The organism is Lyngbya sp. CCAP 1446/10 (assembly GCF_026130175.1).
Classification (GTDB): Bacteria; Cyanobacteriota; Cyanobacteriia; order Cyanobacteriales; family Microcoleaceae; genus Microcoleus.
This window is the reverse complement of sequence record NZ_JAIGNI010000010.1, coordinates 57,672-115,342: the sequence shown is the minus strand read 5'-3', so window position 1 is coordinate 115,342 and position 57,671 is coordinate 57,672. Positions and strand designations below refer to the sequence as shown.

At 45.8% G+C, this 57,671-nt stretch carries 48 protein-coding genes and 1 pseudogene (2 of these 49 cut by a window edge); 36 read left to right on the top strand and 13 right to left on the bottom strand.

The annotated features are described in order from the left end of the window. Positions 1–640: the 3' portion of an NFACT family protein gene (locus tag K4039_RS07150; protein ID WP_265234453.1), read on the top strand. It extends 1,148 nt beyond the left edge of the window; the window shows 640 of its 1,788 coding nt (coding positions 1,149–1,788); its start codon lies beyond the left edge, outside the window; it ends in the stop codon at positions 638–640. Positions 641–1,263: 623 nt separating this feature from the next. On the opposite strand, the gene K4039_RS07145 is transcribed toward K4039_RS07150, so the two are convergent. Continuing rightward, on the bottom strand, positions 1,264–3,375 hold the full coding sequence (locus K4039_RS07145; RefSeq protein WP_265234452.1) for an iron uptake porin: 2,112 nt from the start codon (positions 3,373–3,375) through the stop codon (positions 1,264–1,266). A 299-nt stretch (positions 3,376–3,674) separates the two neighbouring features. On the opposite strand from K4039_RS07145, the gene K4039_RS07140 reads away from it, so the two are divergent. The 10 genes and pseudogenes from K4039_RS07140 (at position 3,675) to K4039_RS07095 (ending at position 12,685) form a co-directional block, all read left to right on the top strand. After that, on the top strand, positions 3,675–4,838 hold the full coding sequence (locus K4039_RS07140; RefSeq protein WP_265234451.1) for a glycosyltransferase: 1,164 nt from the start codon (positions 3,675–3,677) through the stop codon (positions 4,836–4,838). Between the two features lie 252 nt (positions 4,839–5,090). Beyond that, positions 5,091–5,822, top strand: coding sequence for a sugar transferase (locus tag K4039_RS07135; protein WP_265234450.1), 732 nt, complete (start codon positions 5,091–5,093; stop codon positions 5,820–5,822). 224 nt (positions 5,823–6,046) lie between these two features. Beyond that, a complete protein-coding gene (gene gmd / locus K4039_RS07130; RefSeq protein WP_265234449.1) occupies positions 6,047–7,078 on the top strand; it encodes a GDP-mannose 4,6-dehydratase in 1,032 nt (343 codons plus the stop codon). A gap of 542 nt (positions 7,079–7,620) precedes the next feature. Continuing rightward, entirely contained in the window at positions 7,621–8,565 is a 945-nt protein-coding gene (locus tag K4039_RS07125) for a GDP-L-fucose synthase (RefSeq protein WP_265234448.1), read from the top strand. Positions 8,566–8,779: 214 nt separating this feature from the next. After that, a pseudogene (locus tag K4039_RS07120) lies at positions 8,780–9,274 on the top strand (DUF4365 domain-containing protein). Continuing rightward, positions 9,271–9,816, top strand: a complete 546-nt coding sequence (locus K4039_RS07115; protein WP_265234447.1) for a hypothetical protein — start codon at positions 9,271–9,273, stop codon at positions 9,814–9,816. The pseudogene K4039_RS07120 and the gene K4039_RS07115 overlap by 4 nt, the downstream one beginning before the upstream one ends. A gap of 73 nt (positions 9,817–9,889) precedes the next feature. Continuing rightward, a complete protein-coding gene (locus K4039_RS07110) occupies positions 9,890–10,714 on the top strand; it encodes a peptidoglycan-binding protein (protein ID WP_265234446.1) in 825 nt (274 codons plus the stop codon). An 84-nt stretch (positions 10,715–10,798) separates the two neighbouring features. Further along, positions 10,799–10,996 (top strand): hypothetical protein, encoded by a 198-nt coding sequence (locus tag K4039_RS07105; protein ID WP_265234445.1) that lies wholly within the window; start codon positions 10,799–10,801, stop codon positions 10,994–10,996. 101 nt (positions 10,997–11,097) lie between these two features. Continuing rightward, positions 11,098–11,679, top strand: coding sequence for a 5-formyltetrahydrofolate cyclo-ligase (locus K4039_RS07100; RefSeq protein ID WP_265234444.1), 582 nt, complete (start codon positions 11,098–11,100; stop codon positions 11,677–11,679). 229 nt (positions 11,680–11,908) lie between these two features. Next, on the top strand, positions 11,909–12,685 hold the full coding sequence (locus tag K4039_RS07095) for a fumarylacetoacetate hydrolase family protein (protein ID WP_265234443.1): 777 nt from the start codon (positions 11,909–11,911) through the stop codon (positions 12,683–12,685). Between the two features lie 129 nt (positions 12,686–12,814). Here the strand turns inward: K4039_RS07095 and K4039_RS07090 are convergent, their stop codons facing one another. Together K4039_RS07090 and K4039_RS07085 are read right to left on the bottom strand one after the other, a co-directional pair. Then, positions 12,815–13,288 carry a Tic20 family protein gene (locus K4039_RS07090; RefSeq protein WP_265234442.1) on the bottom strand — a complete coding sequence of 158 codons (474 nt, stop codon included), beginning with the start codon at positions 13,286–13,288 and terminating at the stop codon, positions 12,815–12,817. A 199-nt stretch (positions 13,289–13,487) separates the two neighbouring features. Then, complete coding sequence (locus K4039_RS07085; protein ID WP_106149203.1) at positions 13,488–13,685, bottom strand: hypothetical protein; 198 nt, start codon at positions 13,683–13,685, stop codon at positions 13,488–13,490. A 168-nt stretch (positions 13,686–13,853) separates the two neighbouring features. Between K4039_RS07085 and glyA the strand changes: the two genes are divergently transcribed. The 7 genes from glyA (at position 13,854) to K4039_RS07050 (ending at position 23,574) form a co-directional block, all read left to right on the top strand. Continuing rightward, on the top strand, positions 13,854–15,137 hold the full coding sequence (gene glyA, locus K4039_RS07080; protein ID WP_265234441.1) for a serine hydroxymethyltransferase: 1,284 nt from the start codon (positions 13,854–13,856) through the stop codon (positions 15,135–15,137). Between the two features lie 451 nt (positions 15,138–15,588). Further along, entirely contained in the window at positions 15,589–16,644 is a 1,056-nt protein-coding gene (locus tag K4039_RS07075) for a glycosyltransferase family 4 protein (RefSeq protein ID WP_265234440.1), read from the top strand. A gap of 239 nt (positions 16,645–16,883) precedes the next feature. Further along, positions 16,884–18,140: a competence/damage-inducible protein A gene (locus K4039_RS07070; protein ID WP_265234439.1), complete on the top strand. Its 1,257-nt coding sequence runs from the start codon at positions 16,884–16,886 to the stop codon at positions 18,138–18,140. Positions 18,141–18,441: 301 nt separating this feature from the next. Continuing rightward, a complete protein-coding gene (locus K4039_RS07065; protein ID WP_265234438.1) occupies positions 18,442–18,579 on the top strand; it encodes a hypothetical protein in 138 nt (45 codons plus the stop codon). Between the two features lie 81 nt (positions 18,580–18,660). Further along, the gene (aroQ, locus tag K4039_RS07060; RefSeq protein WP_265234459.1) at positions 18,661–19,101 is read left to right on the top strand and encodes a type II 3-dehydroquinate dehydratase; all 441 of its coding nucleotides are present in this window, start codon (positions 18,661–18,663) and stop codon (positions 19,099–19,101) included. Positions 19,102–19,522: 421 nt separating this feature from the next. Beyond that, positions 19,523–20,668 (top strand): ADP-ribosylglycohydrolase family protein, encoded by a 1,146-nt coding sequence (locus K4039_RS07055; protein ID WP_265234436.1) that lies wholly within the window; start codon positions 19,523–19,525, stop codon positions 20,666–20,668. A gap of 350 nt (positions 20,669–21,018) precedes the next feature. Beyond that, positions 21,019–23,574, top strand: coding sequence for an HD family phosphohydrolase (locus K4039_RS07050; protein WP_265234435.1), 2,556 nt, complete (start codon positions 21,019–21,021; stop codon positions 23,572–23,574). A 110-nt stretch (positions 23,575–23,684) separates the two neighbouring features. Here K4039_RS07050 and K4039_RS07045 read toward each other — a convergent pair whose 3' ends face one another. Together K4039_RS07045 and K4039_RS07040 are read right to left on the bottom strand one after the other, a co-directional pair. After that, positions 23,685–24,158 carry a nuclear transport factor 2 family protein gene (locus K4039_RS07045; protein ID WP_265234434.1) on the bottom strand — a complete coding sequence of 158 codons (474 nt, stop codon included), beginning with the start codon at positions 24,156–24,158 and terminating at the stop codon, positions 23,685–23,687. A gap of 137 nt (positions 24,159–24,295) precedes the next feature. Next, positions 24,296–25,162: a carbohydrate ABC transporter permease gene (locus tag K4039_RS07040; RefSeq protein ID WP_265234433.1), complete on the bottom strand. Its 867-nt coding sequence runs from the start codon at positions 25,160–25,162 to the stop codon at positions 24,296–24,298. 66 nt (positions 25,163–25,228) lie between these two features. Here K4039_RS07040 and rpsF point away from each other — a divergent pair, with 66 nt between their 5' ends. Then, entirely contained in the window at positions 25,229–25,564 is a 336-nt protein-coding gene (gene rpsF, locus K4039_RS07035) for a 30S ribosomal protein S6 (protein ID WP_265234432.1), read from the top strand. 261 nt (positions 25,565–25,825) lie between these two features. On the opposite strand, the gene K4039_RS07030 is transcribed toward rpsF, so the two are convergent. Next, on the bottom strand, positions 25,826–26,572 hold the full coding sequence (locus K4039_RS07030; protein WP_265234430.1) for a creatininase family protein: 747 nt from the start codon (positions 26,570–26,572) through the stop codon (positions 25,826–25,828). Here K4039_RS07030 and K4039_RS07025 point away from each other — a divergent pair. The 5 genes from K4039_RS07025 to K4039_RS07005 all read left to right on the top strand — a co-directional run bounded on the left by K4039_RS07025 (position 26,561) and on the right by K4039_RS07005 (position 33,201). Continuing rightward, positions 26,561–26,692 (top strand): hypothetical protein, encoded by a 132-nt coding sequence (locus K4039_RS07025; RefSeq protein ID WP_265234429.1) that lies wholly within the window; start codon positions 26,561–26,563, stop codon positions 26,690–26,692. The two genes, K4039_RS07030 and K4039_RS07025, sit on opposite strands and share 12 nt — an antisense overlap. 523 nt (positions 26,693–27,215) lie before the next feature. Then, the gene (locus K4039_RS07020; RefSeq protein WP_265234428.1) at positions 27,216–27,956 is read left to right on the top strand and encodes a winged helix-turn-helix domain-containing protein; all 741 of its coding nucleotides are present in this window, start codon (positions 27,216–27,218) and stop codon (positions 27,954–27,956) included. Between the two features lie 748 nt (positions 27,957–28,704). Continuing rightward, a complete protein-coding gene (locus K4039_RS07015) occupies positions 28,705–31,458 on the top strand; it encodes an ATP-binding protein (protein WP_265234427.1) in 2,754 nt (917 codons plus the stop codon). 22 nt (positions 31,459–31,480) lie between these two features. Then, a complete protein-coding gene (locus K4039_RS07010) occupies positions 31,481–31,873 on the top strand; it encodes a response regulator (RefSeq protein WP_265234426.1) in 393 nt (130 codons plus the stop codon). Continuing rightward, positions 31,870–33,201 (top strand): adenylate/guanylate cyclase domain-containing protein, encoded by a 1,332-nt coding sequence (locus K4039_RS07005; RefSeq protein WP_265234425.1) that lies wholly within the window; start codon positions 31,870–31,872, stop codon positions 33,199–33,201. Before K4039_RS07010 ends, K4039_RS07005 begins: the two co-directional genes overlap by 4 nt. Positions 33,202–33,248: 47 nt before the next feature. On the opposite strand, the gene K4039_RS07000 is transcribed toward K4039_RS07005, so the two are convergent. From K4039_RS07000 to K4039_RS06990, 3 genes are all read right to left on the bottom strand, one after another. Beyond that, positions 33,249–34,031: a 4'-phosphopantetheinyl transferase superfamily protein gene (locus tag K4039_RS07000; RefSeq protein ID WP_265234424.1), complete on the bottom strand. Its 783-nt coding sequence runs from the start codon at positions 34,029–34,031 to the stop codon at positions 33,249–33,251. 61 nt (positions 34,032–34,092) lie between these two features. Beyond that, entirely contained in the window at positions 34,093–35,409 is a 1,317-nt protein-coding gene (locus tag K4039_RS06995) for a dihydroorotase (protein WP_265234423.1), read from the bottom strand. A gap of 205 nt (positions 35,410–35,614) precedes the next feature. After that, positions 35,615–36,964, bottom strand: a complete 1,350-nt coding sequence (locus K4039_RS06990; RefSeq protein WP_265234421.1) for a histidine phosphatase family protein — start codon at positions 36,962–36,964, stop codon at positions 35,615–35,617. Positions 36,965–37,368: 404 nt separating this feature from the next. Here K4039_RS06990 and K4039_RS06985 point away from each other — a divergent pair, with 404 nt between their 5' ends. From K4039_RS06985 to K4039_RS06950, 8 genes are all read left to right on the top strand, one after another. Next, positions 37,369–38,961 (top strand): CPBP family intramembrane glutamic endopeptidase, encoded by a 1,593-nt coding sequence (locus K4039_RS06985; protein WP_265234420.1) that lies wholly within the window; start codon positions 37,369–37,371, stop codon positions 38,959–38,961. A 185-nt stretch (positions 38,962–39,146) separates the two neighbouring features. Further along, complete coding sequence (locus tag K4039_RS06980) at positions 39,147–39,359, top strand: hypothetical protein (protein WP_265234419.1); 213 nt, start codon at positions 39,147–39,149, stop codon at positions 39,357–39,359. A gap of 228 nt (positions 39,360–39,587) precedes the next feature. After that, the gene (locus K4039_RS06975; RefSeq protein WP_265234418.1) at positions 39,588–39,935 is read left to right on the top strand and encodes an NINE protein; all 348 of its coding nucleotides are present in this window, start codon (positions 39,588–39,590) and stop codon (positions 39,933–39,935) included. Positions 39,936–39,938: 3 nt separating this feature from the next. After that, a complete protein-coding gene (locus tag K4039_RS06970; RefSeq protein ID WP_265234417.1) occupies positions 39,939–40,064 on the top strand; it encodes a hypothetical protein in 126 nt (41 codons plus the stop codon). Between the two features lie 35 nt (positions 40,065–40,099). Continuing rightward, on the top strand, positions 40,100–40,804 hold the full coding sequence (locus tag K4039_RS06965; protein ID WP_265234416.1) for a helix-hairpin-helix domain-containing protein: 705 nt from the start codon (positions 40,100–40,102) through the stop codon (positions 40,802–40,804). Between the two features lie 209 nt (positions 40,805–41,013). Beyond that, positions 41,014–41,490: a DUF29 domain-containing protein gene (locus tag K4039_RS06960; protein ID WP_265234415.1), complete on the top strand. Its 477-nt coding sequence runs from the start codon at positions 41,014–41,016 to the stop codon at positions 41,488–41,490. 388 nt (positions 41,491–41,878) lie between these two features. After that, positions 41,879–42,889 carry a chlorophyll synthase ChlG gene (gene chlG / locus K4039_RS06955; protein WP_265234414.1) on the top strand — a complete coding sequence of 337 codons (1,011 nt, stop codon included), beginning with the start codon at positions 41,879–41,881 and terminating at the stop codon, positions 42,887–42,889. A 157-nt stretch (positions 42,890–43,046) separates the two neighbouring features. After that, the gene (locus tag K4039_RS06950) at positions 43,047–45,671 is read left to right on the top strand and encodes a transglycosylase domain-containing protein (RefSeq protein ID WP_265234413.1); all 2,625 of its coding nucleotides are present in this window, start codon (positions 43,047–43,049) and stop codon (positions 45,669–45,671) included. 32 nt (positions 45,672–45,703) lie between these two features. Here the strand turns inward: K4039_RS06950 and K4039_RS06945 are convergent, their stop codons facing one another. Continuing rightward, positions 45,704–47,044, bottom strand: a complete 1,341-nt coding sequence (locus K4039_RS06945; RefSeq protein WP_265234412.1) for a 16S rRNA (cytosine(967)-C(5))-methyltransferase — start codon at positions 47,042–47,044, stop codon at positions 45,704–45,706. Between the two features lie 231 nt (positions 47,045–47,275). Here K4039_RS06945 and K4039_RS06940 point away from each other — a divergent pair, with 231 nt between their 5' ends. Further along, complete coding sequence (locus tag K4039_RS06940) at positions 47,276–48,013, top strand: Uma2 family endonuclease (RefSeq protein ID WP_265234411.1); 738 nt, start codon at positions 47,276–47,278, stop codon at positions 48,011–48,013. Between the two features lie 41 nt (positions 48,014–48,054). On the opposite strand, the gene K4039_RS06935 is transcribed toward K4039_RS06940, so the two are convergent. Beyond that, on the bottom strand, positions 48,055–48,729 hold the full coding sequence (locus K4039_RS06935; protein WP_265234410.1) for a Uma2 family endonuclease: 675 nt from the start codon (positions 48,727–48,729) through the stop codon (positions 48,055–48,057). A 343-nt stretch (positions 48,730–49,072) separates the two neighbouring features. After that, the gene (locus K4039_RS06930; protein ID WP_265234409.1) at positions 49,073–54,265 is read right to left on the bottom strand and encodes a tetratricopeptide repeat protein; all 5,193 of its coding nucleotides are present in this window, start codon (positions 54,263–54,265) and stop codon (positions 49,073–49,075) included. A 319-nt stretch (positions 54,266–54,584) separates the two neighbouring features. On the opposite strand from K4039_RS06930, the gene K4039_RS06925 reads away from it, so the two are divergent. Continuing rightward, positions 54,585–54,836: a hypothetical protein gene (locus K4039_RS06925; RefSeq protein WP_265234408.1), complete on the top strand. Its 252-nt coding sequence runs from the start codon at positions 54,585–54,587 to the stop codon at positions 54,834–54,836. A 211-nt stretch (positions 54,837–55,047) separates the two neighbouring features. Next, positions 55,048–55,752 carry a hypothetical protein gene (locus K4039_RS06920; RefSeq protein WP_265234407.1) on the top strand — a complete coding sequence of 235 codons (705 nt, stop codon included), beginning with the start codon at positions 55,048–55,050 and terminating at the stop codon, positions 55,750–55,752. An 808-nt stretch (positions 55,753–56,560) separates the two neighbouring features. Here the strand turns inward: K4039_RS06920 and K4039_RS06915 are convergent. Continuing rightward, positions 56,561–57,010: an NADAR family protein gene (locus K4039_RS06915; protein WP_265234406.1), complete on the bottom strand. Its 450-nt coding sequence runs from the start codon at positions 57,008–57,010 to the stop codon at positions 56,561–56,563. A gap of 239 nt (positions 57,011–57,249) precedes the next feature. Here K4039_RS06915 and K4039_RS06910 point away from each other — a divergent pair, with 239 nt between their 5' ends. Beyond that, a protein-coding gene (locus tag K4039_RS06910; protein WP_265234405.1) for a dipeptide epimerase crosses the window boundary here: on the top strand, positions 57,250–57,671 show its start. Its footprint extends 658 nt past the window's final position; the window shows 422 of its 1,080 coding nt (coding positions 1–422); its start codon is at positions 57,250–57,252; its stop codon lies off the right edge, out of view.

Below are 57,671 nucleotides of genomic sequence, written 5' to 3'. Positions count from 1 at the left end.
CATTCCGTTAAACGTGGAAAAAAACGCAGTTCAAAACGCTCAAGCAATCTACAAAAAGCACCAAAAACTGAAAAGAGCCCGCATTGCAGTAGAACCTTTGTTAGCCGCCGTACAAGAAGAAATCGACTATTTAGAACAAGTCGAAGCTGCACTTTCGGTATTGGAAACCTACCGCAACACCCAAGATTTGCAAACCCTCGCCGAAATCCGTGAAGAACTGATCCAGCAAAAATATCTAGTTGTATCAGATTACCGTGGCAGTGACAAAAATGCTGCGATCGAATTTCACCGCTACCAAACCCCCAGCGGCTTTGAATTATTAATCGGGCGCAACAACCGCCAAAACGACCAACTCACCTTTCGCACAGCCAACGACTACGACTTGTGGTTTCACACCCTAGAGATTCCCGGAAGTCACGCCTTGCTACGTCTGACACCCGGTACAGTTGCTGAAGAAACCGATTTACAATTTGCGGCTGACATGACTGCATACTACAGTCGCGCCCGCCACAGCGAACAAGTCCCCGTGGTTTATACCGAACCGAAATATGTCTACAAGCCGAAGGGTGCGAAGCCTGGTATGGTTGTGTACAAGCAAGAGCGGATTGTCTGGGGTAGACCGCAGCAAGCCCCGGCATGATATGATGTGCGATCGAACAACCCGACTAAAATAGGTTCGTAGTGAGGACTTCAGTCCTCATCAACATCCGAGGACTGAAGTCCTCACTACAAACCCAAAAATCAGCTTCTAATGTAAAGTTTTATTACAAAAAAATAAATTTTATTGCAAAAGTACCACTTAAGACAGATGATATGTTTCTTAGAACCCGCTGCAAAGAAACGTGCAATTTGGGTTTCCTCACTGTGATAAAAACACTGTGAGAACAACAAACAACGGATTTAACTATTTGTGCAGACCAGCTTTTACTAAAGCTGGTCGTTTCTGTTTAAACAAAATAGACTTTAATTGCTTTTGTTCGCAAACTATCTTGAAATCAATCTGCGTACAGATACTACGATTGCAACGCCCGCGCCAGCTCGCAATCATAAACGTCGTTAACTGAATCGTATTGACTTATAGCGGTAAGGCGCGCACTGCCAGAGAAAGTCTGGCGTGTTTGTTAAGCTTGGTTTGAAGTCCGTAAAACGCTTGAAATTTGGTATTTTGTAGGGTGTGCACTGCGCACAGGTTGACTTTTTCGGTGCGCATTGCGCACAGGTTGACTTTTTCGGTGCGCATTGCGCACCCTACACATACAACTCCTAGAAAGTAAACGTAGTTCTCACCACCCCAATCACCAAATCAGAATTATTCTTATTGTGGTCAGGAGCAGTCAGCCAAATCACACCAGGAGTAATCGAAATATTGTCACTCAACTTAAACTGATAGAACCCTTCAATGTGCAGCGAAGTATCCTTATCTTCCGGCAAAGTATTATTAGTAGAACTCGTCACCCTCGGTTCCATACCTACCAGAATCCCCGCCACATTTCCTTCTTTCAACAAATCAGGAAAAGCCAAAGTAACAGCCCAGTTCCAGATTTTTTGGTCTCCCCGCTGCACAGAACCCAAGTTGGATAAAATGCGCTGGTTGGTGTAACCAGCCCAACCGCCAAGAGCAATTCGGCGACCCAGTTTCAACGAAGCCTGCGCGCCGTAGGAATTGCTAGAAACTGGCAGATTGCTGTCGCTGTCGATTCCGAAGGAACCGAGACGCGCCGGGAAGTTAGAAGCATTGCTGCCGGTACCGGTAACAAAGTTGTAGGAATTAACGTAAGTTAGACCTAAAGCCATAGTGCTTGTCGGTTTGAAAGTCAACTGAGCCAAAGCACCATAGGAACCGTTGAACAAACCGTTACCCCGCGTCGGGCTCGCAGCGTTGCCGGCCAAATATCCCAAACTCAGCTCAAGTTTTTCCCCAAACTGATGCCGCAGAGCGATACCAGAACCGCCAGTCAAATAGTAAATCGGGTTGCGAGTACCGAAGTTAGAAAGAGCGCCGCTGCCACCATCTCCGTCAAAGTAAGGGTTGACAGTGTTGGTAAAATCGTCAGCAGCGCCGGCGTTGGCTTCTAGAATTACAGTAGTGCTTTTACCTAGGGGGAATTGGTAAAGCAGCGCATCTAAAGCTACAGTATTGCTAGCCTCGCCGAAAGGCCCGGCATTAAACCGCAATTCTCCTTCAGCGGTTTTGGTATTATTAGTAGAAAACGAGCCCAAATTTAAAACTTGCAGTCGAGTTCTCAGCAAGTCTTGGCCTGAGAAACTCGTGTCAAAGTTCAGACGAACCCTGCTGCCAAAAGCTGTGGTTTTATCAGCTTCGCGGCCGTTAGCATCATCTCCGCCGGCGATACCTGTCAAAGCAAATACTACTTCGCCGTTAAGTTTAGTTGTAGTCGAAAACTGATTTGCTTCTAATTCAGACGTGCGTGCTTCCAAAGCATCGACGCGGCCGCGTAAAGTTGCCAATTCCGCTGCAAATTCTTCTTGGAGCTTTTGCAGAGAAGCCAAATCTTCTTTGGTTGCCAGATTTGTTGTACCGGCTTTGATCAGTTCGGTAACTTTATCTAAACACGCATTCAAACCGGCTGCAAATTCGTAGCGAGTCATCGCCCGGTTGCCGCGGAAAGTGCCGTCAGGATAACCAGCTATACACCCGTAGCGCTCTACTAGGGACTGCAAAGCTTGGAATGCCCAATCGGTGGGTCGAACGTCGGAAAGTTGCGAGACTGAGGTTACTTGGCCGACTGCATCTTCGCTGCCGCCTTCGGCGCTGTATTGGTTGATTTGTTCTAGAACATTTGACGGCGCTGGAGGCTGGGCAATTGGAGCGGTTGATTGGGAAATCTGCTCTGGTTGTGCGGCCGGTTTTTCGGCGCTGAGATTAGTCGGTGTGGCGACAGGTTGGGTTGCGCTTGAGTTTGCGGGCGCGACTGCGGGGATTTGTTCTGCGACAGGTTGGGTTGCGCTTGAGTTTGCGGGCGCGACTGCGGGGATTTGTTCTGCGACAGGTTGAGTTGCGCTTGAGTTTGCGGGCGCGACTGCGGGTTGGGTTTCGCTTAACTCTGCTGCTGCAACTGTATTGTTTTCTGGTGACGCGGCTTGTTCGGTAACTGGGGCTACCTTGGCTGGAACAATTTCTGTTTCAATAGTCTCAACAGTCAAGTTGCTAGTTAATGATGCTAGCTCAGCCGTCATTGTTGCTGTTTCAGGCTTTGTAGCTTCGGTTGCAGCACCTGCTAATTGCAATTGATTTGCTTGAGCTGTGGCAACTTCTACGGGTTGCTCTGCTGCTAGGGCTGTCGAAGATACGAGTAAACTTGCTGCTAATACAGCGGGACTGACTAAAAGTCCTTTCCACAAAAATTTTGACATTTTTTTCCTCACACCACGTTAATTCGATCGCCCTTTCCGAAAATTCAGTCGATCGCAAATCCCCTACAGTATTCCGTCTAATAGCATTTTTTGTCAACAATTGGGCGGATTTTTACCGGAGATTGCGGTTTGGCTGCCCTTGATTTCGGAAAAACCCCGTTGATTCCCAAAATCCTTAGCTGGAGCTAGATACTTACGTAGAAACCCGGTTGGTGGTTCCATCGTTCGTAAGTGATTGCTCAGTAGGACTAATATTGACAGCATTGGCGCAAATAAATCGTTCGATCGACTACACAAAAGTGAAAAAACTCAAATACGCCCTAGTTCACGAATGGTTGACACCCTCAGCTACCGGCGGTTCAGAACTCGTAGTGCAGGAAATCCTCAAATACATAGACGCTGATATCTATGCCCTGATTGACTTTGAATCGGCCAATCCCGAAAGCTATCTTTTCCAAAGACAGATTGGCACAACATTTTTGCAGCATTTTCCCAAGGCCCGCAGCGGCGTGCAAAAATATTTGCCATTTCTGCCGATCGCGATCGAACAACTAGATCTGCGAGAATACGACATCATTCTCTCATCATCCCACGCCGTCGCCAAAGGCATCCTCAGCAGTCCGCAGCAACTGCACGTCTGCTATTGCCACACACCCATGCGCTACGCTTGGGACTTAACTTTTGACTATTTACGCAGCAGCAAAGCCGGACGGGGCATTCCGGGCATCCTGACGCGATATTTGTTACACCGACTGCGGCAGTGGGATGTAATTTCCGCCAACCGCGTCGATTATTTCATCGCCAACTCCCAACATACGGCGCGCCGAATTTGGCGGTGTTATCGGCGACGGGCCGAGGTAATTTATCCGCCGGTCAATATCGAGCGATTTTCCTTGATGCGGCAAAAACAAGACTTTTATGTGACAGTGTGCCGCTTGGTAAGCTACAAAAACGTAAGTGCGATCGTCCAAGCATTCAATCAACTAGGGCATACTCTCATTGTTATCGGCACCGGCCCAGAATTAGAAATGATTCGGCAAATCGCCAAACCCAACGTGCAACTACTCGGCTGGCAGCCTGCATCCGTAGTGGAAAAGTACATGGCAGAAGCAAAAGCCTTTGTCTATGCAGCTTGTGAAGATTTTGGCATCGCTTTAGTAGAAGCTCAAGCTGGCGGCACACCCGTAATAGCCTATGCAGCAGGCGGCGCTTTGGAGACAGTGCTCGACATTCGCCAACACCCAGAAACAGGGACTGGTTTATTTTTTCCATCCCAAACCGCAGCAGCGATAGTCGAAGCCGTCGAGGAATTTGAGCAGTTGCAAGGAAAATTTCAGCCGGAAATGGCACGGTTGCACGCCGAAAAGTTTGCCCCCGAAGTCTTTGAGCAGCGCTATCTGGCTTTTGTCGAACAGTGCTATCAGGAATTTAAATCCGGCGATTTTTCCAAGTCGGGGACTTGAGAGTGGCAGAGTCCGAGTGGGACACTGGCAGACTCGGAGACCTGGAAAATATTCTGCAATTGCTTCCGAAGCCCTCAAAACCGCTCTACATAAGTACCTTGTCCATTCTTCCTTCTTCCTTCTTCCTTCTTCCTTCTTCCTTCTTCCTTCTTCTGAATTCAGAAAATTGAGTATTTGAAACATAATTCAGAGAACAAAGCGTCTTGAGGCTTTATGATCATGACTGTGTGTGGTGTGAAGTGAAGGAGTAAGATGACTGCCGACAGCCAACTAATCTCCGGCAAGGTAATTCGAGCGATCGCGAGACGCGGTTTTGGGTCTGTCCTCGACGGAGATAGACGCATAAGTCGTTCTCTACAGAGACTCGACGGAGAAATTTTCAAGCGGTTATTTGATATCCTCTTTTCATTATCGGTTCTGATCCTGTTTGCTCCGGTTTACCTGCTTTTGGCTCTCTCAATCGCCTTAAGCTCGTCCGGGCCTATCTTTTACGTACAGGAACGAGTAGGCAAAAACCGTAAAATGTTTTATTGCCTTAAATTCAGAACGATGGTGGAAAATGCGGATGACATATTGCTGGAAATCATGAAAAATTCTCCGCATTTGCGTCAAGAGTTTGAGGACAATTTCAAACTGAAACAAGACCCTCGAATTACCTGGATTGGAAGATTTTTACGAATGACCAGTTTAGACGAATTTCCCCAGTTTTGGAATGTTTTAAAAGGAGATATGAGCGTCGTCGGGCCGAGACCTTTAGTTGAAGAAGAACTGCCGAGATACGGCCGTCACATCAACAAAATTCTCACCATTAGACCTGGAATTACAGGCCTATGGCAAGTTTCCGGTCGCAACGACATTCCCTATCCCCAGCGAGTCCAGATCGACCTCTATTACGCCAATGACAAAAACCTTTGGATGGATATGTGGATTGTTTTCAAAACAATAGGAGTTGTGATTTTTCCTAAAAATAACGGCGCATATTAATTATTGTCCGCAGTCAGCAATCGGTAGTTAGTTTGTTTTGTTACTGACCACTGATGCTGACTACTGACAGCAAGCTACAAACTCTTTGCTAAAACTAAACACTTCCTTGATGCCGATCGAAGAATTGTGAGTTAAGGTAGAGCTTGAGCATACGATCGGCAAACAAAAAACTCTGTCCGAAACGTCCGAAGCGAATTAACACAGCCTGTCAAAGGAAAATTCAGATGACGCAACGCAAGCGAGCGCTAATAACAGGTATTACAGGTCAAGACGGCTCCTACTTGAGCGAATTACTGCTAGAACAAGGATATGAAGTTCACGGGATTATCCGGCGCAGTTCTAGTTTCAATACCGATCGCATTGACCACATCTATGTCGATCCTCACAGCGAGGGTGCACGGCTGTTTCTGCACTACGGCGACTTAACCGACGGCACGACTCTCCGCCGAATATTGGAACAAGTTCAGCCTGTAGAAGTTTATAACTTAGGTGCTCAATCTCACGTTCGAGTTAGTTTTGACTCGCCGGAATATACGGTTGATGCCGTAGGGATGGGAGTATTACGTTTGTTAGAAGCAATACGGGACTACCAGAATCGCACAGGCATAGAAGTGCGGTTTTATCAAGCAGGTTCTTCAGAAATGTTTGGTTTGGTGCAGGAAGTTCCGCAGAAGGAAACAACTCCTTTTTATCCCAGAAGTCCTTATGCTTGCGCCAAAGTTTACGGTCACTGGCAAACAGTAAATTATCGCGAATCCTACGGACTTTTTGCCTCCAACGGCATCTTGTTCAATCACGAATCTCCGCGCCGGGGCGAAACTTTTGTCACCCGCAAAATTACTCGCGCTGTTGCCAGAATTGTCGCCGGCAAACAGAAAAAACTTTATTTGGGCAATCTCGATTCCAAGCGAGACTGGGGTTATGCTAAAGACTACGTGCGGGCGATGTGGCTAATTCTGCAACAAGATAAGCCTGACGATTTTGTCATTGCTACAAATGAGACTCATTCCATTAAAGAATTTCTCGATTTGGCCTTCACTTATGTCAATTTAGATTGGCAAAAATATGTGGAGTTTGACGAACGCTACCTGCGTCCGGCAGAAGTCGAACTGTTGATTGGCGATTCGACCAAGGCCCGCAAGCAGTTGAATTGGGAACCTTCTGTAACTTTTCAGGAGTTAGTACATTTAATGGTAGATGCTGACATTAAAGCTCTAGAAAAGCAGGAACGAGGTTCTGGTAACGGATTTGATTAAGTCGCAAAACTCAGCGGTCAGTCGATTTTAGATGTTAGATGTTAGATGTTAGATTTTAGATTTACTCCACAGATGAATCTGAAAGCTTGAACTAGGGTCTAAAATTTTTGACACTCCCCGACTCCTGTCAGGGGCTTGTATCCTTTTCCGGGCGGGGTCACTGCTAACAATTTGTAGGGTAGTGCCCCGTGTCTGCCCCGATTCGCCGCGAAAGGGGTACACCGGGATTTCCTCTACAAATTGTTCATAACTGATAATAAGATTGTTGCAGCTATTAGCTTGGGCATTCAAAGAATCAGCTTAATTGCTAGGAAAATTTTCGGATCTGCGAGCTAATAAAAACATTAAAATGATCGCTGAGAACTCGCGGCACATAAGTCTAATTTTTGGGTTCGGACGGGGTGTATTGTGCTTATCTACAGCAGCTAAAACGGATTTGTTGACACGCGCATCCTGTAGCTGAAAGCTTTTTTAGCTAAAGTCAACAATTTGAAAATGGAAATTGTCGATCGACCTTTATTCAAAATCCCCAGGATAAAATTATGACCAGCTTGGATTTAAGCAGCAAACGCATTCTAGTTACGGGCGGCGCCGGTTTCCTGGGCCGTCAGGTAATTGACCAGTTAGTCAAAGCAGGAGCCGATGCTGATAAAATTGCAGTAACGCGATCGATCGACTGCGACCTCCGCGTTATGGAAAACTGCAAGCGCGCCGCCGACAAACAAGACATCATCATACACTTAGCAGCCCACGTCGGCGGCATCGGTTTAAACCTAATTAAACCAGCAGAACTATTTTATGACAATTTAATGATGGGCGCGCAACTAATCCACGCAGCCTACGAAGCAGGAGTAGAAAAATTCGTCTGCGTCGGTACAATTTGCGCCTATCCAAACTTAACCCCAGTTCCCTTCAAAGAAGACAACCTTTGGAACGGATATCCAGAAGTAACCAACGCACCTTACGGAATAGCAAAGAAAGCCTTATTAGTGCAACTGCAATCCTACCGCCAGCAGTACGGATTCAACGGTATCTACTTGCTACCAGTAAATTTATACGGCCCGGAAGATAACTTTGACCCGAAAAGTTCCCACGTCATCCCCGCATTAATTCGCAAAGTCTACGAAGCCCAAGAAAGGGGAGACAAAACATTACCTGTTTGGGGAGATGGCAGCCCCAGCCGCGAGTTTTTGTATTCCACAGATGCCGCGCGCGGGATTGTGATGGCGGCTCAATCTTACAATGAATCTGACCCGGTTAATTTGGGAACTAATAGTGAAGTTAAAATTCGCGATTTAGTGGAAACAATTTGCGAATTGATGGGATATGAGGGAGAAATAGTTTGGGAAACAGACAAACCGAACGGTCAGCCGCGCCGCTGTTTGGATACCGAAAGGGCTAAGGAAAGGTTTGGTTTTGTGGCTGAAATGGGCTTTAAGGAAGGGTTGAAAAATACGATTGATTGGTATCGCAAACACGCAGTTTGAGTTAATAAAGCCCCGGTTTATTGAATAAATCGGGGCTTTATTGAATGAGATTCGGCGGCTTAAACTGAGACCATACAAACGATGTTTGCCTCCGCAGACTAAGAATAAGAATTTATACCAATCGATCGCCTTTTGGGGAGAGTTCTCCTACAATAATTACTTGTAGAACACCTTTATTGTAAAATATATTATTTTCGCATATGTTTATTTTGTAATGGAACTGAACCAGCAGAAAGAACTTTTTAGCAAAGCTTATGTGCGTGCCGTTGCAGCCGTGGCAGGTTTCTCTGTCAGTCAGCCAGAGGTAGATGATGACAGCATTGATTTGAAGATTGTGGCAAGAGGAGGTGAGGGAGTAGTTTTTTCCCCTGAGCTTAACCTACAATTAAAATGTACCTCAAGAGATGTACTCGACGGACAGTTCATCCGATATCCGGTGAGGATAAAAAATTACAGGGATTTGATCATCAATTCCCAGGTTCCGCGCCTGTTAGTGGTAGTTTTAGTGCCGTAAAATTTAGAAAACTGGTTGCAGCAGTCTGAAGACGAAATGTGCATGAGGTATTGCACCTACTGGGTGTCGCTGCGGGGGCTGCCAGAAAGACTCAATACAGCGAATGTAACAGTTGAGTTATCCCGCTCTAATCAGTTCACAGTAGAGGCTCTCAAGTCTATTATGCAGCGTCTTAGTCAAGGAGGTTTACCGTGAAAGTAACTGTCAAAGACAAGGAAATTTTCCAAACTATAGATCCAAATGTGTTAGCAGAACACTTAGAGAAAAATGGCTGGCAAAAAGTTGCTTTAGTTTATGATAATACTTGGATTTGGCACAAAAAGAATGATGTCGGTCAGATTTTTGAAATCAAGCAGCCTGTGAGACAAGAATTTGATGCCCCTCAGCTTATTGCTGAAGCTTTTAAGACGCTAGAAATAGTAGAAAATCGTTCTCAGTTAGATATTCTCAGCGATTTAATCACTTCTTTACCTAATGTTGTAATTTCGGGATGGATTAATAAAGTACACGGGGAAGAATCGGCAAACTGCAAAATTACATTAATGGGATTTGTGGTGGGGAAGCTGAGAAAAATTCATCTGGAATTGAGCGGATCTGATTATCAGTTGGCCCTCAAGGCTTATGAAGCGCGATCGCCCGTAACGTGTTTTGGTGATTTAATTAAAGAAAATGACTGTTTCGTGCTAAATAATCCGCGCGATTTTGCTCTGCTGACTGAGGCTGAATTAATCCAATAGTTTGGGAAATCCTGGTTGTGGTACAATATAAAGCAAAAATTATTGTGCCGATCGCATTACAGGAAAACAGGTTATGCAAACTTTAAAATTAGGTGCATCGGGTTCCGATGTTGTGAAACTTCAAAAACGCTTGCTGGAGTTAGGGTTGAATCCAGGAAGTGCAGATGGTAAGTTTGGGCCGAAAACTGAAGCATCCCTCAAACAGTTTCAAACCAATCAAAAAATTTTGGCAGACGGAATCGCGGGCCCCAAAACCCTCGCTGCGTTGTTCCCTGGGGAACTTTTGGGCTCGTCACTTTTATCATACAGGGCGATCGACCTAATCTTAGAATTCGAGGTCGGCGGCGGGCGGGAATACTACGAAAGCCTTTTGCAGCGTCCAACTTGGCCGGAAGGAGCATCGGGAATTACGATCGGCATCGGCTACGATCTAGGTTACAACAGTGTAGAAGTTTTTAATCAAGATTGGAATAAATTAGCGGATGCTGACCAAAAACGTTTGAGTAACTGCTGCGGGTTGACAGAGGATGCAGCAAAAGAACGTTTAGCTAGTGTTAGAGACATCATTATTCCCTGGGAATTAGCTTGGGAAGTTTTTAATATTGTCACAGTGCCGAAATTTTACAATCTGACAAAAGAAGCATTTCCCGGTTTTGAACAATTGCCCGCAGATGTTCAAGGAGGATTGGTAAGTTTGGTGTTCAATCGCGGCACGAGTATGCAGGGAAACCGTCGCCTAGAAATGCGTGTAGTTCGTGATTTGGTCACGAAAAAGAATGTGAATAAAATTGCTGAACAAATTCGCAAAATGAAACGAATTTGGCTGGGAACGAGCATTGAAAAAGGGATGAATAGACGGCGGGATGCTGAAGCGGATTTAATCGAGAAAAGTGCTTAGATATCTTTTAGCTGTTATGATAAAAGCGATGTTATCCGCACAAAACCTCGGCGAACAAGTCAATAATTGGGAATTTATCGAGTTGTGGTAGATGCGATTGTTTTCCCGCCTCGGATTCTGATGTTAGTGGGTGGCAAAAATAGTAAGTGTGGTATTTACGAACCATCGCTGAATTATAAACTGCTGTTTTTAAGCTCAAGTTATGATGAGGCTCACTCGTGGTTACTGGAAGATGAATATGAGCGAGTTGATGGGAGGCTTTTAGCCTCGGACATAGTTTGAGTGAAGAATAATTAGGGCGATCGGCCTTGGGAAGCCGTGTCTATTTTTTTTAGCCGTTTCCCTACTTTTTTGCGTCCATTTAAACTGATTTAATATGAAAGATGAATACTCCTAAACCTTTATTAACTAAAATCGAATTAAGACGATCGCTCCTCAACACCCGCAAATCCCTATCAGCCCAACAATGGAGAGAAAAGAGCGATCGCCTTTGCAACCACCTGCACAACTCGCCCCTATTTACCCAAGCAAAAACAATCCTTGCCTACTTTAGCTTTCGCCAAGAACCAGATTTAAGTCCCCTATTTGTAACTCCCCGCAAATGGGGATTTCCCCGCTGTGTCGGCTCATACTTATCCTGGCACGTTTGGCAGCCCGGAGATGCTTTACATACTGGAGCTTATGGCATACTAGAACCGCTGCCGGATGCTCCTAAAATCGACCACTCAGAAGTAGATTTAATCCTCGTACCCGCCGTTGGTTGCGATGTTCGCGGCTATCGCTTGGGCTACGGCGGCGGCTATTACGATCGAATGCTGAGTTTACCTGAGTGGGAATCAAAAATTACGATCGCCACAATCTTTGAATTTGCCTTGCTAGCCCAGCTACCAGTTGACTCCTGGGACAAACCGCTGCACGGAGTTTGCACCGAAAGCGGGTTAGAAATGATACAGCAAAAATCTTAAAGGTCGATCGAGCAATAAATTGTCAGCAATTATCCCTAGATCCATGTTTATATGTATTATGACTAACGCACTCGCCCACAAAGAAACCGGGTTTTTTAACCGAGATTGAGGGTTTTAAGCAAATACTTTGGTTAAAAAACCCGGTTTTTGGGCACCCGTGCATCAATCCTATCTATCCTACTGAAAGTCCTATTTAATCCAAAATCTAAAATCTAAAATCTACAATCCTATGGCCCACCGATACGTTCGAGTTAAAACAACACAAGGACACATCCATTACGGTTTGCTGCAACTAAGCCACAGCGTTCAAGTATTTGATGCACCTCCGTGGTTAAAAGGACAACCAACAGATTTGGAACTCCAACCAGATACTTACCAAATTCTCGCCCCGTGCTCTCCCTCAAAAATTGTAGCCGTCGGCAAAAATTATGCCGATCACGCGGCCGAAATGGGTACTCCAGTACCCGAAGAACCCCTGCTGTTTTTTAAGCCTCCCAGCGCTATCATCCCCGCAGGTGGAGCGATTCGCTATCCGCAGCAGTCGGAAAGGGTAGACTACGAAGGAGAATTGGCCTTGGTAATTGGCGAATATTGTAGCAACTGCACTCCCGAACAAGCACACGGCAAGATTTGGGGCTATACCATCGCCAACGACGTGACAGCCAGAGATTTGCAAAAGCGTGACAACCAGTGGGCGAGGGCGAAAGGGTTCGATACATTTTGTCCCTTGGGGCCTTGGATTGTCCGCGAACTGAGTCCCGCTGCACAGTTGCAGACTTTTGTCAATGAGAGCGATCGACCTGTACAGTCATCCCAGATCGATCGCATGGTATTTTCCCCAGACTTTCTCGTCTCCTACATCAGTCAAATCATGACTCTAATTCCCGGCGATGTGATACTGACAGGAACGCCGCAAGGGGTAGGGCCGCTACAAATAGGCGATCGAGTCCGCATTGAGATAGAAGGTATTGGCAGTCTGGAAAATACCGTAGTTATTGGTTATTAGTTATTGGGCATTGGGCATTGGGCATTGGGCATTGGGCATTAGAACCAACAAATAATAACCAACTAACAACTGCCAACCGTCAACTGTCAACTGCCAACTGTCAACTGTCAACTGCCAACTGTCAACTGACTAACGTACCTGCATATAAACAGCATCCGAAAGCGGAGGAATCTCTGCATAGCGTCCCAACGCCGACTGAATGACTGCATAGAAAAATGCAGCCAAAACGCCCAAAAACACCATGTTATACAGAGTTTCTGCAATAAATGCGACTTGCAAGCCTTTTGAGAAAATTGGCAAAACCAAACCGCACAGCATCAAAACAATGTCTAAAAGAATCGCCTGCATCGCATTAAAACGAATGAAGTGACTGATGTTTTCGTTTCTAACTACTCCTAAATACAGGGCAAAGAAAATAACCAAGCTAGCAAAGGGCAAACTATAAATTTGCATCAATGGAGATAGCGGTATCAACAACAGTTGCAGGATAGGAAACTGTGTAAACAGAAACCTGCCAAAGGCAAGCCCGTCAATCAGCGGCAGCAAGTAAGGCAAACAAGCAAAAATCCGGTCTGGAACAGTCGTAGATCCGCGCCAAGTCATAATGAACTCTCCTGAGTCGATCGATTTAACTATCAATTCCCGTTAAACTCAGGATAACGCAGCAGGCTCAGTTCCGACTCGCCCGGAATTTACCCACACTCAGAGCCTAGTAGATTCAGGGGTACTTAGATCGAGTCGGGTTCAATAGTCACCATGCCCGATGCCCGATGCCCCATGCCCCATGCCCCATGCCCCATGATTATTTGATATTGGCAATGACGAAGCCCATTAGACACTCGTATCGATCGGGCAAATTTTCCGTAGGTTTAGCAACTGGATGCCCGCAGCGAAGCTCTCCACCGCTCCAGCGCGGTTGGCCCGTGCGATCGGCGAGCACACAACCTTGGCAAACACACTGAGGGGCAAGCATCTGATTTTCCATTAGAATAACTAACATTTGATACCTCCGGCAGGTTTCATACCAGTAATTTCATTGTATGTCAGGAACTTGGGACAAACGGCTTAAGCTGAACACAATGTAATATTTGGATCAATCGTGCGAAATCCGTAGTAGGGTAAAAGATCCCCAATTCGCAATCCCAAAATTGTCAAGAGGTTGATTATTGTGACCGACACTAACTTTGAATTCCTTTCCAAAACCGACCCGCAGATTGCCGATTTAATCGGGCAAGAACTCCAGCGGCAGCGAGACCACCTAGAACTGATCGCCAGCGAAAACTTTACCTCCGCCGCCGTAATGGCAGCTCAAGGCTCAGTGCTGACCAATAAATACGCCGAAGGATTGCCAACAAAACGCTACTACGGTGGCTGCGAATTTATTGACGGCATCGAGCAAATCGCGATCGATCGCGCCAAACAGCTATTTGGAGCAGCCCACGCCAACGTCCAGCCCCACTCCGGCGCTCAAGCGAACTTTGCAGTGTTTTTGAGCTTGCTAGAGCCTGGAGACGGAATTATGGGCATGGATTTGTCCCACGGCGGACACTTGACCCACGGTTCGCCCGTGAATGTCTCCGGCAAATGGTTCAAAGCTTTTCACTACGGCGTTAACAAAGAAACAGAACAGCTTGACTACGACGAAATTTTGGCACTGGCGAAGCAAAACCGACCGAAATTGCTGATTTGCGGCTATTCAGCATATTCGCGAATTATCGACTTTGAAAAGTTTAGAGCGATCGCCGACGAAATCGGAGCCTACCTGCTGGCCGACATCGCCCACATCGCCGGGTTAGTCGCCACAGGCCATCACCCAAGCCCCCTCGCCCACTGTCACGCAGTCACCACCACCACTCACAAAACCCTGCGCGGCCCCCGCGGCGGCTTGATTTTGACCAATGACCCCGAACTTGGCAAAAAGTTCGACAAAGCAGTGTTCCCCGGCACTCAAGGCGGCCCCTTAGAGCACGTGATTGCGGGCAAAGCAGTAGCTTTCGGCGAAGCATTAAAACCCGAATTTAAAACTTATTCCGGTCAAGTAATAGAAAATGCGCGGGCTTTAGCTGCACAGTTGCAGCAGCGGGGTTTAAAACTCGTTTCCGGCGGCACGGACAATCACTTAATGCTAGTAGATTTGCAATCGGCAAACATGACAGGCAAGCGAGCCGACCAATTAGTTAGCGGTGTGAATATTACTGCTAATAAAAATACCGTGCCTTTCGATCCAGCATCGCCTTTTGTCACCAGCGGTTTGAGACTCGGTTCGCCAGCGATGACCACCAGGGGCATGGGAACTACTGAATTTACCGAAATTGGTAATATTATTGCCGATCGACTCCTGAATCCAGATGATGAAAGCGTCGCCGCCGATTGTCTGCGGCGAGTAGCTGCACTTTGCGATCGCTTCCCGTTATATCCGCACTTGTTCTTGAAAGTGCCGGCATTAGCTTAATTTTCCTGATTGGCAATGAGAAATTGGTAGTTGGAAGTGTACGGGTAAAAGGGTAAAAGAGCCGGAAAAGATTGAGAGTTGCCATTCGCGATCGCCCCCTGTTTTAACGTACATATATCGATCGCGTGGGGCGGGTTTTACCCGAGATATTTGTCGGTAGCCAAAGATATCGATCTACCCGCCCCCTTCCAGGGATAAATCCACTCGGATCGATGTGTCGATCGACAGTCTCGCGATCACAGCATAGATCCCCAAGGGTCTTAATTTGAGAGTTACTAAGTGAAAAATCTCACTTTTTGGCGATCGGGCAACTTCCACTCCAACAAATTTCCGGCTCCCAAACCCCCCAGTCGCACTTTAAAGATGTTTCCTTGTGATAAGCCATCTGAAATGTAGTAGACTCTGCCTGACAGCCTAATTGCCCCGCACTATTATTTAAAATTGATTTCAGATGCCGTATCAGTATCTGTACCACGTAGTTGCTTTTCTGGTTTCTGCGATCGTCGTCCTCTACAGTACACCAATAGTCAAAAAAATTGGTCTCAAAAGCGGGCGAGTCGATCGGCCAGGCGAGCGAAAAGTCCATAAGCGCCCGATGGTGCGCTTGGGAGGAGTGTCCATCTTTATGGGCACTCTGACTGCTCTGTTATTTGTCTGGCTCTCAGGAGGCTTCATCGATGCTAGCGGACAAATTCTCGATCGCAAAGACGAATACGAAATCTGGGGAGTCACCCTCGGCGGCGTCGGATTCTTCCTCATCGGTTTAGCAGACGATTTATTTTCGCTCTCAGCCATCAAACGCTTGCTCATGCAAATTGGCGTATCCAGCATCGCTTGGTACGCGGGCGTACAAATTGAGTTTCTCACAGTTCCATCCTTGGGACTGACAGATCTTGGCTGGCTGAGCTTGCCAATTACCGTAATTTGGCTCGTCGGTATGGCCAACGCCATCAACTGGATTGACGGTTTGGACGGTTTAGCAGCCGGAGTTTCAGGCATTGCAGCAGTTGTGATGCTGATAGTCAGTCTGTCAATGCACCAACCCGCAGCAGCCCTAATTGCAGCGGCTTTAGCAGGCGGCACTTTGGGATTTCTGCGCTACAACTTCAATCCGGCTCAAATCTTTATGGGAGATGGCGGCGCTTATTTTATCGGTTTCACTCTCGCGGGAGTGGGAGTAATTGGGTTAGTTAAAACTACGGCTATTACCTCTGTGTTGCTGCCATATTTAATTTTAGCTGTACCGATTTTAGATATGTCAGCCGTGATTCTCGATCGACTCCGCAACGGCAAATCACCATTTATTGCTGACAAGCGCCACCTCCACCACCGACTTCTAGAAGCCGGACTATCCCATAAATTTGCGGTTTTATTTATTTACTCGCTGACACTGTGGGTAGGGAGTTTAGCCCTAGCTTTTTCGGTTCCAAGCGGCATCATTTACGCGATGGGTGCGACAAGTTTGCTGGGATACGCTAGCTGGAAAGTTTGGAGACACGCTCGATAGTCAGTTGACAGTTGACAGTGGACAGTGGACAGTTGACAGTTGACAGTTGATGGTTGATGGTTGACAGTTGACAGTTATCATTTACCACCAATTAGCAATTAGCAATTAGCAATTACCAATTACCAATTAGCAATTAACAATTAACAATTAGCAATTACCAATGCCCAATCCCTCCGCTTCGCTTCGCCCAATGCCCAATGCCCAATGCCCAATGCCCAATGCCCTATTACCAATAACTAATGGTTGCTGAAATTATTTGTGTTGGCACTGAATTGCTGTTAGGAGATATTCTTAATGGCAACGCTCAGTTTTTAGCGAAAGAATTAGCGAGTTTGGGAATCCCTCATTACTATCAAACCGTGGTGGGGGACAATCCAGAACGCATCAAACAAGTGTTAGAAATCGCTGTGGGTCGATCGCAACTTTTACTCTTCACAGGAGGTCTAGGCCCGACACCAGACGACCTCACAGTCGAAACAATCGCCGATTTTTTTGGCGTTCCCTTAATCGAAAAACCGGAAATTATCGCCGATATCGAACAAAAATTTGCCCTGCGCGGACGCACCATGAGTCCCAGCAACCGCAAACAAGCTTTACTTCCAGAAACGGCGGATATTCTGCCGAACCGCAGTGGTTCTGCACCGGGCATTATTTGGCAGCCAATTCCCAACGTGACAGTGATGACATTTCCCGGCGTACCGGCGGAAATGCACTTGATGTGGAGAGAAACCGCCGTTCCTTACCTGAAAAATGGCGGTTGGTGCAGCGCCACTATTTTCAGCCGCACGTTGAAATTTTGGGGAATTGCTGAGTCGGCGCTGGCGGAAAAAGTAGAATCTTTTCTGAATTTAACTAATCCTACTGTGGCTCCCTACGCCAATCACGGTCAAGTCAAATTGCGGATTTCTGCCCGCGCTGACTCGGAAGCGGCTGCGAAAAAGTTAATTGAGCCGATCGAGCAACAATTGCAGCAGATTACTGGCCTAGACTGTTACGGTGCCGACACCGATACCCTCGCTTCGACTGTCGGGCAATTGTTGCTGGATGCGGGGCAAACTCTTAGTGTGGCTGAATCCTGCACGGGAGGAGGGTTAGGGGCGATGCTGACTGCTGTTGCCGGCAGTTCGAGCTATTTTTGGGGCGGGATTATTTCTTATGACAATCGGGTTAAGGAATCATTATTAGGTGTTAATCCGCAAGATTTAGCCGAATTCGGCGCAGTCAGCGAGCAAGTAGCAAAACAAATGGCGGCAGGAGTGCGCGCGAGGCTCAATACCGATTGGGGATTGAGCATTACAGGCATCGCCGGGCCAGGAGGCGGTACAGACGCTAAACCTGTGGGACTGGTTTATGTCGGTTTAGCTGGCCCCGACGGCGTGACAGAAAGTTTTGAATACCGTTTCGGCGATGCGCGAGGCCGCGATTGGATTCGGCATCTCAGTAGCTGTACGGCGCTCGATCGACTCCGGCGTCAATTATTTTTGGTAAAAGCGTAGAAAATATCCAAGGCCGTGTCAATTGTCAACTGTTAGCACTAAGCTTAATCTTTATTTAACACTCTGCGAACCCAGATTGTTCCGTAATTTTCTGATAACCTCTTGATTATCTGTAAAGATTCGTTATGATAATAAGATAGGACTGATTGGCAAATATACTGAACTCTCTCCTTTGCTCAAAACAACCAGCAAGCGAGACAGCAAGTTTGACCTTTGATTTCAAAGTCGTGCTTGCTTATGTTTCAGAAATTTAGCCGTCGGTTTAGCAGTCTAGACTATAAAAAAAGGAGCTATCCGTTCAATGGAAAACATTGAAAAGGTGCTGGAACAAATTGAAAAATGGGTTCGCAAGTTGATAGAAGGACTTCTGAGTCCCGAAGCTCAACCGGAACTGCAACCGATTCCTATTCCAGTTAACCAACCTAGGCATCGCCGATAGTTGAGACTGGGTTTGAGATTTGATGTTGGCGATCGAATTCAAGTCAAAACTCAAAGTTTTGTGGCGCTGGAATTTAAAAAATTGTTAAATATCCTGGTACTTCATGGCCCTAATCTGAATCTATTGGGTCAGCGAGAACCTGGAGTATATGGTTCTGCGACTTTAAAGGATATCAACGAGTTGCTAGAACGAGAAGCGCAAGCTCTCCAGGTGCAAGTCTCTATTCAGCAGTCGAATCACGAAGGGGTTTTGGTGGATGCTATTCATTCGATGTTGGGGCAGCACCAAGGTTTATTGATTAATGCTGGAGCTTATACTCATACGAGTGTGGCAATTAGAGACGCGATCGCTGCGGTGAATATCCCTGCGGTGGAAGTTCATCTGAGCAATATTTACCGCCGGGAAGCTTTTCGACACCACTCGTATATTGCACCAGTGGCGATCGGGCAAATCAGCGGTTTTGGCTCGGAGAGTTATCGGCTGGGGCTGCAAGCTCTCGTTAGTCACTTGATGAAAAATTAAAAATTTACCGATTCTAGCGATCGGATGAGGGCCGGTTTTAGATGGAAAACCAGCCCTTATATGTTTGGGTTTAATTCAAATTCATCACAAGAATTGGTAATGGGTAATTGGTAATGGGTAATGGGTAATTGGTAATTGGTAATGGGTAATGGGTAATTGGTAAGCTGTTGCGCATTTTAATTGCATATTCTGCGCGATGCTCGGAGCAAATGCCCACAAGAGTTTGATTGATTATTGACACACAATTTAAATGCAACAACAGCTTAATGGGTAATAACACAGCAAAAAAATGACCAATGACTAATGACCAATGACTAATGACCAATGACTAATGACTAATGACTAATGACTAATGACTAATGACTAATGACTAATGACTAATGACTAATGACTAATGACTAACAACTTAAGTTAAATTCAAATGCGGCATTCCCTGTTGAGCAAGTTTCAAGGAACCATCCTGGGGGCAGTTTTAGGAGACTCTATAGGCCTGCAATACCAGAGGGAACTGGCGGGTATCCCTCGCCGAACAGAAGACTTGCAGCCGATTTTACAACTGACGAAACACCAACAATTGACCCTGAGTGGGGCAAAATTGGTGTTGAATTCTGCCAGCAGCAAAATCCTAACTAGCAAACACTCCAAATGCGGGAGACTTGCAGTGGCGTCCGCTCAAAGTTTAATTCGGTGTAACGGTTTAGATTTCAAAGATTGGGGCGATACTTGGGAAGTATTCGCCAAGTCGGAAATCTACCATTCGCAAAACACAGAGTTTCAAAGCCTGCTTAACCCTTGTGAAGTTGCGGTTGCTGCGCTGCCGTGCGCGATGTTTTTTCACGAAAATAAGGCTAAGCTGCGAGAAAAAATCATGCTGGCGACAGATGTTTTGCCCAACGAAAATAAGGCAGAATTGCAAACAGCCGTTTTAGCTATCGGATATGCGATCGCCCGATCGTTCAAACAAAGACTTGACCCCGCAACAGCGATCGAACAAACAATTGCCTACCTGAAAACAGATAATGCCTTAACAGAACTGCTGCTGCAAGTGCAAATACTACTAGAAAAAGGAGCCGATTTAGAAACAGCCGCCACTCATCTGTGCAAAAGCGCGACAGCTTTGCGAGAAAGACAGGGCGAAGGTGAAAAAAAATTACAAACCGAGTCAATTGTCAACCCAGAAAATTTGATTCCCATTGCCTTAGCTTTCTACTGCTTTTTGAACACCCCAGAAGACTTGCGCTTGTCAGTGGTGCGTGCTGCCCGCTGTGGCATAACTGGACAAATAACCTGCGCTTTGACGGGAGCTTTGTCTGGAGCCTATAACGGCGTTGCGGGGATTCCTGTAGAATGGCGACAGGTATCTTTGGCTGAGGTTAAATCCCAGCAGCTAGCCGAGGGCCGAGAACCCTCGCTCTGGGGAACTGGCAGCGATGCAAAAATTGTAGAGTTAGCAAATAACCTGTTTGCTGTTTGGGCGGGAGTTTACAAGCCCGATACCGGACTGGATTCCGCAGCGCTAGCCCGATCGGTGGCTGCACCTTATGTCATTAGACCTCGTAAAATATAAAGTTTGGAGCTTTTAACGGTAAGGGGAAACCAGAAATTAGCAAGTAGCCATTAACAAGTCAAAAGCGAAAGTGGAAGGAGAGCGACAATTAAAAATTAAAAAGTGAAAAATTAAATGTGAAAAATTAAATCGGACGCGCCTGCCCCAACAAGCCAGGTTTAAACGAGAATATGGGGTTGGGAAACGAAAAATCTACGGATAAACAAGGTTTTTAGCGATCGCGCGCGAGTTCTGTTCAAGATAGACAAGGTTGAATATTCAGCCAGGTTAGTTCGGATAAAATCAATCAAGATGCATAGTCAGAAATTCTGACAAAGCTGCTGGATAACAGTGATATATCTTCGACACAAATGAATACGCTCTCCTCATTGATGCGGCAGATTGAGCAGCTAGGGGCTGCGCGCTCACTGCGCCAACACATTGCTAAAGTGCAAAATGGCAGCAGCAAAGCAGATACCGATCGCGCTGGCGGGCCTCTCCTGAGCCGTTTGTCGCGCCCGAAATGGATTCTTCCCGAGGCTTTTACTACTAAATTTACAAGTAAAACCTCCAAATCAAGCCTCAAAAATCAAGCTCGTTCCCCTATGTTGGCGCTGGTGGCGGTAGTTTCCCTCAGCAGCACTTTGGGGCACCGCTTCTACAACCAGCCGAAACTGGATGTGGGGACGAAAGCTCCTCAGACGATTAAGGCTCCTGATACTGCTAGCGTCCCGGATTACAAAACTACTGAAGAACAGCGGAAAGCAGCGCGGATCGGGGCTGTAGCGATATTAATGCTAGATCCTGCGGTCAATCGACAAATTTATCAAGAATTGCAACAATTTTTGCAGCAGGGGAGCGATCTACGGGAGGCGGTAGGGCCGTTTCCGTTTGCGAAATCCTCGGCGCTCTCACTTGCTGCACAGGTTTACTTGCGAGGCTGTCCCGAGTGGGAGTGGCGATCTATTTTGGCGCAAGCTAAGGAAAAAAGTCAAACTTCCGATCGCTTGAGTTTGGATTCTCCCGCAGTTGCTGGGCCGACGGAGAACAAGTCTCAGCAGGATGCTATCGCTCAATTGCAAGCTTACAGCCGATCGGTCCGGGCGGAAGAGTTTCAAAGCCTGACAGACAGTATTTCCTCTGCTCGCCGCAGCTATCTCAATGCTGTGGAGGCGCTGGAAAAACCGTTGGTTTCCGGGTTCCCCCAGATTTACGATACTTCGCTGTTTGATTTGTCGGATGCAGCTTGGCAGAAAACCCAAACAGGCATGAATCGCGCGGCAAAAAGGATGGTGGCTCAAGGTATCCTGCAGGGATTGCCAAAAGAGATTTTGAAAGAAGCTGTGAAGCTGCAAGTGGCTGATGAAGTGCCGTTAGAGTCCCAAGCTTTGGCGGTGGAGGGTTTAACAGCAATTTTGCAGCCAAATCTGGTGAGAGATCGCGAGGAAACCAAACAGCTAGCTGAATTAGCTGCGCAAAAGGTGCAACCGGTGATGATCGCAGTACAGCAGGGCGAGGTAATTGTTGCACAAGGAAAAGATATCTCGCAGCAAGATTTCGTGTTGCTGGACTATTTTGGTTTGAGCCGGCGGGGGGTGAATTGGTTGGGGCTGGCGGGGTTTGTTTGTTTAGTCGCAGGGGCAATTGCGATCGTACTGTTGGTGGAAAGGCACTACCGCTTGCGCCGCAGAGATCATTTGCTATTGCTGCTGCTGACTTTGAGCGCGCCGGTGCTGGTGAGTTTGGGGCTGCCTTGGACGAGTTTGCCCGCGATCGGCATTTTAGCAGGCGGCTTCTACGGTTCGGCGGTGGGAGTGACTGTGGTGGGGCTGCTGTCGGCACTGCTACCCATTGGCTTGGGTGTAGAGTTGATTCATTTGGTAGCTAGCGCGGCGGGGGGATTGCTGGGCGCTTTTATGGCCGGAAGGTTGCGATCGCGCGAGGAGTTGGCTCTGTTGGGCGTGGCTGTCGGCTTGACTCAGGGCAGCGTCTATCTGGTGGGGACTTTGATTGCCAGCGCGGCTGCGGGTGCGATTTGGTACGTCGTGCTCGGTACGGTGGGCGCGCAAAGTTTGGCCGGCTTGGCTTGGAGTGTTGTGGCGATCGGCATCAGCCCTTATTTGGAACACGTTTTTGACTTGATTACGCCGATCCGGCTGGCGGAACTTGCCAATCCCAACCGCCCGCTGTTGAAGAAATTGGCTGCCGAGACTCCGGGGACTTTTCAGCACACGCTGTTTGTGGCAAGTTTGGCAGAGGCTGCGGCCCGGGAACTCGGCTGCAATGTTGAGCTGGTCAGAGCTGGGACACTATACCACGATATTGGAAAAATGCACGACCCGCTCGGATTTTGTGAAAATCAAATGGGCGGGGGTAACAAACACGATGAAATTAATGACCCTTGGGCGAGCGCTGAGATTATTAAAAAGCACGTTAGCGAGGGCTTGGTGATGGCGCGGAAGCATCGATTGCCGAAGGCAATTCAGGCGTTTATTCCTGAACATCAAGGCACAATGTTAATTGCTTATTTTTACCACCAAGCGCAGCAAATTGCTGCAAAAGAAGCAGAAGATTTAAAGATTGCTTTGCCAGATGCGGGTAATTTAAAGTCAACAATCGAAAGTCGGGAAGTGAGGGAGGAAGATTTTCGCTATGACGGGCCGATTCCGCAGTCGCGGGAAACGGGGATTCTGATGTTGGCGGATTCTTGTGAGGCTGCTTTGCGATCGCTCAAGGATGCTACTCACGAGGAAGCTTTGAATATGGTTAATAAGATTTTGCGAGCTCGTTGGCAGGATAATCAGTTGATTGATTCGGGTTTGACGCGGGAGGATATGTCTCTAATTGCAGAGATTTTTGTGCGGGTTTGGGAACAGTTCAATCACAAGCGGATTGCTTATCCTAGTGCCGTTTTTACTCCGAGGTAGAGATAAGTTGCTAGTTAAAATTTGGGACTTATATTCAAATGGGGTATTTTACCACATGAGATAATTCCTAGAGTTAAAGAGTTAAAGATTTTATTGAGAGGCAATCGCTTTTAAGATGTACCACGCAGGGCACCGTGAACTTGAGGATTGCCACTCAAAATCACGACAGTTTGCTTGATTCCGTCGATTAACCAATGTCCGTCTGTTTGAATCAAGGAATGAAAATAGTTTCCTGCTGTATCCAGTCGATTCTCTCCCAATTTGCGAGTGGGGTCAAGTCGATAAATTTGGTATGCCGATTGGCATTTGGCGGTATCGTTGTTAAGAGTTACTTCTTGATTCGTGCTGACGTGCAGCGTTTGCAAACCGGCAAGTCCCTCTACCCGCTGTTTTATGTATGCTTCTGCGGTTACTCGTCTGGGAGTTTCACTCCTGAAGTCTGAATAGTCGATATCTATTTCGTCGGCTAGGTGCGATCGCAATTTGTCCCAGTCCTTGGCGTCGATCGCATTTGCGAATGCTACGATCGCATCTATGACAGCAGCGCGGTTAACAATCCAGCGGATTTCTGGGAGTTCGTACATGGCAAATAACCTTGGCTACTTTAGGTAAGTGTTGAGTTTAAGAGTTTTAAAACCGCAGATGTAGGCGCTTCGCCTTCCCGAAGGGTACGCGGATAAACGCAGATGAATTTTGGGTTTATCCTGATGTTAGATTGATTTTATCCTTTCACTCCGGCGGCCGCTTCTGTGGGCACAATGTATTTTTGCAAGAGCAAAAACAGTCCTAAAACAGGAATGATCGAAATAATCGAACCCGCGGCCACCAAACGCCAATCCAAAGAAAATGTCCCGGCTAAATTCGCGACACCTAACGGTAATGTGTAATATTCCGGCCTGTCTAAAACTAGAAGCGGCCACAAAAAGTCACTCCAAGAACCGATAAATACGAAAATTCCTAAAGTCACTAAAGCTGGCTTAATTGCCGGAATCATGACGTGCCACCAAATGCCTAATTCTGTGCAGCCATCAATGCGGGCGGCTTCTTCTAGTTCTTTGGGAACTGCTAGGAATGCTTGCCGCAATAAAAATATGCCGAAGGCTGAGGCTAGTCCGGGAAATATTACGCCTAAATAGCTATTTTTTAATCCTAGTTGTACTGTCAATATGTACAGCGGAATCATGACTATTTGGAAGGGAATCATGATTGTGGAAACGATCGTAATTAAGATGGCTTCGCGACCGCGAAAGTTGAGTCTGGCTAAGGGGTATGCGGCGAGGGCGCAAAATAAAACGTTGATGCTGACTGTGAGGCCTGCAATCAGGCTGCTGTTGAACAGGTAGCGGCCGAAGGGGTTGGTTTGCCAGACTTTAATGAAGTTTTCGAGGGTTGGCTGTTGCGGCCACAGTTGCGGGGGATATTGGAAGATGTTTTCGCTGGGGGATTTCAGGGATGTGCTGAGCAGCCACAGCAAGGGGAAGAGCATTAAAAGTGCGATCGCCCCCATGATACTGTATGTCCACAGCGTGCTCCACCGCGAGGGACGGCTGTTTAGGGAATTTGATTTTTTAGTTTTGAGATTGTTCATAGTTGGGATATGATAATAAGTCCTTGCTTCGTGAGAAGCCTTGTTTGTCCATAAGGGATTATTGCCATGAAACCGTTTATTTACGAAACAATGTACATTCTGCGCCCAGATTTGGGTGAAGAAATGACTGACCAGGCGATCGCGAAATATCAAACCATTTTGCGCGATCAAGGTGCTGAAAATATCGAAACTCAGCACCGCGGCAAGCGTCGCTTGGCTTACGAAATCGGCAAGCACCGCGACGGAGTATACGTTCAAATGAACTATACAGCTCCGGGCGCTGCAATTTTTCCTATGGAACGCGCGATGCGTCTGAGCGAAGAAGTGATTCGCTATTTGACGATCAAGCAAGATGTCCCAGATGCACCTGAAGCTGAAGCTGAAGCTGAAGTCGCTGCTTAGAAATCTTGTTAACTTAACGTCTTAGTAGTACGGATCTACTGTTTGATAGTTAGGCCTAGATCCCCCCTAGTCCCCCTTAGGAAGGGGGGGACAAGAGAATTGTCAAAGTCCCCTTAAGAAAGGGGAAAGACAAGGGAGTTGTCAAAGTCTCCCTTAAGAAGAAGGACAGGATTCATCTCAAAGTCCCCCTTCTTAAGGGGGATTTAGGGGGATCTGGCCTCGGATCAAAACGCGATTTATCAAGATTTTCAGGCAAAAACGTTAATCCGAGTTCAAAAACTCCAAATAATTATTAGTTAATTCTTTGACTGCTAATTCGTGAAATTGCTGGCCGTGTTCGGGAGTTGCTAAGGCTGGATTTGAACCCATTCTCCCGTCGGGAAATCGGCGGCGGAAGTCTGTAGCACTATAAATTTTGTGCCCGGATGCAACTTCTTCCGAAAGCGGTGCTTGCTTGATTGCTTCTGGATAAAGGTACTGAGTTAAGGCGATTTCGCTGGGGGTGGCGTGGGAACCTTCTTGGTTTCCGTACAATTCTTTGGCTAGTTTGTAGACTGAACCGCACATGAACCAGTTGCCAATTTGACACTGGATGCGATCGGCATTTGGTAAATTCAAGTCCGACAAATGCGCGTAAGTCTCGGAAAATGCTGCTTTCATCGTGGCAATGTTGCCACCGTGACCGTTGATGAAAAAATATTTCTCAAATCCGGCTTTTGCCAAAGATGTGATATAATCCCTAATTACTAATATCAGCGTCTGCGGTCGGAGGCTGATGCTACCGGGAAAGCTCGTGTGATGCAGGGCCATGCCTACATTAATTGTCGGGCCGACTAAGGCATTCGCTGCTGCGCCGACACTCTGGGCGATCGCACCAGCAGCAATCGCGTCAGTTCCGATTAAGCCGGTGGGCCCGTGTTGTTCGGTGGAGCCGATCGGGATAATTATGCCTCGCGAGCTCTCTAAATAAGCTTCTACTTCGGGCCAGGTAGTTAAATGCAGCAACATTATAGGCAGTCTACAGAATTTTTACTTACTATTGTCGATCGTAGCGGGCCTGAGTCAGTTGTAGCGCGATCGGCGATCGCGTTCAACCCAAGACGCACGATTCCTCAAAAACTCGATTGATGCCCAGATTTATCCTGACTTTTCCCCAATATTTTTAGAGCAATCAGGTTTCCGAGCATAAATGCGATCGAGATTGTATCTTCAACTAAAAATGTAGGGTTCGGTTGAAATTTAAGAACAACATTACTCAGCTTTAATAAATTAACCGTTTATTTACTAAAACTTTACCTTTTGATAACCTTTTGCCTGTACGATAAACCCATCTCCCAGTAAATTGGGTGTAACCTGGTCAATTTAAAGTGGGCAATGTTTTACAAAGTAATACCGACCCCTAACAATGACCAGGCTTCTAACGCCTGGACTGAGGAAGACAGCGCAGCTATCGCAACTGCTCAACGACTATATTTCTTGCACGAACAAGTAAAAACAGTCGAGCGTATGTCTGTCGGATGGACTGGCGAAAGATGATAAGTGATTGAATAGTCGATCGTTAATACAAAGCGATCGCAGCGCGAGAGTGCCTCAGCTACTGAAGAACGCACCTCCGGCTAGCCACATACAAACACAACTCCCACTGATATTTATGTCTTCTGCTGAATTAAGCGAATGTCCTTCAAGGTTGGCTGTTGGACAAGCCGGCCGTATCCTGTTATTGGAAGGTGAAGACCTGTTGCGGGAAATGCTAGCTTTAGCCCTGAAAGAACAGGGCTATGAGGTGGTGGTTACTAGCGACGGGCGCAACGCTCTGCCTTCTGTGCAGACTTCCTCGTCATACCACGGTGAATTTGCCTTTAACCTATTAATTATGGATTCAATTAATGGTTTGGATCTGTGTCGAATGTTACGGCATCAAGGAAATCCCGTACCTATTTTGATTATCGGTGCTAGAGGAAGTGCCAACAATTGCGCTTTTTATTTAGAAGCCGGATCAGATGATTATCTCACCAAGCCTTTTGGAATGCGGGAATTTATCGCTCGTTGTCGAGCGCTGATGCGTCGCCAACGCCTCGGTCAGTTGTCGCAGCCGGTGATGCTGCAATATAAGAGCATAACTCTGTATCCCGAAGAATGCCGCGTATTGGTTCGCGGCATTGAAGTAAAATTTTCTCCTAAACAGTTTCGCTTACTAGAACTATTTATGAGTAATCCCCGGCGAGTGTGGTCTCGCGATCGGTTGCTGGAAAAAATTTGGGGTCAAGATTTTATCGGAGATAGCAAAACAGTTGATGTTCACATCCGCTGGCTGCGCGAAAAGTTGGAAATAGATCCTAGTCAACCGGACTACATCATTACAGTACGGGGATTCGGCTATCGATTTGGTTGATTGTTTAAATTAGTTGTAGGGCTCCAAGTTGCAGTCAAATATAACGTAGGGACACAACATTTTTGTGTCCTTATTTGTATGTGTAGGGTAATTATCGTAGTGCATATTTTCCGTGTGATCGACCACCAGTGAGCCGAATATATATAGCCTTTCTCAGAAAAATGAGGTACGCGAACGGCATAGGGCATAGGGCATAGGGCATAGGGCATAGGGCATAGGGCATGAGGCTCTCCTCACTTTTTTGAGAATCGCTATACTTAAGTCCAGCGAGTTGTGTTACAAAAGGTGAGAGATTCGGGTTTGAGTGCGATCGGGAGATTTGACCTCCCAGGAAAAAAAGAACAGAGATTGCTCGCCACAAAATTTGGCGTTGTTGATTTACGGGATGAAAGGCTAAATCTGCAATTCATAAAAATTAGTACATACAAACCTTCTGGATTTTCTTTCTTATTTGTTTCTCGCCCGCGATCGAATTAGCGCCGAGGGCGAAGCTTGCACACCACGCACTCTGAGTTAAAAAGTGCAACAAATGCCTTAGCGATCGCGAAATTACCTCTATTTTGCTGTACAATCAAAAGCAGGCGTTTTGATTTTATTAATTCGATCGTAAAAATATTGTAGAGTTCTGCCGCCTGCTAGCAGTTCACAGGTAGCATCTAAAAAATCAGCAGACTTTGACAACAGTCCATAACAGAGATAAAACTTACGATCGTCAATCCGGTTTCTACGCAAAACAAGCACCAACGTTGTGAACCCAACCCAATCTACTGGCCCCAAAGCCACAAAAACTGCTCGCTCCCGAACCTTGCGAACAGTTCTGATAGTTCCCTTCGTCTTGCAACTCTTCGCTGCGGTGGGACTGGTAGGATATCTCTCGTTTAAAAATGGACAGAAGGCAGTCAACGAAATTGCCGATCGACTAATGGCAGAAGTAGGCAGCCGCGTCCAACAAAATCTTGGTACTTACCTGACTGTACCCCATCAGGTCAACCAGATCAATGCTGCGGCGATCGAACTCGGCACCCTGAACCTGGAAGATTTACCTATTTTACAACGTCATTTTTGGCGGCAGCTTCAGATATTTGACACGCTCACTTTTACGGGTTTAGGGTTAGAACAAAAAGACAACTTGGGGGCAGAAAGGCTCGACAATGGCTCGCTGACTTTGAGAATATCGACAGCAGCAAGTAACTATGATTTCCGCACATATACTACCAATGAATCCGGTGAAATCGCCCAATTTTTAAACAACAAAACTAATTTCGACCCGCGCACTCGCCCGTGGTACAAAGCTGCGGTAGCTGCTGGCAAACCCACCTGGAGTCAGATTTATCCCAATACGGCCGGCATTACTGCTTATCTTGGCGCATCTATGCCTTTCTACGACAAACAAGGCAAATTGCAAGGCGTACTATTAACTAATATTAATTTGTCCACCATTGGCAAGTTTTTGGAAAGCTTAAAAATCGGCAAAACCGGACAAGTTTTTATTATAGAGCGATCGGGAATGCTGGTCGCAACTTCGACAGGAGAAAAACCGTTTCATACCGTGAAAAAAGACTACGGCGCTGAACGAGTTAAAGCAATTGATAGTAACAATACTTTCACCAAAACCACTGCTCAATATTTAGCAACCAATTTTAACGAATTCCAATCTCTGAAAAGTTCGCAGTCACTAGAATTTGATGTTCAGGGTAATAAACAATTTTTACAAGTTCTACCTTGGCAAGATGACAAAGGATTGGATTGGTTGATTGTGGTGGTTGTTCCCGAAGCGGATTTCATGGCACAAATTAATGCCAACACTACCGCAACTATTTTGTTGTGTGCTGCTGCTTTGATCGTCGCTATAATTGTCGGCGTTGTTACGGCAAGGTGGGTAACAAAACCGATTTTATCTTTGAACGAGGCTGCCAAAAATATTGCTAAAGGTGAATGGGGCAAAAGTGTCACAATTAATCGCGATGATGAAGTCGGAGAACTTGCCAACTCATTTAATAGTATGGCGGCGCAACTGCAAGTATCTTTCACAGAAATGCAAGCTTTGAATGCCGAATTGTCTGAGAGTGAAAGTCGGCTCAACCAAATTTTAGAAGCCGTTCCGGTGGGGATATTTGTCGCCGAGTCTAGCGGCAAACTTTACTATGTTAATTCTCGCGCTCAGGATTTATTAGGGAAAGGTATAGTCGCTAATACTTCGGAGGAACTTCGCGAAATTTATAAAATTCATCTGACAGGTAGCAACGAAATTTATCCAGCCGAAAAAGATCCAATTATTAATGCTTTTAAAGGGGCTAGTGTTAACGTTGATGATATGGAAATTCGCCAGCCTGACAGGATTATTCCGATCGAGGTTTGGGGCACGCCCATCTATGATGATAAAGGAAAGGTGAGTTATGCGATCGCAGCTTTTGCCGATATCACTCAACGCAAACAAGCCGAAAAATTGGTAGCGGAATACAACCGCACTCTCGAAATCCAAGTCGCGGAAAGAACCCAAGAACTCAAAACAGCATTGGACAACCTGCAAACCACTCAGGAAGAGCTGATTCAATCGGAAAAAATGGCAGCTTTAGGTCAATTAGTCGCCGGAGTTGCTCACGAATTGAATACTCCGTTGGGTGCAATTCGATCGAGTGCTGGAAATATGATGAATTTTTTGGGTCAAACTATCACTAATTTGCCCTCACTGTTTCAGTCGCTTTCCCCCGCAGAATCTGAAAACTTTAGTCAATTAATGTATCGCTCGCTACAAAAAGATATGACTTTAACAGCTAAAGAAGAAAGGAAGTTAAAGCGGGCTTTGATTCGTCAACTCGAAGGCGAAGACATTGACGAAGCATATGATATCGCGGATACATTGGTGGATATGGGCATTTACGAGGCTGACGACTTTCTGTCTCTGCTGCAAAAGGTCGATCGCGATCGCATCTTAGAAATAGCTTACAAACTCTCAGAAATTCAGCGAGGAACCCAAATAATCAATACCGCAGCCGATCGCGCTTCTAAAGTCGTCTTTGCCCTGAAAACCTATGCCCGTTACGACTCATCAGAAACGATGGTTGAATCTAATATAACTCAAGGCATAGAAACCGTACTCACCCTGTATCAAAATAACTTCAAATACGGCGTAGAAGTTATCCGCAATTTCCAAACAATACCGCCCATAATGTGCTATGTAGACCAACTAAATCAAGTATGGACAAATCTGATTCACAACGCCCTGCAAGCGATGGACAATCAAGGCACATTAACTCTAGAAATCCTTCAGGAAGGCAACAATATCAAAGTCGGCGTTACGGATAGCGGTGCAGGAATTCCAACCGAAGTCATGCCCAAAATATTCGCTCCCTTCTTTACCACAAAACCCCCCGGAGAAGGCAGCGGTCTGGGTCTCGATATAGTCAGAAAAATAGTTGACAAACATCACGGTAAAATAGAAGTTGAATCCGTTCCCGGCAAAACTACTTTTACAGTTGTTCTACCTATAAATCGCCCCTAAATAATTAGTTAAATAATCAAAGATGTCTAAACCAATTATCCTGTGTGTTGACGACGAACCAGTAGTTTTAAAAAGCCTCAAAACCCAACTTAAATCTGCCTTTGGGAATGCTTATCTTTACGAGATAGCGGAAAATCCCGCCGAGGCTTTAGAGTTAATTGATGAATTAAATGAGGACGAAATTTCGATTGTATTGATTGTATCGGATTGGTTAATGCCAGGAATGAAAGGAGATGAATTTCTGATTCGCGTTCATCAAAAATTTCCCAAAATAGTCAAAATTATGTTAACAGGTCAAGCCGATGAACAGGCAGTAAAGAGGGCTTTTGACGAAGCCAACCTCCATCGGTGTTTGCAAAAACCTTGGTCGGAATCAGAGTTGATCGAAGCCATTAAAACAGCCTTATCGTTATGACAAAACAAGTCATTATTTGCGTTGACGATGAAAAAACAATTCTGAAAAGTCTTAAAACTGAATTAAAAGAGGCTTTGGGCAATACTTATCAGATTGAAATTGCCGAAGGAGGTCAAGATGCCCTAGAGTTAATTGCTGAATTACTCGAAGACGGGTATGAAATCCCTTTAATCATCTCGGATTATGTAATGCCTGACATGAAAGGAGATGAATTGTTGCGGCTAGTTCACGAAATTTCTCCCAAAACTCTCAAGGTGATGCTGACGGGTCAGGCGACTATTGAGGCGGTAGGAAATGCCATCAAACACGCGAAACTCTACCGCTATATCGGCAAACCTTGGCAAACTCAAGACTTGAAATTGACTGTGACAGAAGCCGTCCACAGCTACAGTCTGGATAAAAAACTAGCAGAACAAAATGCCGAACTTCGGAAAATCAATCAGGAGTTAGAAGTTGCCCTGTCACAGCAATTAAAATTAACAGAAGCTGCTAAACGCTTTGTGCCGAATCAATTTGTCTCGCTGCTAAGCCATGATAGCTTGAGCGACGTTCGACTAGGCGACAGCGTGGAAAAGGAAATGTCAATATTGTTTTCCGATATTCGGGATTTTACAGCTTTTTCTGAGAGTCTGACACCTCAAGAAAATTTCAATTTTATTAATTCCTATTTGAGTCGAATGGAGCCAAGCATTATTAAAAATAATGGCTTTATTGATAAATATATTGGCGATGCAATTATGGCTTTGTTCGGTGACAGTGCAGCCGATGCTGTGAACGCTGGAATTTCTATGCTGCATAGTCTCGACGAATACAATCAACATCGCATGAGTTGCAGCTACGCACCGATTAAAATTGGGATTGGTATCAATACGGGTTCATTGATGTTAGGAACAGTGGGGTCAACTAACAGGATGGACAGTACGGTGATTGGCGACGCGGTGAATTTAGCCTCGCGGGTGGAAAGCTTGACGAAAAGTTACGGAGTGTCGATGTTGATTACTCAAAATACTTTTTTACAGTTGAGCAATCCGGCAAGTTACTCAATCCGAAATATCGGCTGTGTCCGAGTAAAAGGTAAATCAGATTTGGTAACAATTTACGAAGTGTTTGATGCCGATACACCAGAAGTAAAAGAGGGCAAGTTAGCAACTTTACCCGTATTTGTCGAAGCACTGTATAATTACGCTGCTGCTAAACATCAAGAAGCGGCAGAGCTATTTGCTGATTGCGTGCGAAAGAATCCCCTGGATAAGGTGGCGCAAAATTATCTGGAACGCTGTCAGGAAATCCAAGTAATTTTGCCCCAAAGTCGATCGGATTTTATTTAAGTCCGGGACGCAAGGAAAGACTTGCATTCCTGACTGCGAACTATAACTCAAAACTCCCCTTTCCACTCCCAACAATGAAGTTTCCAGCAATCTCCTGCAACCGCAACAGCCCCCACCATATCTGAACTGGGAATTAATTCAATTAAAGACCATCTCGATGCTTCTTCGGGGTTTTGTTCAATATTTAACAGTGCTGCTGGTTCTCCTGGTGCGAGGGTGACATCAAACTGATTCAGGGGAATAGATAATCCTTTACCGACTGCTTTGATGTAGGCTTCTTTGCGAGTCCAGCAGGTGAAAAAAGCTGTGGGTTGGAGATGCTCTGGAAGTGAACGCAGCACAGAGTTTTCTAATGGTGAAAAAAACCTTTCAGCAATATCCAGACAAGGAAAGTTGGGATTAATCCCTTCAATATCGACACCAATATCTCTATTTTTGGTAAGAGCAATTAGAGCCATTCTCCGAGAGTGAGACAAATTGAAACGCAGGGTATTTCCACTTTGGGCGATGATGAGAGAGGGTTTGCCATAGGGGTTGTATTCAAAGCGTAGATGGCTGGGATTTATGTGCAGATAGCGACTCAGAATTGCTCTCAGTGCGCCGCGACTCACAATAAATTGCGATCGATCTTTTGGAAAGTGAAAACGCTCTGCTTTTGTCTGTTCGTCGGTAGAGAGAGTCTGTGCTAAAGTTTGCAAGCCTGATTCTGTTTGAGTCAGAGAGACGCGCCAAACATGAATTTCGTTGATGTCTAATGTCAGGTTTTGCGGTGGGGAATTCCACGAATCAATAGCAGCAGTCATGTATTTATGTTTTGTGATGATTGACATCAGCATTCCCAGAAACAGGCAAGATGCCTGTGCTACAACAGATGAATTTCTATTTCAAGGATCAATTAATCCAAGTTTGCACAACTTTTCCTGCTAATTTTTGTCCCAACCAAGGTGTGTTTGCCGATCGCGACTTCAGACTACGCCCCTCAACAGTCCAAGTCATGAGCGGGTCGAACAAAATCAGTTCAGCAGAGACACCCAGCGTAACCGTAGCGGGGATTTGACCGAGACAAACGGCGGGACCTGTACTCAACACTCGCCACAGTTCCAAAGCCGAAAATTCGCCAGTTTCTACCAGTCCGTGCCACAGCAAAGGTAATGCTAATTCTAAGCCGATCGCCCCTGGGGGACTATCCGCAAAAGCCACGGTTTTTTCCTCGTAGGTACGCGGATTGTGGTCGATCGCGATCGCATCAATCACCCCATCTTTCACAGCTTGAATCAGGGCTAATTGGTCGCTGCGAGTGCCTAACGGCGGTTCTAGGTGTAAATTTGGATCGTAAGGAAACGAAGCCGTCAGAGCATTTTTCCCGCCTCCGCAATCTTTGGCATTTCCTGAAATTGCGCCAACATTCAACAGCAAGTGCATCCAAGTTACACTCGCCGTCACCGGCAAACCCCGCGCCTTAGCATCCCGAATCAATTCCACGCTGCGGGCGGTTGAAACGCGCATGATGTGCACGGGAGTACCTCCAGATGCCACCAACTCCAGGATTGCCGCCAAAGCCGATGTTTCCGCACTCGCGGGAATTCCTGGCAAACCTAAGCGCACTGACACCGCACCTTCCCGCGCTGCACCATTTCCTGCCAAAGTTCGATCGCACGGCCACAATGCGATCGACCTGCCCAAAGGCTGGATATACTCAAGCAAACGCCTCACCAGAGCCGGATTAGACAGCGACAAACCGTCCGCAAACCCCACCACCGCAGAGGATGCCAGCTCGCCCAACTCGGCCATCTGCTGACCTTTAACGCCCGCTGTCAGCGCGCCCCAAAAATACAAGCGTGGTAGGGAGGGCGACAAATTGCGGATATGTTGCTGCAACAAAGCTAAACCGGCCAAATTGTCCACAGGCGGCGAAGTATCGGGCAAAATTGCCACTCGCGTAAAACCGCCAGCCGCGGCAGCCTGCATTAAGGATTCTAGGGTTTCTCGTTCCTCAAAACCCGGTTCTCCGCTATGACTATAAATATCAGCTAATCCTGGCCCTAAAATTAGTCCTTGGCAATCCCGCACTTCTGTGTCTGCGGGAATTTCAGTGATGTTTTCTTGGATTGCTGTGATCTGATTGTCTGTAATTAGAATATCAGTGGTGCGATCGATCTTTGAAACTGGATCTAGCACCCTTACATTTTGTAGCAGTTCGCGAGTCATAAAGAAGGAAGAAGGAAGAGGGAAGAAGGAAGAAGGAAGAGGGAATAACGAATCGCGAAGACGCTCAGGACACGAAGGAAGAGGGAGGAATGAGGAGGGAATGAAAGCAAGGGTTTCTGCTATGAAAGTTCAGACATTCGTTCGACGGGGGAAGTGTAGCAGAGGGGATTTATTCTGCTATACTTCGTGCCGATAACTTTACTAATTACAGTGCTCCGGCTGCTGTTTGGTCGAATACGCCGCCGCTTAAGTGAGTTGTGATATTCATTGCTTGCAGTACGGGTAAACCGTCGGGGCCGTGGGGATAATCAATTACGCTAACTGCACCGTTTCCTTGTTTGAATTTCCAGAAGTGTTCGGGTTCTAAATTGAACAGGTGGCAGAGAAGGGCTTTGTTAACGGCGTCGTGGGCAACTACAATTCCTGTGCCAGATACTGATTGTACGATTTCTCGCCACGCTGCGATCGCCCGAATGGAAACTTGCTCTAAATTTTCTCCTTCTGGCATTTGCACTTTTTCGGGAGATATTTTCCATTCTGCAAGCAAACCCGGATAGGATGCTTCTATTTCTGATTCAAATTTTCCTTCCCAAAGTCCGTGGCTGATTTCTCTCAATTCGTCGCGGAGTTCCAGTTGCAAACCGCCGTGATATTTGAGAATAATTTCGGCAGTTTCTTTCGGGCGCAGCATGGAACTGCTAATCGCAAAATCTAATTTTACATCTTTGAGAAATTCTGCGGCTTGCCGAGCTTGTTCGCGGCCGTTATCGTTGAGAGGTACATCTATTTGTCCTTGAAATTTACCTGCTCTGTTCCAGTCTGTTTCGCCGTGACGTACTAGCAATAAGCGCGGGCCGCGGTGTCCATCTCTCGGTTTTGGGAAGATTTCTCCGGTATGGGCGGTTAAATTTAAGGATTCTAATTGAACTGCAATTTTCTTGTTGGATTCTGTTGTTTCATCTGTAAATCCAAAATTGATGACACTAATTCCACAATTTGATTGTTGAATTGATTGATAGTAATCTGGGGTAATTTCTGAGGCTGTAGCGATGAGCGCGCGGTTGATTCCGTTGTGACCTACTACTAGAATTGTGCCAGAAGTGTGGCGTGATAAAAGTTCTTCCCAAAACTTGCGGGCGCTAGCAAAAACGGCTAGTACCGGAAAGTGTTCGATTTCTCCTTCGGGGGAGGGGATTTTCATGGAAAATTTGTCGGGATGTTGTTGCCATTGCTGATATGCTTCGGGGAATTGGTCGATCGCATCTTGACGCAACATTCCTTCCCACAATGGCAAATCGATTTCCATCAATTTATCAGTTGGTTGGAGTTCTGGCGGATTTGTCAAGCGCGACACGATGATTTCCGCTGTTTCTTTGGCTCGTTGCAGGGGACTTGTATAGGCGGCATCAAAGGCGATACTGCCCAGGATGTCACCTACTTGCTTTGCGCCAGCGCGGCCTGCTTCTGTCAAAACTGATTTATCGAGGCGCCCTTGGATGCGTCGCTCTAGATTGTATGTGCTTTTGCCGTGACGGACTAGGATAATGCGAGTCATTCGATTTTAGATTTTAGATTTTAGATTTTAGATTTACGCTGCTACCGAGTCGAAGGCTGCGCGGTGCACACCTTACCTCATTGAAAAATCTCGCTTTTAGCCTAGTCTCGATCCCCCTAAATCCCCCTTAAGAAGGGGGACTTTGAGCGTTTCCTGTCCCCCCCTTCTTAAGGGGGGCTAGGGGGGATCGGGGCCTAGTCGTCAAACTGTAGACTGATACTACGTTTGAGCTGGTTGTTGACACGCCTTGCGGTGCGTACCTTACCCAGTCGAAGGGTGCGAGGCGAGTCAAAAAGATCAGCCAGTGAAATTTTACCAGTAGAGGGGATACTCTCGACTGCAACGACCTATGATTAAAGACGGACAAGATTTAGCCACAGATTCGCGCGGGACGGAAAGCAGGAATGACACTGAAGCGGATAATTTTAGGTATTTTAACAGCGATCGCGATCGCCCTGGTCGGTTTATCTTTACTTGCTAGTTGGAATGAGCCGCAAATTCAAAGCCGGCTGGAACTCTATCAGACAAATTTGCTGCTACACGCCTCGGAGTGGCAAGGAGAAAATAATTCTAGTGCTAATTTAAGTTCAGCGCGCAACAATATTATCGGTTCTGATCCTTTAAATACGGCTTTGACGCAATATCAAGAAGCGCGAGACTCGACTCAAAAAACTCTCAAAATAACTCAATCACAACTTAAAGAAATTCCGCCGACACTGGTATCGAAATCGGAAAATCCTGCTATCAAATCTGCACAAAAAAAGGCTGTACAAGAGTTAGTGATTCAACAGTCAACGCTGTTAAATGAACTTGAGTTGCGCCTGGGAATTTTGCAGGCAACTAGCGGCAAAAATGATGAGGCGATCCAAACTTGGAAAAGTTTAGTTACGCGGTACAAAACTGACGTTGATGCCGACCCTTCCGTGGCAAGTGCTCAGGTTTTAACGGGAATTTGGAGCAATCCACCTCAACTTTTGCCGGATGCGGAGCCACGGATTCAAAAGTCTTTGGACGGCTGGTTTCGCTATCGCGCTTTAGCTCAACTTTACAAGCTGCAAGAACGTTCTAAGGAGCTAGTGGCGCTGCAAGCTGCTGAGCAAGTAACGGCTGAACAAGCTATAGAAAAGTTGGCAATTATTGTCGGTGTTCCGGCTATCTCTCTTTGTATTGGCACGGTTTTGCTGGTTGGTTTGACTGTGCAGTGGCTGTTGCAACGGAAGCAGTTAGATCAAGCAGATTCCGGGCCGCTGTTGGCGCGAAATGGGAGCTTGGCTTGGGATGTGCCTTGGGATGGCGAGATTGTTTGGCAGGTGCTTGTGGTCGGCTTTTTCTTTGTCGGGCAAATCTTGATTCCCTATTTATTACTGCCAGTTTCTCTGGCTGTTCTCAAGCTGAATCCTGCTACTTTTGACCCGCGCGAAAAGGCTTTTTATATCTTTGCTACTTATTTGTTGCTGTCGGCTGGCGGGCTTTCGGTACTGTATTTTTCAATTAAGTCTTTTTTCCCTTTGCCTGATGGTTGGTTTCGGATTAATTGGCGGGGAAATTGGTTTTTGTGGGGTTTTGGCGGCTATTTGGTTGCTTTGCCTTTGGTGGTTGTGGTGTCGTTGATCAATCAGCAATTCTGGCAGGGACAAGGTGGCAGTAATCCGATTTTGCCGATCGTCCTTGAAGGTAGGGATAACGTGGCTCTGGCGGTGTTTTTCGGCACTGCTGCGATCGCCGCTCCGGTTTTTGAGGAAATCGTGTTTCGGGGCTTTCTACTGCCTTCTCTGACTCGCTATTTGCCTGTTTCCGGGGCGATCGCAGCTTCGGCTTTCTTGTTTGCGGTGGCTCACCTGAGTGTCTCTGAGATTCTGCCTTTGGCGACGTTGGGGGCGGTGTTGGGGTTTGTGTACACGCGATCGCGCAATCTCCTCGCCCCCATGCTTCTCCACAGTCTTTGGAATAGCGGCACTCTCTTGAGTCTGTTTCTTTTGGGCGGCGGCGCGAGTTAATTCGGGCGGTTGTTAATAATTGTGAATTAACCTTGCTTTTTTCACAAATTTGAGAAATAGGAAGTTAGGCAGGTGCGCCGCCCGCACCTGAGCTTAAATTTACTCCCAAATCTGGAAGCTAAACGGAAAAACTTGTCTTAACATGGAAGTAATACCTTGTCCGGTTTTTGTGGATGGTCGAACTAATGAGCAATTTTAACAGCCGCAAGTTAGAGAGAACGCCGAGTTGGATGCGTTTCGCACCCTACGCAGCCCTAGGCACTTTAATATTTTCTCTGAATGCAAGTAGCGAACTCGATTATTTCTGGAGAGGTTACTTTGTCATTCTACAGGCTCAAGCCGGTATAGTTATCCTGTATTTTGCGATGTCCAAGTTTCGTAAAAACCCAAATAAATGATTCATTCAGTTGACAGTTGACAGTTGACTGTTGACAGTTGACAGTTGACAGCACTTGACAAAAGAAGAAAGAGGATTGGAGTAATGAATAGTCTTGTTTTAATGTTTTACTACAAGGGTTCCGGCTTTCAACCAATTATTTCTGGTAAAAATTAGTCATAAGATTACTGAACTCGATCGTTAAAGGTCGATCGCACAAGTTAAAGTAAAAAACTGGGGAAAAGTAAAAATGGTAAAAGATAAAACCGTAGCAGTTGTGTTAGCTTTCTTTATCGGAGGTTTCGGAGGACACAAATTTTATTTGGGTAACAATGTAGCAGGAGTATTTTATTTGCTATTTTCTTGGACATTAATTCCGTCACTGTTCGCATTTTTCGATTTTATCGGCCTGCTGCTGATGTCGGAACAAGCTTTTCAAGTACAGTACAATGCCGGAGTGTTGCCGTCTGGGTATGCCCTCAGAGGGGCAAAAGATGTGACTGGGGCGATCGCAGAATTGAAAGGACTTTATGATATGGGCGCAATTACCGCCGAAGAATATGAAGAAAAACGCCAAAAACTGCTGCGAGAATTGTAATTTGTGAAGGAAGAAGGAAGAAGGAAGAAGGAAGAAGGAAAAGAGCCTTTCGGGTTCGCTTTCCCTCTAGGTAAAAATAAGGAAGAAGAAAGAACAGAATCCACTCGAAAAAGGGTGGGATTTAAATAAGAATCAAATAAAAGTAGATCGAGGATAGAACTAAAGTGTCTCAAGATTTATACTGGCTGCGTCAAACTCCCAACTGGGTGTGGTATTCTTTTATTCCCTACTTCGGCGGATTGGCGATCGCCTATGCAGGCCAAAAAACAAATATTCGCAGTTGGATGGGATGGGGTGTTGGCATTACTTTAGCAGCACTAGCACTATCTTCTTCACCTAATTTGGGCACCCTCGTTTGGATCGCTCAAATTGTCACTGCCTTTGCTTTGAAAAAGCGCTATCTGATCAAAACCGCACCCAGAGGTTTGCTGGTTCCTGCAACTGCAACAAATGCCGCAGAACTTGCTAATCTGCGCGGCAAAATAGATATTAACGAGTGCACCAAAGATGATATGGTGAGAATCTTGGGTTTGCCGATCGTCTATGCTAACGATATTGAATCTTTGCAAAACGAAGGCTACCTTTTTACCCACGCCGAAGAGTTATCGCAAATCGCCGGAGTTCCCGAAAGTCACGTCCGACGCATCGCCCCGATGATTTGCTTCAGCTACAATTATCAAAAAGAATCCCAGTTTACTTGGAAACGGTTAAATATTCTTTCACCGGAAGAGTTGATTCAAAGCGGTTTAGATCGCGTTGTTGCTGAAACAATAGTTAGAGAAAGGCAGATTAAAGGCGCATATAAATCAGTTGTTGACGTGAAGCGGCGGACGGGATTGCCTTTTGATTCATACCGCCATATTTGTTAATTGGTCGTTGTTAAGCTGTCGCTCATTTATATTTTATATTCGGGGCGGGGTAGGATCAACGATCCACAAGAGTTTGACGCACGCAGAGATCAGAAACCCGGTTTGTGACTAGATTTCTCGTGACTCGACGCAAAACTCGTAAAAACCGGGTTTCTTGCCCCTGTGCGTAAGTCCTGAAACTGTCGGAATTGTTGAATCAGGAACAAGTTATGACAACAAAATTAGAATTTAATCGACATAAATTGTATGATACCGATTACCTCAGATGGATTGAAACCACTGTAGAAAAGTTGCGGATTCGCGACTTTTCAAACATCGAATGGGAAAACTTGATTGCAGAAATAGAAGACATGGGGCGAAGCGAACGCCGGAGTTTAGAAAGCAATCTTGTGGTAATTATCCTACACTTGCTGAAGTGGCAATTTCAACCGGATCGAAGAAGTGGTAGTTGGAAAGGCAGCATTGTTGAACATCGCAGACGCATTCGCAAAACCCTAAAAGATTCTCCCAGTCTCAAACCATATCTTGAAGAAATTTTGGCTGAATGTTATGCGGATGCAGTAGAACAAGCAAGTGCTAAAACTGGATTATCTGTAGACAGGTTTCCGCCATCATGTATCTACTCTGCTGTCCAGCTTCTAGATTCTGAATTTCTGCCAGAGTTTCTGCCCGATGAGACGATTTAACGGCATAGCATTTCTCAATTAAGTGAAGTACGCGGGCGAGCAATTCCAGATCAGATTGCCATTCACAGACATATCTTGAAATTATCTGCGTTAATCTGTGTTAATCTGCCTTAATCTGCGATTGAATCCGAGAGTTTAAAAATGGCTAGACACCCTACGAAGACTGTCAATTGTCAATTGTCAACTGTCAACTGACTATTGCTCCTCTTGACATTTTCACAAAATAATGATATTTAAATATATTGGTAAAACCCAGATTTTTCTCTAGCATCAACTCCAATCCTGGGTAAGTTTTCCAGACGATGCCTGAAATATCAGTGGTGTCCTACAGAATTATTATTGAAACCAAAAACTAGACAATAGTAGCAGTACCGCTCACATCACACTTATGTCTGACTCTCCTCCATCCCAAATCACCCCAGAACCCACACCTCCAAGCACTGCTACCGAAAGCCGCAGTGCCAAAACTCGGCAAATGTTGGGTATGAAAGGGGCCTCTAGCGGGGAAACTTCCATCTGGAAGATTCGCTTGCAACTGATGAAACCGATTACCTGGATTCCCCTGATGTGGGGCGTGGTGTGCGGGGCGGCTTCTTCGGGAAACTATGTTTGGAATTTAGAGAATTTTGCGATCGCCGCAGCGTGTATGTTGATGTCAGGGCCTTTGCTGACTGGCTACACTCAAACTTTGAACGATTTTTACGATCGCGACATCGACGCAATTAACGAGCCCTACCGTCCGATTCCTTCTGGTATCATCTCGATTCCTCAAGTAGTAACGCAAATTTTGGTATTATTAGTCGCAGGCATTGCGGTAGCCTATGCTCTAGACTTGTGGGCGGGTCATGAATTCCCGATCATGACTGTTTTGACTCTCGGCGGCGCATTTTTGGCTTACATCTACTCTGCGCCACCGCTGAAACTCAAGCAGAATGGCTGGTTGGGCAATTATGCCCTGGGTGCTAGTTACATTGCCCTGCCTTGGTGGGCTGGTCAAGCTTTGTTTGGTACACTAAATCCCACCATTATGGTTTTGACCCTGTTTTACAGTTTGGCAGGGCTGGGGATTGCGATAGTTAATGATTTCAAAAGTGTTGAGGGCGATCGCCAATTAGGGTTAAAATCTTTGCCAGTGATGTTTGGCATCGACACCGCAGCTTGGATTTGCGTGTTGATGATCGACATATTTCAAGCAGGGATAGCAGGCTACCTGATCAGCATTGACCAAAACCTTTACGCTGTCATTCTCTTGCTGCTGATCGTTCCCCAAATCACTTTTCAGGATATGTACTTTTTGCGCAATCCCCTGGAAAATGATGTTAAATATCAGGCAAGTGCTCAGCCTTTCCTGGTGTTGGGTATGCTGGTAGCGGGTTTGGCGCTAGGCCATGCTGGTTGAGAAGAATTTTGAGTTATCTATTTTGAGTTAAAGAGTTTTTAGCTTAAAATAGATAACTCAAGACTCTGCACAGTGTTCTTGGATACAAAATATCAAGTTAAAAATTAAAAATTGAAGATGGCTCGCCTTTTTAATTTTTAATTTTTAACTTAAATTGATGAGGTATGAAGGTCTGAACGTGTCAGAATTTTTCTCAAATATTAAGTATAAATTGAGCAAAGTCACTAAGGGAGTAGGCGGTAATTCCGATCTAGAATCGCCAAATGCTGCCAATAGCACCGGGCTAAACTCGCCGCCATCTCCGGATCAATTGTCTGCACAGACAACAGATGCGCGATCGGATTATGTGGTATCAGAAGATGCTGAACCTCCAGAAGAGTCAGAATTAGCATCAGAATATTATTCTGACTCAGAAGACGATGAATATCCAAGAGTCCAGCGCAATTGGCAAGGGTTGAGGCGCTTAATTATTTGGTTGGAAATTGAGCCTCTAATTACTACGTTGCAAGCAAAGGGAAGAGAATTGTTGCAGCCGGGATTGAGTGGGCACAGAACTAAATCACCCAAAAAATCCCAGAGATACAATAGTCGCAAATTACGGGAAAATAGCGCGCTGCCGCACACCCAACTGGAACAAATCAATACTGAATTACCAGAAAATAGCGCGCTGGCGGACACCCAACTGCCAATAAATACTGATCTACCGGAAAATAGCGCACCGCAGGAAGATATAAAACCACAGAAAAAGTTAAAAAAACTCCTGTCCCGCCGCCCGAGATTTTGGATAGCCATAGGTGTGGCTAGTATGGGCGGTGGCGCTTTAATATACGGTTTATGGATTTTGCACACCTTAGATAAAGGTTTGCCGGATGTTAACGATTTGTCGGCTTTTAACCGTGATGGAACGCTGACAATTAAGGCGGCAGATAATACGATTTTATTGCAGTCGGGGCCCGCAACTAGAGATAAGCTAAAACTTAATGAAATTCCCGATTTGTTGAAGAAAGCTTTTATTTCTATCGAAGACCGCCGTTTTTACGAACATGGCGGGGTGGATTATCAAGGTATTGTGCGATCGATCGCTTCTAATTTGATAGCGAGAGATTTGGTGCAGGGCGGCAGTACCATTACTCAACAATTGGCTCGCGTGGTTTTTCTCAATCAAGAAAGAAGTCTTAAGCGAAAGGTTCGGGAGGCACTTTTAGCTCAGAAAATAGAGCGGGAGTTGAGTAAAGACCAAGTTTTAGAAAGATATTTAAATTTGGTTTATTTGGGGTCGGATGCTTACGGGGTGGGAGATGCGGCTTGGGTTTTCTTTAGCAAAACAGTCGATAAATTAACTTTGGCAGAGATGGCAACTTTGGCGGGTTTGCCTCCGGCACCGAGTGAATATTCGCCTTTGGTTAATCCGAATGTTGCTAAGGAACGCCGCAATATTGTGCTCAAACAAATGCAGGAAGCAAAGGTAATTACAGAGTCCCAGGCGAAGGAGGCGATGGCAGAACCTATGACTGTTAAACCAAGTGCACCGAAGCGATTTCAAGTGATGGCGCCTTATTTTGCTAGTTACATTCGCAAGGAATTGCCGCGCTATGTTTCTAAGGATGCTTTGGAATCGGGTGGCTTGACTGTCGAGACGACGGTGGATTTGAAGTGGCAGAAAATAGCGGAAAAGGTGGTTAAAGATGCGATCGAGGTTGATGGCCGCCGTCAGGGTTTTGAACAGGCGGCTTTGGTTTCGATAGAAACTAAAACAGGGGAAGTTAAAGCGCTAGTCGGCGGCGGAAATTTTAAGGAAAGTCAGTTTAATCGCGCTACGCAGGCTTTGCGGCAGCCCGGATCGACTTTTAAGGGGTTGGTTTATGCCGCGGGGATAGCAGCCGGTTTTTCGCCTTACGACAGCTATGAAGATGAGCCCATTATTTTCGACGGCTATCAACCGAATAATTACGGGAAAAAGTTTAGCGGTTGGCGATCGATGTCTGACGCTTTGAGGGCGTCGGTGAATGTGGTGGCGGTGAAGGTGTTGGTCGATGTCGGCTTTGAACCGGCGATGAAATTAGCCCACGATATGGGAATTAAGTCTAAATTAAGTCCGATTTATTCCCTGGCTTTGGGTTCTTCTGAGGTGAATTTGCTGGAGTTAACTAATGCTTACGGTACTTTGGCATCCCAAGGTAATTTTATTGAAGCGCACGGAATTACTAAGGTAATTAATCAGCGGGGAGATGTGATTTATCAGGCTGATTTTAAACCAAAGCGGGTTTTGGATAAGGATAGTGCTGCGATTACTACTTGGATGTTGGAGGGTGTGGTGACTGGGGGTACGGGCGGGCCTGCTGCTTTAGCCGATCGGGCTGTTGCTGGCAAAACTGGTACTTCAGAAAATGTGCGGGATTTGTGGTTTATCGGTTATATTCCGCAGGTGGTGACTGGGGTTTGGCTGGGGAATGATGACAATTATCCGACGGGGGGAACTAGCGGTACGGCTGCTTATAATTGGCGCGATTTTATGAGTCAAGCTGTCAAAGGAATGCCGGTTGAGGAGTTTCCGAAGTTGCCGAAGTTGGAGGGCCGCAAAGGCAGTATTAAGGCAAAACCGGTCAAGCCCAACGAGATTATTCGAGGGATGATTGTCAATGAGGATGGTGCGATCGTACCTTACAATCCCAATCCTCAACCCCGGTATCGCGAACCTGCTTATCAAGAGCCAGCCTATCAAGAACCTGCTTATCAAGAACCAGCCTATCAAGAACCAGCCTATCAAGAACCGCCACAATAAGATAAGACGGCGGTTGAAACCGCCCGGTCTTCTTAATTTCGTTTGAGTCGCACCATAAAAAAGCCATCCATTATATGTTTGTGCGGCCAAAGTTTCACCCATCCTTCGGGTGATGGCTGTACGGGTAAATCAATGGTTGGTGCTTCGATTTGCCAGTCAGGATTGCTATCTAAGAACGATCGCACAACCTGTTCATTTTCCAAGGGATGAATCGTGCAAGTTGCGTAAACTAAGACACCGCCGGACTTGACAAATGTCGCTGCATTTGCTAGTAATTCCGATTGCAGTTGGGATTGTTGTTGAATGTTTTCGGGTGTGTGTCGCCAGCGGGCATCAGCGCGACGGTGGAGGGTTCCGAGGCCCGAACAAGGTGCGTCTAATAATACTCTGTCTGCTAGGTTGATAAATTCTGGGAAGTGGCGGCTGTCTCCGGTATGAATTTTAATGGATTTCATCTGGAGTCGATCGGCATTTTCAGTAAGTTTTTTAAGTCTGCTAGCGGTTTTGTCGCAGGCGTAAATAGTGCCTGTATCCTGCATTAATTCAGCGCTGTGGGTGGTTTTCCCTCCCGGCGCGGCGCAGGCATCGATGATGATTTCCCCTGGCTGTGGATCGAGTAAATGGGTGACTAATTGAGCGCTACTATCTTGGATTGTCCACCAACCTTCGCTATATCCGGGGAGGTTTTGGATTGCGCCGGTGCTACCATTTAGTCTTAATGCTTGGGGTAAATTGGGGATTCTGCTAGTGGAGATGTTATGGGCTTGGAAGGCGGTCTCGATTTGGGCGATCGAGGTTTTTAAGGGATTGATTCTGAGGTGAATTGTGGGAGATTGATTGAACCATTCACAGAGTTGTTCGGTTTCGGTTTCGCCTATTTGTTCGATCCACAATTCTACTAGCCAGTCGGGGAAGCTGTGCAGAATTCCGAGGCGTTCGACTGATGATTTATAGTTAGTAATTGTTAATGGGTTTAAGTCGGTTTCTGTTAAACGGATGTATTGTCGCAGCAAACCGTTGACAAAACTGCTGAGTCCTGCAAAGCCATTTTCTTTTGCTAGTTGAACGGTGGTGTTGACGGCGGCGGAGGGGGGAATGTTGTTGAGATATTGGAGTTGATAGAGGCCTAAATGCAGGATGGTGCGGAGGTCTGGCGGTTGTTGGGAGGATTTTTTTGTGGCTAGTTTGTCGATGATGAAGTCGATCGATCGCATTCTCCTAACGCTACCGTACACTAATTCTGTGACTAAACGGCGATCGAGGTCGGTGAGTTGGGAATTGCGGAAAGTGCGATCGAGGGCGGCGTCTGCGAATGCACCACGACGGTGGACTTCGCGGAGTGCGAGGAAGGCTATTTGGCGGGGATTTTGCATGATTTAAATTGGGACTTCGCGTGGGGTTCAGAAACCGGGTTTTTTAGGGAATCTGCGCGTCACAATGCGTCTTGTCGCGAAAAACCCGGTTTCTTACGTCGGAGTGCGTAACTCCTGAAGATATTAAATAAAATGACTTACACAATGTTAAGTGTATAATATTAATAACTGCTGATTTATTTTATCATTTTCTGTTTCGAGTTTCTGTACCTCGTTCTAAGGTAATACATTATGACTCAAACATCTGTAAGAAGTACAAAAAATATCGATCGACAAACTCCTGTTGTTGAAGAATCCGAAACAATGCTGCCGCTGGAAAATGGCGATCGGCTTTCGCGGCCTGAATTTCACGATCGCTATCTCGCCATGCCGCACGTCAAGAAAGCCGAATTAATTGAAGGAATTGTGTATATGCCATCCCCAGTAAGATTTGTACCTCATGCTGAACCTCACAGTAACATTATTGGGTGGCTGTGGAATTATCGGATTGCTACGCCTGGGGTGCGACTGGGTGATAACGCAACGGTATTCTTAGACGGGGACAACGAACCGCAGCCAGATGCTTTGCTGCGAATTGAGAATGGGGGAAATTCGCAAATTACTGATGATGATTACATCCAAGGTGCGCCGGAATTGGTTGTAGAAATAGCTGCTAGTACCGCATCTAAAGATTTGCACGATAAGAAAAAGGCTTATCGGCGAAATGGAGTGCAGGAGTATATGGTTTGGCAGATTAACAAACAACGTTTGCATTGGTTTACTTTGAATGAAGGCAAGTATGTTTCTCTGGAACCTGATGAGAATGGTGTGGTGCGGAGTCTAGTTTTTCCTGGTTTGTGGTTGGCTGTACCCGCTTTGTTGTCGGGAGATTTGGCGCAGGTGATGGCGGTTTTGCAGGAGGGGATTAATTCGCCGGAACACGCGGAGTTTGTTGGGATTTTGTCGGGAGAGTCGGGAAATGGCGATTGAAATCAGTAGAGACGCGGTTTCAAGCGCCCGGTTTTCTTTGTTCAGATTTCGTCGGGGTTGATGCCCATTTCTCGCAATTTGTCGGAAAGGCGATCGGCTTTTTGCTGTGTTAATTCCATTTGTTGCTGTGCTAATTCCTGTTGTCTTGACAACTCCACATAAGACAAAAACTTCTGTCCATCAGGCCGATAAATTTCCAAGTCTCCCGATGCAGTTTCAAAACGAATCTGCAAACGCGGACTCACCCAACCCTCCATTGATTCAATATAGTTGAGTTCTCCACCACTTCGCACCCAACCTATTAACTCATTATACTTTAAGTCGTAAAAATAGCATTCTTCAACTCCGTAATTTTCGTAGAATTTAAACAGCTTAAATATTTCTCTCATGCGGTTGTCCGGCGAGAAGATATCAAAGACAACTTGCGGGGCGATATTATCTTCCAGCCACTGTTGATAAGAACCTCTGTAACCTTTCGGTCTACCAAACACTACCATCGTATCAGGTGCTTGGCGAGTTTTGTTATCTCCTTCGACTGGATACCACAGCAAGTCACCTGCTACAAAGACATTTTCGTCTTCTTTGTATAGGGCATCTATTCCACCTTGAATGGTGACAATTAGTTCAAACTGTTTGGTGTTGTCAGACATGGGTTTGCCGTCGCTGTCGGGGTAGATAATTTCGGCTGAAGTTTTTGTGGGAATTGTTGCCGTCATGGGGATGAGTCCTTTGCTAGTATCATCAATTTCTATTTTATACCTATTTCAACAAAACCCACGTTCATGGGTTGGAGAAACCCGGCGGTTGAAACCGCGTCTACACATACAAAACCCACGTTCATCGGTTGAATAAACCCGGCGGTTGAAACCGCGTCTACACAGACAAAACCCGCCTCCGCGGGTTGGAGAAACCCGGCGGTTGAAACCGCGTCTACACACACAAAACCCGCCTCCGCGGGTTGAATTTCCTTTCTTCCGTCCGCGGAGGCGGACATCGTTTGTGTAGCCGCGATTTCCAATCGCCGGGGCTTCAATCGTCACCGTAATTTCTAATCGCCTATTATACTTTTCCTGACACCAACGGTTCTAATAAAGTGCGTTCTTCTATGGGAAGCTCTAGCAAAACTCGTCTGTCGCCCTTGGTTTCCTTATAGCGGACAGCCGCATTCAGCAGGCGGATCGGAATTTGGAATTGTTCGTAGTTGCTGGTTTGTTCTTGCCACAATTCTAACCATTTGCGGGCGGCTTTGTCGCTGACCATTTCTGACATTAGCGCGGGGATGTTTCGCACAATTCCCTGTCCTAAGATTGAGAGATATTTGTGTTTTTCGTAAACTGCAATTATGCTGGCGATCCGAGGCTTCCATATCGCTACATCCTTGTTGGCGAAGAGGTTGAAAAAAATTAATTTAACATCATTTAGGTTGGTGATTCGATTATGACCGCTCGCTATATTCTTCTTGGTGAATAGATTACTGACAATTAATATTGTATTATCTTCATCAGCTTCGTCGTCAAGTTTAAGGCGTTGAAAGGCATCATCTAATGCGGTAATTCCTTCGTGCCAACGATTCAATTCTAGAAGGAAAATAGCGCGTTTGAAGAAGACAGATAAATCTTGACAACCGAGTTTTATGGCTGTGTCATAAGATGCTAATGCTTCGCTGTAGCGTTCGAGATGATCCAGAACGTAGCCTCTCTCAAACCAAGCATCTGTATAATTAGGATCGAGTTCGATCGCTTTGTCACAAGATGTAAGGGCTTCTTCATAGCGATTGAGAGAAAATAGAAAACAACTTCTGTTAACCCAAAATAGTTCTTGATTGGGGTCAAGCTCGATTGCTTTGTCACAGGATGCTAATGCCTCTTCGTAACGTCCGAGGTTGTTAAGTAAATTACCTCGACTGTTCCAAACCCACATATCATTGGGATTGATTTCGCTTGCTTTGTCACACGATGCTAATGCCTCTTCATAGCGTTTAAGATAAAATAGTGACCAACCTCGGCTAACCCAAAGCAAGTTCAAATTGGGGTTTAGCTCAATCGCTTTTTCGTAGGATACTAAGGCTTCTTCATAGTGTTCAAGATTGTTGAGTACATTGCCTCGACTTTCCCAAAACAACGCATAATTATGATCAAGCTCGATTGCTTTGTCATAGGATGCTAAAGCTTCTTCATAGCGTTCAAGGTTGTTGAGTACATAGCCTCGATTGTTCCAAACCCACACATTATTGTGGTCTAACTCGATCGCTTTGTCGTAGGAGACTAAAGCTTCTTCATAGCGTTCAAGGTTGTTGAGTACATGGCTGCGAAAAGTCCAAGCCAACAAATTATTTGGTTCAAGCTCGATCGCTTTGTCGTAGGATGCTAAGGCTTCTTCATAACGTCCGAGGCTGTTGAGTACATCGCTTCGGAAAGTCCAAGCCGACGCATCATTGGGGTCAAGCTCGATCGCTTTGTCCCAGGATGCGAATGCTTCATCGTAACGTTTTAGGTTGTTGAGTACATGACCCCGAATATACCAAATGCTCGGATTACTGGGTTCAAGCTCGATCGCTTTGTCCCAGGATACTAATGCTTCTTCATAACGTTCGAGGCTGTTGAGTACATCGCTTCGGAAAGTCCAAGCCAACAAATTATTGTGGTCAAGCTCGATCGCGTTGTCGTAAGATGCTAAGGCTTCTTCATAACGTCCGAGGTTGTTGAGTACATCACCTCGATTGTTCCAAACGAACGCATAATTGAGGTCAAGCTCGATCGCCTTGTCATAAGATGCTAAGGCTTCTTCATAACGTCCGAGGTTGTTGAATACATCACCTCGATTGTCCCAAACTAACGCATAATTGGGGTCAAGCTCGATCGCTTTTTCGTAAGATACTAAGGCTTCTTCATAGCGTCCGAGGTTGTTGAATACATCACCTCGATTGTCCCAAACTAACGCATCATTAGGGTCAAGGTCGATCTTTTTGTCATAAGATGCTAAGGCTTCATCATAGCGTTCGAGACTTTTGAGTACATTGGCTCGAAGATACCAAATGTTCGCACGATCTGGGTCAAGCTCAATCGCTCTGTCATAGGATGCTAAGGCTGCTTCATAGCGTTCGACACATTTGAGTACATAGCCTCGACTGCTCCAAACCCACAAATTATTGGGTTCAAGTTCGATCGCCCTATCAAATGATGCTAAAGCTTCTTCATAGTGTTCGAGACGGTTGAGTACATAGCCTCGAATATGCCAAATACTCGCATCATTGGGTTCAAGCTCGATCGCTTTGTTATAGGCTTCTAAAGCTTCTTCATAGCGTTCGAGACGGTTGAGTACATGACCGCAAGTATACCAAATACTCAATTCATTGGGTTCAAGTTCGAGCGCTTTTTTATAGGATGCTAAAGCTTCATCGTAATGTTCGAGGCTGTTAAGTACATGACCCCGAATAAACCAAATGCTCCATTCATTTGGTTTAAGCTCGATCGTTTTGTCGTAAGCTGCTAAAGCTTCATCGTAACGTTCAAGGTCGTTAAGTAAACTGCCTCGACTACTCCAGAACAACACATTATTGGGGTCAATTTCAATGGCTTTGTCATAGGATGCTAAAGCTTCTTCATAGCATTCGAGGTTTTCAAGTACACTACCACGACCGTTCCAAGCCGACGCATTATTAGAGTCAAGTTCGATCGCTTTTTCGTAAGATGCTAAGGCTTCTTCGTAGCGTTCGAGGTTTTCAAGTACATCGCCTAGGCTCTCCCAAACCGACGCATCATTAGGGTCAAGTTCGAGCGCTTTTTCGCAGGATGCTAAAGCTTCTTCGTAACGTTCAAGGTTGTCTAGTACATTGCCTCGACGCTCCCAAACTGACGCATCATTGGGGTCAAGCTCGATCGCTTTGTCGCAAGATGCTAAGGCTTCTTCATCGCGTCCGAGATAGCTGAGTACATAGCCTCGAATAAGCCAAATAATCGTATGATTGGGATCGATCTCGGTTGCTTTGTCGTAAGCTGCTAAAGCTTCTTCAGGGCGTCCGAGGTTGCTGAGTACAATGCCTCGACTGTTCCAACTCCACGCATTATTGGGTTCAAGCTCGATCGCTTTGTCCCAAGATGCTAGGGCTTCTTCATAGCGTTCAAGGTCGCTGAGTACCTGACCCCGAAGATACCAAATGCTCGCACGATCGGACTCAAGCTCGATCGCTTTGTCGTAAGATCCTAATGCTTCTTCATCGCGTCCGATGTTGTCTAATACATTGCCTCGACTTTCCCAAACCAACGCATATTTGGGGTCAAGCTCGATCGATTTGTCATAGGAGGTTAAGGCTTCTTCATAGCGTTCGAGGTTGTTGAGTACATAGCCTCGAACATACCAAAGACTCGCATGATTGGATTCAAGCTCGATCGCTTTGTCGCAGGATGCTAAGGCTTCTTCATAGCGTCCGAGATTGTTGAGTACATAGCCTCGAAAATGCCAAATGCTTGCATAATTAAACTCAAGCTCGATCGTTTTGTTTAAAGATGCTAAGGCTTCTTCGTAACGTCTTAGGTACTTGAGTGCATGACTTCGAGCGTACCAAAGGCTCGGATTATTGGGTTCAAGCTCGATCGTTTTGTTTAAAGATTCTAAAGCTTCTTCGTAGCGTTCTTGCTTGTATAATACTCCGCCTTTCATCATCCAAGCTTGCCAATCATTGGGTTCTAGTTCGATCGCCCTATCCCACGATTCTAATGCTTCATCATAACGTTCGAGATTGTGCAAGCAATTTGCTTTTTCCAACCAGTCCTTTGCCTGACCACGAATTACTACCAGTTTATTTGCTAGATTCAAAGTAGAAACATAGTCTTTCTTCTCCTTGCAATTTTCAATTTCCTGCACGCAAGCTGCTACGCGAAGGTTTTCATAATCATCTGTTTCCCTTGCCTGAAGCGCACGCAGCAGATATTCTCGCTCAATTACAGCATTAGGCGGTAGTGTTTCCAGATTTATGTGAGACTTCAAATGATTTTTTTCTGAGCTATTATCAACTAGCTCTTTCCCTATCGCACTAAATCCTACTCCCAAACGCTCCAATCGCTGTTTCAACTCTTCTTGCGTGTACCACAACCGCAAAAAATCCACAATTAAACTAATCGGCTCGCCGCGATGCTTCTTCACATCCATGCAAAAACGCATCAGCACTTCTTGAAGTTCATAATACGACTCGCGCCCGATCGATACGCTCGTCACATAACCCATTCCCGACAGTTGTTTGAGTTGGCTGGATGCTGTTTGATGTGTCATAAAACAGCGTTGGGCAATCTCTTTCACCATGACAGCCCCGCGCCGATCGCACAAAAATTCAACTATCTTTCGTTGCTGCGGCGAAAGCCATGCCATCCGCGCCTGATAGTACGGTGTCAATTCATCCAGCGTTTGCAAAAACGGCTTCACCAGTCGATCGAGCGAGTCGCGAGTCAAAAATTCCGCAAAAATCATATAAACGCGGTGATTACCGCCAGCCAAGTGATGGATCGCTTCAATTCGAGAACGTCCCCTTGGCGTTTGTATTAATGATTCTAATTCTTTGTTGCCCTCTAATTTTGCGATGTTTTTCAATAAGCCGACAACTTCATCTAAAGTTAGCTTTTCTAAATATTGGAGATTAAAAAAGTTGTAGAAGGGCGCTTTTTTATGATCGATTCCTTTGAATAAATGCTGAGATGTCGCGAAAATCGTGCAGAAATGATATTTTTCTAAATAGTCTCGGAATTGCTGCTGCCCGCTGTCGCCCAACCCTTCAAACAAGTCATCCAGGTTTTCTGTAAGTAAAAGCAGAGTGCGATCGCCCACAAAATCTTTCAGCAATTCTGCTGCTATCTGTTGAGCGGTATCGGGCGATTCACCATAAAGCGATTCAACCCGATCGTACAGTTGAGCCTTGTATTGGGCCGGATATTCTTTTTTGAGCGCTCGCAAAATTCGCAGCAGTAAATCGAGAAACGACGTGACGCCCCACTCCTCCTCGCGCAACCAAGCAATCAGCACTTTTTCCCGCAAATCCTGCATTTTCCCGACGCGGTGATACATTAGCGAGACTAAGTGCGTCTTCCCAATACCTCGCATCCCAATCAATAGATGATGATTCTGCTGCTGAGGCTGGAGTATGCTCTGGCGGATTGACTCGACTAGCTCGTTTGCTAAATCATGACGCTGCACCAACATCTCCTCTAAATCTTCGTGCTTCATCAGACTGGGCGTGAAGCGAGACAGAAGTGTATCTTTCATAATGTCAACCCCCTGGATCGTAACTGGTTCCCAATCTCTACCTGGGAGCGAGAAATTTGTGTCGATGCGTTTTCCATGAAATGCTTGTTGTACAAGGCTTTTGGCGTTTATAAGTCTAATTGTACTATACATTTGAAGAAAGTACGTTATTTTTGTTGTATATTTGTCCAAGCAGTGCTAAACTGCTCTTAACAAGCAAATAAGCGCCCCTAGGTGGTACTAGAGACGCTTTCGATGGCTTATCAGTTTTGACGAGGCTCTGGCTGGAACCAGTAGCACTCTGATGTAGTTTTTGGTCTATTTAGACCGAGGAGTTCTGATGACTAATTATAACAGCGAACAGCTAAATCTGTTCACCCAGCCGATCGCAGTTCCGGTGGAAATGAGCTGCACTGTTGAACGTGCAGCCAAATTAGTAGAACGCTCAACAAGCTCAATCTACCAGATAGAGAAAGGTAAACCGTATTTGCGGAAGGTTCCCACAGGTACGTGGCAAGTACACTCGACAGGCAAAAATGATAGACCAATTCGTGTGGATGTTTACTTTATTTACGATCCAAAGAAAAGATAAGTATTGCAGACTTGCTTAAACTCAAACCTCAAGGCTGCGTTAGTCCAAGCTTAACGCAGCCTTCTGCCTCGCTGGTTTGGCATCGAGCAGAGCCTCCGGATCTACGTCCCCAGGCAGAGCCAGGGAACTAGAAAAAACGCTATAAAAATCTGTAAAATGTTCGTGTAGTTTTGTTACAATACGCAAAACTTGATATTTTAAACCACACTGGATGACCTTCTTCAACCCCTGTGAACCCCCGATCCGCTCCAAACAAGAACATCTCGATGTACAAGACCTCGCAGGCCTCTTGCGCCTCCACTGGAAAGTCGGAAATATTACTCTTTTCTCAGGATTTTATACCCGCATTGACCAAACTTTTCTGCTTTGGGCTTTGGTGACGGCGGGGATTTTTTTCACGGCTCAGTTTGTCCCGCTTAGTTGGAGCTTTCAGGCGATTCTGTGGTCAACTTTGACTCTAATTGGCACTGCGATCATGGCGGTTTTGACTTTGTTTTGGGTAAAGGTTGAGCGTGTTAGCTGGATTCTTTACTCTTGGGCGATTTTGATGATTTCTGGTTTGGTGCTGACGGATTGCAGTATTTTTGCGAGTTGGGGATTTTGGTTGCTGCATCTGTGCGATTTGTGGTTGGGGTTGAGCGCGATCGGCTATTTTTGTACTGGGCTTGGTTTGCGATCGCGCACTTTTATGGCGATCGGGCTAACTCATCTATTTGCGATCGGATTATTGCCCTTTGTCGCACCTTGGCAGTATTTGACAACCGGAATTGTGATCGCAGGCTGTCTAATTTTACTGTCTGAGTTGCAGTGGGATATGCGATCGCCGATCGACAATTCTTTACTGACAGAAGAAGAAAAAGAATTCAACCGAATTCAACAGCAACGGCGGCAGTTCGGCGCGAATACAGCTAAATAACTCAAAAATCTTAACAGTCAGCAATCTTAAAATTTGGTTGCAACTCACTTAAGCTGCGAGTCCTAAACTTAAGTCTGAGGGAAGATTCCAAAAGTGCGATCGATCCCTTACTCAAAACCGACGGATCATCTTTTCGATCGAAAAAGTGTAAAGAATTCTGTACAACAGCTAACATTTTAGAGAAATCGCACAGAATAGAAACATACAACATAAATAAACAACAAACCTTAACCAGAACAGGTGTTTTGCTGTGTAACCTGTGAATCGCAAACCTAAGGAGAACGGTGTCCGGGAGGCGACTGGCGAACAATGCTGTACTTGCCACGCTCAAAGTGAATTACGGTTTCACAATAGTTGTTAAAACAAACAAGTGGTGCAGGGTTTTTACCGTTTCCCCTGCTTTACAGTCTCCTAGGAGAGGCTAAACCCTCTACTAGAACAGTCCGAGGAGATTGGCACACAATTCGAGAGTTGATCAGGTAAAATTTTGAGTTCGGTGTTTAAGAAAATTGAGGTAATGCTCCCTTAGCAGCCTCGCAGGACTTACTATTAAATAAGTCCTGCTTTAGTTTTGTGGAAAATTTTAGTTATGCTAGTCTTGGAAGCACGGGTAGCCAGAAACCGGATTTTTTACGAAAATACTTTGTTACAGCCTACAATTCAGGTAAAAACCCCGGTTTCTTAGGTTGTGTTTTACCAGAAAGAATTGGTTTAAAGCCTCTCCCTTAAAGGCGAGAAATTAAAAGAAAACTATTCATTACTCCAATCCTCTTCCTTTTAGGTAGAGGTCGCTGTCAACTGTCAACTGTCAACTGAATGAAGTGCCTTTTCGCAAAATCTCTCGCACTTCCATTAAAATCTGTCCCAACATATTTTTGCCGCTGCCATCTTTCCCACAACCCCAATAATAATCTCCCGGTGCATTTTCGACAATTTCCTCTTCGCCAGTAGCGAGTAAAATTTCGCGAATATCGGCATGAGTTTCAAATTTGCGGAGTACAGCTTTTCGCATGATATCGTCTTTGACTTGTTCCCAATCTTGGCGCAGGGGACGAGAGCGCTCGCGCCCCATTTTCGCAGCATCTTTCGGCGTTTTTGCTTGGCGAATTTGGTCGCAGTGCTCTGTTTGGGGAAACTTTTGTGCTTGAAAATAATGTTCGGTAGTCGGCCAATATTCTCCGTCTAACTCGCATCCGTAACGGGAAAAGTTAGAGAAACTACCATATTCGCTGCGAGTGCTGTAAAAGTAAATTGTCATAATATTTTGTGGTATTTTATGATTTACTACGCATTTTACACTACCTATAATTATGCCACAATCTACAATTGGCAATTGGTTTTTTTACAAATTTTTAGTAAAATAGTAAAAGTTTTTTTGATCAGAAATAATTGGTTTAAAGTCAACTGAGAGGGCGGGCACTCTTGGCACCGCCCCTATCAACTATCAACTGTCAACTGTCAACTGAATGAACTGCCATCCACTACTTATAACTAATCATGCAGCTTAAAATAGAAACCTTCACTGTCCGCAAGCGGTTTGCGCTTACCATCAGTCGCGGTACAACATCCCAAAGTACGAATTTGTGGGTCAAATTAGCCCATGAAGGTATCGAAGGTTGGGGAGAATCATCGCCCTTTTCTACAGGTGCTAAGCCACAAACTACCGAGAGTCTGCTAGTAGCTTTGCAGAAAGTTGCACCACTACTAGAAAAGTTTACTCCGTGCGATCGCCAAAAAGTCGAACAAATCTTCATCGAAGTCGAGTTACCCTCCGCCGCCCGCGCCGGCATCGACATGGCAATCCACGACTGGCTGGGCAAAAAAACAGGCTTGCCGCTGTGGAAAATGTGGGGATTAGATCGATCGCGCATCGTCCCCACATCCGTCACCATCGGCATAAATTCGCCGTCTGGAGCGAG

Coding starts and splice junctions, on each gene's coding strand:
- gmd (WP_265234449.1), top strand. CDS start 6,047: ATGACGCAACGCAAGCGAGCGCTAATAACAGGTATTACAGGTCAAGAC.
- K4039_RS07135 (WP_265234450.1), top strand. CDS start 5,091: ATGACTGCCGACAGCCAACTAATCTCCGGCAAGGTAATTCGAGCGATC.
- K4039_RS06930 (WP_265234409.1), bottom strand. CDS start 54,265: ATGAAAGATACACTTCTGTCTCGCTTCACGCCCAGTCTGATGAAGCAC.
- K4039_RS07005 (WP_265234425.1), top strand. CDS start 31,870: ATGACAAAACAAGTCATTATTTGCGTTGACGATGAAAAAACAATTCTG.
- K4039_RS07090 (WP_265234442.1), bottom strand. CDS start 13,288: ATGACTTGGCGCGGATCTACGACTGTTCCAGACCGGATTTTTGCTTGT.
- K4039_RS06980 (WP_265234419.1), top strand. CDS start 39,147: ATGAGCAATTTTAACAGCCGCAAGTTAGAGAGAACGCCGAGTTGGATG.
- K4039_RS07070 (WP_265234439.1), top strand. CDS start 16,884: ATGGTTGCTGAAATTATTTGTGTTGGCACTGAATTGCTGTTAGGAGAT.
- K4039_RS07065 (WP_265234438.1), top strand. CDS start 18,442: ATGGAAAACATTGAAAAGGTGCTGGAACAAATTGAAAAATGGGTTCGC.
- K4039_RS06940 (WP_265234411.1), top strand. CDS start 47,276: ATGACTCAAACATCTGTAAGAAGTACAAAAAATATCGATCGACAAACT.
- K4039_RS06925 (WP_265234408.1), top strand. CDS start 54,585: ATGACTAATTATAACAGCGAACAGCTAAATCTGTTCACCCAGCCGATC.
- K4039_RS07085 (WP_106149203.1), bottom strand. CDS start 13,685: ATGTTAGTTATTCTAATGGAAAATCAGATGCTTGCCCCTCAGTGTGTT.
- K4039_RS07000 (WP_265234424.1), bottom strand. CDS start 34,031: ATGTCAATCATCACAAAACATAAATACATGACTGCTGCTATTGATTCG.
- K4039_RS06960 (WP_265234415.1), top strand. CDS start 41,014: ATGACAACAAAATTAGAATTTAATCGACATAAATTGTATGATACCGAT.
- K4039_RS07125 (WP_265234448.1), top strand. CDS start 7,621: ATGACCAGCTTGGATTTAAGCAGCAAACGCATTCTAGTTACGGGCGGC.
- K4039_RS06935 (WP_265234410.1), bottom strand. CDS start 48,729: ATGACGGCAACAATTCCCACAAAAACTTCAGCCGAAATTATCTACCCC.
- K4039_RS07050 (WP_265234435.1), top strand. CDS start 21,019: ATGAATACGCTCTCCTCATTGATGCGGCAGATTGAGCAGCTAGGGGCT.
- K4039_RS07020 (WP_265234428.1), top strand. CDS start 27,216: ATGTCTTCTGCTGAATTAAGCGAATGTCCTTCAAGGTTGGCTGTTGGA.
- K4039_RS07100 (WP_265234444.1), top strand. CDS start 11,098: ATGAATACTCCTAAACCTTTATTAACTAAAATCGAATTAAGACGATCG.
- chlG (WP_265234414.1), top strand. CDS start 41,879: ATGTCTGACTCTCCTCCATCCCAAATCACCCCAGAACCCACACCTCCA.
- K4039_RS07110 (WP_265234446.1), top strand. CDS start 9,890: ATGCAAACTTTAAAATTAGGTGCATCGGGTTCCGATGTTGTGAAACTT.
- rpsF (WP_265234432.1), top strand. CDS start 25,229: ATGAAACCGTTTATTTACGAAACAATGTACATTCTGCGCCCAGATTTG.
- K4039_RS06995 (WP_265234423.1), bottom strand. CDS start 35,409: ATGACTCGCGAACTGCTACAAAATGTAAGGGTGCTAGATCCAGTTTCA.
- K4039_RS07145 (WP_265234452.1), bottom strand. CDS start 3,375: ATGTCAAAATTTTTGTGGAAAGGACTTTTAGTCAGTCCCGCTGTATTA.
- K4039_RS07055 (WP_265234436.1), top strand. CDS start 19,523: ATGCGGCATTCCCTGTTGAGCAAGTTTCAAGGAACCATCCTGGGGGCA.
- K4039_RS07095 (WP_265234443.1), top strand. CDS start 11,909: ATGGCCCACCGATACGTTCGAGTTAAAACAACACAAGGACACATCCAT.
- K4039_RS07030 (WP_265234430.1), bottom strand. CDS start 26,572: ATGTTGCTGCATTTAACTACCTGGCCCGAAGTAGAAGCTTATTTAGAG.
- K4039_RS06975 (WP_265234418.1), top strand. CDS start 39,588: ATGGTAAAAGATAAAACCGTAGCAGTTGTGTTAGCTTTCTTTATCGGA.
- K4039_RS07040 (WP_265234433.1), bottom strand. CDS start 25,162: ATGAACAATCTCAAAACTAAAAAATCAAATTCCCTAAACAGCCGTCCC.
- K4039_RS07025 (WP_265234429.1), top strand. CDS start 26,561: ATGCAGCAACATTATAGGCAGTCTACAGAATTTTTACTTACTATTGTC.
- K4039_RS06945 (WP_265234412.1), bottom strand. CDS start 47,044: ATGCAAAATCCCCGCCAAATAGCCTTCCTCGCACTCCGCGAAGTCCAC.
- K4039_RS06985 (WP_265234420.1), top strand. CDS start 37,369: ATGACACTGAAGCGGATAATTTTAGGTATTTTAACAGCGATCGCGATC.
- K4039_RS06920 (WP_265234407.1), top strand. CDS start 55,048: ATGACCTTCTTCAACCCCTGTGAACCCCCGATCCGCTCCAAACAAGAA.
- K4039_RS07075 (WP_265234440.1), top strand. CDS start 15,589: ATGCCGTATCAGTATCTGTACCACGTAGTTGCTTTTCTGGTTTCTGCG.
- K4039_RS06990 (WP_265234421.1), bottom strand. CDS start 36,964: ATGACTCGCATTATCCTAGTCCGTCACGGCAAAAGCACATACAATCTA.
- K4039_RS06915 (WP_265234406.1), bottom strand. CDS start 57,010: ATGACAATTTACTTTTACAGCACTCGCAGCGAATATGGTAGTTTCTCT.
- K4039_RS07010 (WP_265234426.1), top strand. CDS start 31,481: ATGTCTAAACCAATTATCCTGTGTGTTGACGACGAACCAGTAGTTTTA.
- K4039_RS07045 (WP_265234434.1), bottom strand. CDS start 24,158: ATGTACGAACTCCCAGAAATCCGCTGGATTGTTAACCGCGCTGCTGTC.
- K4039_RS06950 (WP_265234413.1), top strand. CDS start 43,047: ATGAGGTATGAAGGTCTGAACGTGTCAGAATTTTTCTCAAATATTAAG.